The following is a 46,687-nucleotide window of genomic DNA, read 5'->3' as shown; positions in this document are numbered from 1 at the left end:
GTAGGAGATTCTATGTTCGGCTGCAACGGTCTCAGGTCGGTTGTGGGCGGTATTGGGCTCCGCTCTTGAGCAGGGCGAAGGCGAGCCGGGCGAGCTTGCGGGCGACGATGACCAGACTCTGGATGCGGGTCAGGCCCCGGGCCAGGTTGGCTTGGTGCAGCTGGTGCCATCGGCCCCTGCGCGAGGCGGCCATGGCGGCGTTGTGCAGGAGGCGTCGGGTCTCGCTGTCGCCCTGCTTGGTGAGTTTGCGGCGGCCACGTTGGCGGCCGGAGTCGCGGATTCGAACGTCCAGGCCCAGGAAGGCGATGAAGGCGTCGCTGCTGCGGAACGCGCCGCGCAGGTAGGCGGTGGTCAAGGCCGTGGCATTGAGCTTGCCGATGCCCTCGATGGCGCCAACCCGCTTGATCTGGTCCTGCAGCCCGGACTTTTCCACTTGGTGCTGCAGCAGCCGGTCGATCGACGCCAGCAGTCGATCCAGGCGTTCCAACAGGCTGCGGCACGCGGTCCGCAGCTCCGGCACCCCGGCCAGGCTCTGGCGCACCGCCACGCCCATCTTGACCAGCTTGGCGCGGCGGTTGAGCAGGCGCTTGAGGCGGGCGTAGCCGGGCGGCGGGGCCACCCAGGGGCGTAGATGGTCGTACTCGTGGCGCAGGTAGCGCCACAGCAGCTTCGCATCGGCCAGGTCGGTCTTGGCCCGACCGCCGACGCTGTCGCGGTAGCGGTTGAGCCGGAAGCCGTCCACCACGAACAGGGCGTGGCCCTTCCGGCTCGCCTGCTCCAGTACCTGCAGGTGATAGGTGCCGGTGGCTTCGACGGCGATCCTGGCCGGTCCGGTCAGGGTCTTGAGCCAGGCCTTGATCTGCTTGGTGGTGTTGACCACCGTGATGAAGCTGCTGCCGTCATAGATGGCCAGCTCGGCCTTGCTGACGTCGATGCCGATGCACAGGGGGTGTTCTGTTGTCATGACAGGATCTCCGAGGTAGCGTGGATCAGCCTGTCGGGGCCCCGGCGCTCGCTTGCCGAGATGGTCGGTCCGGCGCCACACGCCGGCCGATGGATTCCTCATGGGCGCTGTGGTGGGGGGGACGAAATCTCCTACGGTCTGTGCCAAAGGCCAGATGCGGCTCAGGTCCCTCCGCCCCGACAGGCCCAAACATACAAGCGGCCCACGGCCGCGAAAGCCGCGGGTGGCGCCGGCCGGGGTCGGCGGTGATCCCCGGCGCGGCAGCCCGCGCCGGTCTTCGCGCGCATGGCGCGCTCCTACGAAGAGCGAACGCTCCTGTAGGAGCCGCCCATGGCCGCGAAAACCTCGGGAGGCTCCGGCCGCCATGGCGGCAATCGCGGGCGGCGGCAACCACGCCGGCTTCGCGTGCATGGCACGCTCCTACGAAGCGAATGCCCTTAGGCACGACCCGTCGCCGCGATGACATCGGGAGGTTCGGGCCGTGGCGTCCTTACCAGGCAGCGCGCCTATACCCTCTCAGAATGTCCCGCCCGTACAGCCCTGGCCAGGCCAGGGCGACCAACCCGCACCCGCCGCGCGGCATCGTCCCACCTGATGCGACCCGCCGGGCAGCGTGTCACAATTCCCCACTTCCAAGGGTTTACCCCAGCTACGAAACCGCGTCACTTTTGGCACGGAACTGACAATTTTGGTCACGACCCGAAGCCGGCCGCCCCCACCCACCAACCCCTTCTGTGACCGGCGCCGACCCGTCGTCTTGACCGCCCGCCCAATGTCCTCGTTGGCACGCATCCTGCGTATCCACAGACGCACGTGCGGTGTCGCACGGCTGCCCAACGGACCCGGCGCCAGCCGGCCACGCGGCACGTGAAGTTCAATCCACTCCTAGGGGATACACATGAAGAACGTTCGCAAGATGCAGCAGGGCTTCACCCTGATCGAACTGATGATCGTCGTCGCGATCATCGCCATCCTGGCGGCCATCGCGCTGCCGGCGTACCAGGACTACACCGTGCGCGCCCGCGTCTCGGAACTGGCGGTGCTCGCCGGTGCCGCCAAGACCACAGTCGCCGAGAACATCGCCAACAACGGCGGCGTACTCGCCGGCTCGAACCCGTGCGCCGGCGTCAACACGTCCATTCCGGGCACGAACGTCAACGCCACGTCGATGAGCTGCGACGGCACCAGCGGCGCGATTGCCGTCACCGGTACCGCCCGTACCAAGAACACTGTTCTCACCTACACCCCGTCCGTCCCGGCGACCGAAGGCGCCATCGGCACCACTTGGGCCTGCGTGGGTAGCGGCAGCGATCCGAAGTACTACCCGGCTGAGTGCCGCGCGCCTGCAGCTCCGTAACTAACCGCGTAGTCGCGATAAGTTACAACAAAGCCCCTCTAAGAGGGGCTTTGTTCTTTTGGCCCCCACATGTTCTCCTCCCGAAAATGTCATAGCCATCTTCAACAAGCGCGCGCCAAGTACACGGTTTTTGCGTCATCTGCGCTATTTCGTTGGCGGCTGGCCGGACGAGCTAAGCCACCTCTGCCACGACTCTCTAGCGCTCCCCGAGCTGCACGCGCAAGGAATCGAGTTGAAGTGGACATTTTGATTGAAGCCCGCAATCAAATTCATAGCAGCAGTTCAGCGATTTGCGTGTTGGTGCCGCTCAACACCAGAACGAAAATGCGGGACGGCTGAAGCCGGCGCGCGGTTTCGGATCACTAAGCACACCGCCTCCCGCATCTGATTTTCTTCGATCGGATACACACATATGGATCTCGTGCGCCAGCACTGGAGCCCAGCGAAGCAGCGGCCGCGATGGCCATCACAGTTCATCCGTACTGGTTCCGCAACTGGTTCCATTTCAGCGCGGTCGACCCGAGCCGGCCCGAACCTTGCGCGCTGGACAGAGAGTCGCTAGATCGACTGGCACGGACATTGCTTACGCTTCCCATGAATCGTCAGAGGGGGGAGACGCGAATGTGCAGGCAGCCACGCGGGAGATCCCGTGGATTCACCCTGATCGAACTCATGATCGTCGTAGCGATCATCGCTATCCTCGCCGCGATTGCACTACCCGCCTACCAGGATTACACCGTCCGCGCGCGGGTTTCGGAAGCCCTGGTGCTTGCGGGTGGCGCGAAGACCCTGGTCACCGAAAACATCAACAGCGCCAACGCGCTGACCGCGGATGCATGCGACGGGATAGGAGGCTTGCCTGCCCCGACCACCAACGTGGCATCACTTGCCTGCTTGGGGGATGGGCGGCTCAGGGTAACGACTACCCAAAAGGGCGGTGCGGTTACCCTGGAACTGACTCCGACCTTCACAGGGGACGACCCGGTCACCTGGCGTTGCGCGCGGACCGCCGGCGAGAACCGCTACGTGCCCGCCGAATGTCGCAACTGACCGGGGAACGGCTTCACCCTATGTTAGGAGCTAGGGAGTAGGTCTACTATCGGCCATGGCGCCCTAGAAAAAGCGTTTCAGCGCCCTGCCCGAACGGCGCCGACTTCTTATGGAGACGTTGTATGAATGCTGTGGCCTCCCCCACTACAGCCAACCTGATCGGTATCACCGGCATCGCCCGCCGCCTGGTGCTGGACGGCGCGCTAGACGACACCGTCGCCCGCGAAGCCCTGGACAAGGCTACCGCCGAACGCAAGCCGATCGCCGGCTGGCTGCGCGAGCACAAGCTGGTCACCGGCGCCCAGCTGGCGGCCGCCAACTCCATCGAGTTCGGCATGCCGGTGTTCGACCCGGCCACCATGGATCCTAGCCAGGCGGCGGTGAAGCTGGTCAAGGAGGAACTGCTGCGCAAGCACTGCGTGCTGCCGCTGTTTAGGCGCGGTGGCAAGCTGTTCGTGGGCACCGCCGACCCCACCAACACCCACGCCCTGGACGAGGTGAAGTTCCACACAAACCTGGTGGTGGAGCCCATTCTGGTGGACGAGGACGCGCTCAAGCGCACCCTGGAGATCTGGCTGGAGGTCAGCGACAGCTTCGGCGATGCGCTGGAGGACGCAGATGGCCTCGAGGGCCTCGAGGTCGGCGGCGACGAGATCGCCAGCGAGAGCGCCAGCGAAGTGAAGGGCGACGACACCCCGGTGGTCAAGTTCGTCAACAAGGTGCTGATCGATGCGATCAAGAAGGGCGCCTCTGACATCCACTTCGAACCCTACGAAACCGACTACCGGGTGCGGCTACGCATCGACGGCATCCTGAAGCAGGCGGCCAAGATGCCGGTGAAGCTGAACCAGCGCATCACCGCCCGGCTGAAGGTGATGGCGCAGCTGGACATCGCCGAGAAGCGCGTGCCGCAGGACGGGCGCATCAAGCTGAACCTGTCGAAGACCAAGCAGATCGACTTTCGCGTCAGCACCCTTCCCACCCTGTTCGGCGAGAAGGTGGTGCTGCGTATCCTGGACGCCAGCGCCGCCAAGCTGGGCATCGACAAGCTCGGCTACGAGGAGGCGCAGAAGGCGCTGTTCGTCGAGGCGATCCAGAAACCGTACGGCATGGTCCTGGTTACCGGCCCCACCGGCTCCGGCAAGACGGTATCGCTGTACACGGCGCTGAATATCCTCAACGACGACCAGCGCAACATCTCCACGGTCGAGGACCCGGTGGAGATCCGGGTACCGGGCATCAACCAGGTGCAGATGAACGTGAAGCGCGGCATGACTTTCGCCGCCGCGCTGCGCAGCTTCCTGCGTCAGGACCCGGACGTGATCATGGTCGGCGAGATCCGCGACCTGGAGACCGCCGAGATCGCCATTAAGGCTGCCCAGACCGGCCACATGGTGCTCTCCACCCTGCATACCAACGACGCCCCGCAGACCATCGCCCGCCTGATGAACATGGGCATCGCGCCGTACAACATCACCAGCTCTGTCACCCTGGTGATCGCCCAGCGCCTGGCGCGGCGGCTGTGCGACCGCTGCAAGAAGCCGGTGGAACTGCCCGAGCCGGCCCTTCTGGCCGAAGGCTTCACCGCCGACGAGGTGCACGCCGGCATCAAGCTGTACGAGGCGGTGGGCTGCGACGAGTGCACCAACGGCTACAAGGGCCGCACCGGCATCTACCAAGTGATGCCGATGAGCGAAGAGATCCAGGAGATCGTGTTACGGGGCGGCAACGCCATGCAGATCGCCGAGGTGGCGGAACAGGCCGGGATCAACGACCTGCGCAAATCGGCGTTGCTCAAGGCCAGGAAAGGCGTGACCAGCCTGGCGGAGATCAACCGCGTCACCAAGGATTGACCTCGGGCGCGCCGGGTCGCCGCCCCGCCCGGACGAACGGCGCGCCGGCCGGCCGCTCAAACCCTGCGGGTCGTCACAAACGCAAATTTCACAACCGCCCGCAACCGGCTACCATGCGGGTATCACCCGGCCCGGGGAGGCCGGACCAGGGGAGTTGAACGATGGCCGTCACCCGCACCGCCGCCAAGACCGCCGCCCGCAGGAAGGCGGCCCTGCCCGCCAATGCCCGCAAGGGCGTGACCCTGGACACCTTCGTCTGGGAGGGCACCGACAAGCGCGGCACCAAGATGAAGGGCGAGCAGCAGGCGAAGAACGCCAACATGCTGCGCGCCGAGCTGCGCAAGCAAGGCATCAACCCCACGGTGGTCAAGAACAAGCCCAAGCCGCTGTTCGGCAGCACCGGGCGCACCATTTCTGCGAAAGAGATTTCGGTCTTCAGCCGGCAGATCGCCACCATGATCAAGTCCGGCGTACCGATCGTGCAGGCGCTGGAAATCATCGGCAGCGGCCACAAGAACCCGAAGATGGCGCAGATGGTCAACGACATCCGCCTGGAGATCGAGAACGGCACCTCGTTCTCGGAGGCGCTGGGCAAGTACCCGGTACAGTTCGACGAGCTGACCCGCAACCTGGTGGCGGTGGGCGAGGCCGCTGGCGTGCTGGAAACCGTGCTCGACAGCATCGCCACCTACAAGGAGAACCTGGAGGCGCTTAAAGGCAAGATCAAGAAGGCGCTGTTCTATCCGGCCATGGTGATCGTGGTGGCGATTCTGGTCAGCGCGATCCTGCTAATTTTCGTGATTCCGCAGTTTGAGGCAGTTTTCGAGAACTTTGGTGCCGAGCTGCCGGCCTTCACACAAATGATCGTGGCGGCGAGCGATTTCATGGTGAGTTACTGGTGGGCAATGCTCCTCATTGCGGTTACGTCCATCGTTGGCTTCATCTTCGCTTACAAACGTTCGCCGGCAATGCAACACACCGTGGACCGCATGATCCTGAAGATCCCGGTGATCGGCCAGATCATGCACAACGCCTCAATCGCGCGTTTCTCCCGCACCCTCGCGACGACCTTCAAGGCCGGCGTGCCGCTGGTCGAGGCGCTGGAATCGGTTGCAGGCGCCACCGGCAATACCGTCTACGAAAAGGCTACGCTGCGGATCCGCGACGACGTGGCAGTGGGCTACCAGATGAACATGGCGATGAAGCAGGTCAACCTGTTCCCGCACATGGTGGTACAGATGACCGCCATCGGCGAGGAGGCCGGCGCGCTCGACACCATGCTGTTCAAGGTGGCCGAGTTCTACGAGCAGGAGGTCAACAACGCAGTGGATGCGCTGGCGAGCCTTATCGAGCCGATGATCATGATCTTCATCGGCATTGTCGTGGGCGGCATGGTGATCGGCATGTATCTGCCGATCTTCAAGCTGGCCGCGGTGGTCTGACCGGGCCGCACCGCTAGATGGCGTTCCTGGACCAGCACCCGGGCCTCGGGTTTCCAGTCGCGGCCGGCTTCGGGCTGCTGGTGGGCAGCTTCCTCAACGTGGTCATCCTGCGCCTGCCCCGGCGCCTGGAATGGCAGTGGAAGCGCGACGCGCGCGAGATACTGGAGGAGCCGGAGCTGTACGATCCGCCGCCGCCGGGGATCGTGGTGGAGCGTTCGCACTGCCCGCACTGCGGCCACCAGCTGGCCTGGTACGAGAACATCCCGGTGTTCAGCTGGCTGGCGCTGCGCGGCAAGTGCCGCAATTGCAAGGCGCCCATCTCGATCCAGTATCCGCTGGTCGAGCTGCTGACCATGCTGCTGGTGGTGGCCTGCGTGTGGCGGTTCGGGTTCGGCTGGCAGGGGTTCGGGGCCATCGTCTTCACCTGCTTCCTGATCGCGCTGGCGGGGATCGACCTGCGCACCCAGCTGCTGCCGGACCAGCTGACCCTGCCGCTGATGTGGCTGGGATTGATCGCCGCCTCGGACAACCTGTTCTTGCCCGCCAAGCCGGCGCTGCTGGGGGCGATGGTGGGCTACGTGAGCCTGTGGTCGGTGTGGTGGCTGTTCAAGCAGATCACCGGCAAGGAAGGCATGGGCCACGGCGATTTCAAGCTGCTGGCGGCGCTGGGGGCCTGGTGCGGGCTGGCCGGGATCCTGCCGATCGTGCTGCTGTCGGCGGTGGCCGGCGCGGTGATCGGTTCGGTGTGGCTGGCGGTACAGGGCCGCGACCGGGCCACGCCGATCCCGTTCGGCCCGTTCCTGGCGATCGCCGGCTGGGTTTTCTTCATGTGGGGCGATGATCTGATGGCCCTCTACGCCCGCTACGCCGGCCTGACCCTGTAGGAGCGGGCCATGCCCGCGAAGGCCGGCGCCGTCTCTCGTGCGTGCGTTCGCCGCGAGGGTTCGGTGTCCCTGCCGGGGAACGCGCCCTCATGCATCGCGGCGAAAACCGGGCGCGGGACTGCGCGGGCCTTCGCGGGCATGGGTCGCTCCTACGGGGGGCCGGTGTCGCTGCGGCGCGGGCATGTCCGCGGGAAACTCCCGCCACCTTTCGCCGCGGCCCGCAGGCAGGTACAACGGGCGCATGAGCGACTACATCATCGGCCTGACCGGCGGCGTGGCGTCCGGCAAGAGCGAGGTCACGCGGCGGTTCGAGTCGCTGGGGGTGGTGGTGGCCGACGCCGACCTGGCGGCGCGCGAGGCGGTGGCAGTGGGCAGCGCCGGGCTGGCGGAAGTGGTGGAGGCGTTCGGGGAGCAGATCCTGGACGCGGCCGGCGCGCTGGACCGCGCGGCGATGCGGCGGCGGGTGTTCATGGACGATGCCCAACGGCATCGGCTCGAGGCGATCGTGCACCCGCGGGTGCGCATGGCGCTGCGTGCGGCCTGCGAAGTGGCACCCGGGCCGTACGCCATCGCCGCGATCCCGCTGCTGGCCGAGGGCGGCGGCAGGGCGACCTATCCCTGGCTGCAGCGCATCCTGGTGGTGGACGTGCCGCGGGCGGCGCAACTGGCCCGGCTGCTCCGCCGCGACGGCATCGACGAGACCCTGGCGAACCGGATGATCGAGGTCCAGGCCACCCGCCGGGAGCGGCTGGCGCTGGCGGACGACACGATCTTCAACGACGGCCCGCTCGATGCGCTGGACGCGCACGTGGCGGCGCTCGACCGGCGCTACCGTGCGCTGGCGAAGGCCGCGGCGGCCGAAACGCCCGCGTAGGCCGCCCGCCCGCCCGCCTGTCCCGGCCATGGCTGGACCGGCCGCACCGCGGCGTGGCCCCTCGTAGGAGCGTGCCATGCACGCGAAAGCCGGCACGGTTGGGGCGCATCCGCGATTGCCGCCGACCCGGCCGGATGCCCTCGCGGCTTTGGCGGCCATGGGCCGCTGCTACGGGAACCTGCCGTTGTCGGAATCCACAGGCCCCGACCGGATGACACCTAGAGCCAGACCGCGTTCCAGAACGGGTAGTCGGCGGGGCGGCGGGCGAGGCCGGCGCGGATCGGGTTGCCGACGATGTAGCGTGCCAGGCTGCGCAGGTCTTCTTCCTTGCGCAACGCGTGGTCGTGGTATGCCCTGCCCCACACGCGGCCGGTCCGGCCGGTGGCCCGGTTGATCCGCCGCGCGCTGCCGGACTTGAGGGTTCGCAACATGGCCGCCAGAGGGAAGGCTTCGTCCAGGCGGAGCAGGCAGTGCACGTGATCCGGCATCACCACCCAGGCGAGGACGGATGCGCCCGGCGTCAGCGCCGGGTCGTTCAGGGCAGCCGCCGCCGCGCAGGCGGCGGGGAACGCCTGGAACAGCGGGTCGCGGCCGTGGGTGGTGAAGGTGACGTGGTGGGCCTGGCCGCGCATCGAGACGCGGCCGGCGCGCAATGCGGCGTGGCCGCGGACGGGGGGCGGGGATGCGGTGGTCGTGGTCATGCCTCATCCTCGCGGGGGCGGGATCTGCCGGAAATCCGGGATCCCCGCATCCGCCGGTCGGGGTTTCCCGAATCGCGCGTAGGCGCCACCCGGTGTCGCCAGCCGCGGTAGGAGCGACCCATGGTCGCGAAGGCCGGCATGGTCTGGTGCGGGACGGAGGTCCGGACCCGCGGCGCCCGGTCCGCGGACGCCCAATCCGGGTCCGGGCCGCGCACGCGCGAGCCGGTTCCGGGCAATACGGCGTTCGCGGGAGAGCGAACTGTGCGGGTCTTCGCGGGCATGGCCCGCTCCTACTGGGGGCGGGTTGGACGGTCCGGGGGGTGAGGGTGCTGCGGCCAGAGGCCGCGGATGGCGGCGATGCCCTGGGCGCCGTGGCGACGGGCCTGCGCAAGGTCGGCGGGCCCCAGACCGCCGATGGCGTAGAGGGGCAGCGAGACCGCCTCGCGCAGGGCGGCGAAGCCGGCCCAGCCGAGGATGCGGCCCTGCGGGTGGCTGGGGGTGGCGGCGAGGGTCCCCAGCACCGCGAAGTCGCAGCCGAGACGTTCGGCGTGGCGAAGCTCGTCCGCGCCGTGGCACGAGGCCGCCAGCGGCTGGTCCGGGGGAAGCGGCCGCTCGACCAGTCCGGCGAGCTGCGCCGCGCGCAGGTGCAGGCCCGCGCCGGTGGCGCGCGCCAGCGCGATATCGGCGCCGATCATGCCCTGGGCCCCGGCCGCCCGGCACAGCGCCAGGGCCGCGGCGACCAAGCGTTCGCGCCTGCCCGGCTCCACGCCGGGCAGGCGCAGGTGCACCAGGCCGACGCCGGCGGCAAGCGCCTGGCGTAGCCCTTCGAGCCAGGCCTCGCCGCAGCCCGCCGCCGGCTCCGGGGTCACCAGGTAGCGATCGGGCCGCAGCAGCGCGGCCACCACTGGGCGGTCCGCCGCGGGCATCTGGTAGCTGGCCAGGCGCTGGCGGGGCACCCAGGCCAGCGCCTGGCCCTCGTGCCCCTGCGGGGTGCCGCGCCAGGCGCTCACGTGGCGCACGTCCAGGCGCAGGCGCTTGTGCGGGTAGGCATGCGGCACCACGATCAGCTCGGCGCCGACCTCGGCCTCGATCCCCAGTTCCTCGCGCAGTTCGCGAACCAGCGCCTGCTCGGGGGATTCGCCCGGCTCGCGCTTGCCGCCGGGGAATTCCCACAGGCCGGCCAGGTCGCGGCCCTCGGTGCGGCGGGTGAGCAGGATGCGCCCGCCAGGATCGGCGATGACGGCGGCAACGACCTCGACGGGCGGCGCCTCAGGCATGAAGCCGCGTCGGTCGCGCCAGCGAAGCGGCGGCGCAGGGCCGTAGGAGCGCGCCATGCGCGCGAAACCCGGCGCGGGGGGCAATGCCGGCGATCACCGCCAGCCTGGCCGGAGCCACCCGCGGCCTTCGCGGCCATGGCCGCTCCTACGGGGGAGGTCGGACTCCCCGCCGAACTGGTGCGGGCCGTGCGGCATGGCGTCGGGCCTGGATCAGGACAGCTGGCCGTGGCAGTGCTTGTACTTCTTGCCGCTGCCGCAGGGGCACGGGTCGTTGCGGCCGACCTTCGCGCCCTCGCGGACGATCGGCGCCTGCTGGCGCGGGCCGTCGTTCTGGTAGTCCGGCTCGGCGGCTTCCTCGTCGGCGCCGTAGCCGCCGGCGTCGGCGTGCTGGAACTGGGCCTGCTTCAGCCGGGCCTCGATCTGGCGGCGCTCCTCGGCCTCCATCGCCGCGATCTCGTCCTCGCTGCGCACCCGCACCCGCGCCAGCAGCGTGACCACCTCGCGCTTGACCTTGTCCAGCATGTCGGAGAACAGCGCGAAGGCCTCGCGCTTGTACTCCTGCTTCGGCTGCTTCTGCGCGTAGCCGCGCAGGTGGATGCCCTGGCGCAGGTAGTCCATGCGCCCCAGGTGTTCCTTCCAGTTCTGGTCGAGCACGTTGAGCATGATGTGCTTTTCCAGCATGCGCATGGTCTCGGGGCCGACCTGCGCCTCCTTGTCGGCGAACAGGCGCTCGGCGGACTCCGCCACGTGGGCGGCGATGCCCTCGGCGTCGAGCTCTTTCTGTGCACGCACCATGCCCTGCAGGTCCAGGCGCATGCCGAACTCCTGCTCCAGCGTGGCTTCCAGCCCCGGCAGGTCCCACTGCTCGTCGATCGACTCGGGCGGCACGTGGCGCGCGACGACGTCGGCCACCACGTCGGCGCGGATGCCGTCGATGTTCTCCTGCACGCTGTCGGCCTCGAGCAGTTCGTCGCGCTGTCCGTAGATGACCTTGCGCTGGTCGTTGTTGACGTCGTCGAAGTCGAGCAGGTTCTTGCGGATGTCGAAGTTGTGCGCCTCCACCTTGCGCTGCGCGTTGGCGATCTGCTTGGTCACCAGCGGGCTCTCGATGATGTCGTCCTCCTGCAGGCCCATCCGCGCCATCACCCGCTGCACCCAGTCGGCGGCGAAGATCCGCATCAGGTTGTCCTCGAGCGACAGGTAGAAGCGCGAGGAGCCCGGGTCGCCCTGGCGACCGGAACGGCCACGCAGCTGGTTGTCGATGCGCCGCGACTCGTGGCGCTCGGTGCCGATGATGTGCAGGCCGCCGGCGGCCTTGACCTGGTCGTGGCGCTGCTGCCAGGCAGCGCGCACCTGCGCCTTCTGCTCGGCGGTCGCGTCCTCGCCCAGCTCCGCCAGTTCGGTCTCGATGGCGCCGCCGAGCACGATGTCGGTGCCGCGGCCGGCCATGTTGGTGGCGATGGTGACCGCGCCGGGGCGGCCGGCGTTGGCGACGATCTGCGCCTCGCGCTCGTGCTGCTTGGCGTTGAGCACCTCGTGGGGAATGCCGGCTTCCTTCAGCTGCGCCGAGAGCAGTTCGGAGACCTCGATCGATGTGGTGCCGACCAGCACCGGCTGGCCCTTCTCGTGGCATTCGCGGATCTCGCGCGCCACCGCGCGGTACTTGCCGGCACGGTTGAGGAACACCGCGTCCGGGTGGTCCTTGCGCACCATCGGCCGGTGGGTGGGCACCACCACCACTTCCAGCCCGTAGATGCTCTGGAACTCGAAGGCCTCGGTGTCGGCGGTGCCGGTCATGCCGGCGAGCTTGCCGTACATGCGGAACAGGTTCTGGAAGGTGATGCTGGCGAGGGTCTGGTTCTCGCGCTGCACCGGCACGCCCTCCTTGGCCTCCACCGCCTGGTGCAGGCCGTCCGACCAGCGCCGCCCGGTCAGGGTGCGGCCGGTGAACTCGTCGACGATGATGACTTCGCCGTCGCGCACGATGTAGTCGACGTCGCGCTGGTAGATGGCGTGCGCGCGCATCGCCGCGTTGAGGTGGTGCACCACGTGGATGTTGTGGGGGTCGTAGAGGCCCTCGTCGGCCTGCAGGATGCCGGCCTTGCGCAGCAGCTCCTCGGCGTGCTCCTGGCCCGCCTCGGACATGTGCACCTGCTTCTGCTTCTCGTCGACCCAGAAGTCGCCCACGCCGTCCTCGACCTCCTGGCGCTTGAGCGAGGGCACGATGCGGTTGACCTTGATGTACAGCTCGGGCGACTCGTCGGCCGGGCCGGAGATGATCAGCGGCGTGCGCGCCTCGTCGATCAGGATCGAGTCGACCTCGTCGACGATGGCGAAGTTGAGCCCGCGCTGGTAGCGGTCGCCCTTCGAGAGCGCCATGTTGTCGCGCAGGTAGTCGAAGCCGAACTCGTTGTTGGTGCCGTAGGTGATGTCGGCGCCGTAGGCGGCGTGCTTGTCCGAATGCGGCATGCCCGGGTAGACCACGCCCACGCTCAGGCCCAGCCAGTTGTACAGCCGGCCCATCCAGGCGGCGTCGCGCCGCGCCAGGTAGTCGTTGACGGTGACCACGTGCACGCCCTTGCCTTCCAGGGCGTTGAGGTAGACCGGCAGGGTGGCGACCAGGGTCTTGCCCTCGCCGGTGCGCATCTCGGCGATCTTGCCCATGTGCAGCACCATGCCGCCGATCAGCTGCACGTCGTAGTGGCGCATGCCGAGCACGCGCCGCGACGCTTCGCGGCAGACCGCGAACGCCTCGGGCAGCAGCTTGTCCAGCGACTCGCCGTCGGCGACGCGCTGCCTGAACTCGGGGGTCTTGGCCTGCAGTTCTGCGTCGGTCAACGCCTGCATCGGCTCCTCGAGGGCGTTGACCTTGGCGGCGACCTTCTCGAGCTGTTTGACGAGGCGTTCGTTGCGGCTGCCGAAGACGCTGGTGAGCAGGCGATTGAGCATGGGTTTACCGGAAGTCGGGGATCGGAGCGCCGGATCCGCGCGGCGGCGCAGGATCCCGGCAACGAAAAAGGGCGCCGGGCGCCCTTTTTATGGCAACGCGCATTGTAGCGTGGGGCCGGCCGAGGCGCCTTTCAAGCGGCAGGCCCGGGCATGGCCCCGTACTTTGCGGCCGGCAGGAGCGGCCCATGGCCGCGAAGGCCGTGGAGGCTCCGGGCGGACTGGCGGTGATGGTCGGCACGGCCGACCGCGCCGGCTTTCGCGTGCATGGCACGCTCCTGCGGAACGGCGGCGCTGCGCCGGGGCGGGCTCAGCCGCGCTGGACGCCCATGTCGCCGAGGAACTTGCGCGGGTTGGCGACGCGGCCGTTCTCCCACACCTCGAAATGCACGTGGGCGCCGGTGGAGCGGCCGGTGGAGCCGGCACGGGCGATCTGCTGCCCGGCGCGCACCAGGTCGCCCACCTTCACCACGTTGCGCGAGTTGTGCGCATAGCGGGTGACGTAGCCGTTGCCATGGTCGACCTCGACCACGTTGCCGTAGCCGGAACGGTAGCCGGAGTAGCTGACCACGCCGTCGGCCACCGACATCACCGGGTCGCCGGTGCGCGCATCGAAATCGATGCCCTTGTGGAACGCGCGCCCGCCGCCGAAGGGATCGGCGCGGTTGCCGTAGCCCGACGTGATGTAGGTGCTGGCCACCGGCGAGCGCGACGGCAGGGCGGCGCGTTCGAGTTCCTGGTCGAACAGCAGCGCCTCGAGCACCGAGAGCTGGTCGCCGGAGGCGCTCAGTTCGGCGTCCACCGTGTCCATGCCCTCGCGCAGGCCGCGCGCAGGCATGTCCTGCACCGGGCCGGGACCGCCCAGGGCCACCGGCGCGTTGAAGTCGAACTCGCCGTCGCCGAGCTTGCCGATCCGGGTCAGCCGCTCGCCGAGCGCGTTCAGGCGGTTGGCCTGCGCCTGCAGCTCGCCCATGCGCGCGGCCAGGGCGTTGACCTCGCGCTGGGCCTCGCGGCGGGTGGATTCGAGGCTCGCCTCCTGCTGCAGGGTCTTGGCGTGCAGCCGCGAGATCTCGCTAGCTCCCATGCTGGCGCCGAACAGCATGCCGGCGACGGCGATGACGGCGGCGGCCGCGAAGGGCTTGCGCATGGCGGCCGTGCGGGCGCGCCCGAGCCAGTGCATGATGCGGATCCGCGCCTGGTTGGTGATGCTGTGTAGAGTCATGCTTCCGATGTCTGGTTCACGATCCAAGCCTGCGGGAACCGTCCGCGCCACCTCCGCCCAGCCGGCGCTCGATGCGCTGCTGGCGGGTGCCGCCGGCGATCCCGTCCGCCGTGCCCTGTGGCTCGACGCGCTGGATCAGCGATTGCGCTCCCTGCTGCCGTCGCCGCTCGCCGCGCATGCGCGGCTGGGCAATGTCGACGGCCGCAGGCTCGTCTACCTCGTCGACGCCCCGGTCTGGCACGCCAGATTGAGGCTGGCCGGCCCGGAGCTGCTCGACGGGGCCCGCTCCATCGGGCTGGATGTCACCGAGTTCGTCGTCAAGACCACCCGGCCGGTGCCGCAGCCTCCCCAGCCCGCATCGGCCGCACGTCCCATGTCGGCGCGCGCGGGTGAAGCCTTGCGCGACGCCGTGGCGACCCTGGCCGATGACGACCCCGGCAAGGGCACCTCCTGAACCACCCCGCCTGCGTCTCCCGGCAAGACCGGGTGAAGAAAGCGTGGGCGACGCGGCATCCTAACGAGCGCGTCCGGGCCGGGGGTTAACGGCCCGCTAATATTCAAGAAAATGAACGTTATTTTTTAGTTAATTATTCACGGATTGCTCACTTTTGTGAGCAGGGTCCGTTTCGCCGCGGTGCGTAATCGGACCCCGAAGAGTCTCCCCCGGTCGATGCAATTCCGGTGCCGCCGGCCCGCAGGAGGCGCGCACGGCGGGAAATGGCCGCGCGCTCGCAGCGCCGCCGCGCCCGGAGGGGCGGGCACCGCTCCTACGAAAAAGCAGGTCGGGGAGCGACAGCGCCCCCGGTCAGGCGGCGACGGGCGGGCCGTAGGCCAGCGGCTCGGGCACGCCGTCCTCGAAGGTCACCTCTTCCCAGACCGAACGCTCGGCCATCAGCGCGCGCGCCAGCTTGTTGTTGAGCGCGTGACCGGACTTGTGCCCTTCGTAGGCGCCGAGGATGGCGTGGCCGGCCAGGTACAGGTCGCCGATCGCGTCGAGGATCTTGTGGCGGACGAACTCGTTGGCGTAGCGCAGGCCGTCGTCGTTGAGGACGCGGAACTCGTCGAGCACGATGGCGTTGTCCATCGAGCCGCCGAGACCCAGGTTGCGCTCGCGCATGAACTCCAGGTCGCGCATGAAGCCGAAGGTACGCGCGCGGCTGACCTCGCGGATGTACGCCTCGGTGGAGAAGTCCACCACCGCCCGCGATTGCGCGGTCGGGATCGCGGGATGGTCGAATTCGATGGTGAAGCCGAGGCGAAAGCCGTCGTAGGGTTCGAAGCGCGCGACCTTGTCGCCGTCGCGCACCTCCACCGGGCGCTTGATCCGGATGAAGCGCTTGGGCGCATCCTGCAGCACGATACCGGCCGACTGCAGCAGGAACACGAATGGCCCGGAAGAACCGTCCATGATCGGCACTTCGGCCGCGGACAGTTCGACGTGCAGGTTGTCGATGCCCAGGCCGGCCAGCGCCGACATCAGGTGCTCCACGGTCATGACCTTGCCGGCGCCGCGGGTCAGCCCGGTGCAGAGCATGGTCTCGGTGACCAGGTCGGCGCGCGCGGGGATCTCCACGACCGGGTCGAGGTCGACGCGGCGGAACACGATGCCGCTGTCGGCCGGCGCCGGGCGCAGGGTGAGGTAGACCTTCTCGCCACTGTGCAGCCCCACGCCGGTGGCGCGGATGATGTTCTTGGTGGTGCGTTGCTTGGGCATGGGCTAGGGCCTAGCGTCAGTGGGGGTCCGGAAGCCGCGCGGCGGCTGGCTGCCCAGGGCCTAACGGCGGAAGATTAGCACGCGCCCCGCTGAACCTGAACGAAAGCGGCGGCCGCGCAGAGCGCGCTCGCGCCTGCTGCCATCCCGCGGCGGGAGCGCCCGGTGGACGCCGGAGCAAAAATCCACCGGGCCCGGCGGCCCGGTGGCAAAGGACATGAACTCCGCCGTCGGTCCCTCCCCGCATTGCCCGCGCCGGGAGGGCGCCGTCGAACCGCGCCGGCACGGTGGACGACCGTGCGGCGATCACGCAGACCGGCATGACGCTCCGATCGGGGCGAGGCGCTCGCGCGGCGCGGCGCCCGCGCCACCTCCCGGGCCGCTGCCGGCCGGTCTCTCGCCCCCGCCTGTGGTGGTCGCCACTGGCGCTCGGGGGTCTGCCCGATCAGTCCGCCTGGCGCCGCAAGAACGCCGGGATGTCCAGGTAGCTGCTGTCGTTGCCGAAGTCCGCCACCGCGGGCTTGGCCGAAGACTCCTCGCTGCGCCCGCGCAGGCTCGAGGCGATGCTCGGCGCCTGCGAGCCGCCGCCGACCGCGTCGTCGATCGGCAGCCCGGTGGTGCCATCGCGCTTGGCCTGGGTGTGGATGAGCTGCACCTGGGGGCGCCGTGCCGGCTCCTGCCCGTAGTCGCGGTCGCCGCCACGCACGCCCTGCCGGGCGGCGCCGCGGTTGAGGCCGGTGGCCACCACGGTGACGCGCACCTCGTCCTGCATGTCCTGATCGAGCACGGTGCCGATGACGATGGTCGCGTCCTCGCTGGCGAAGTTCTCCACGGTGCGGCCGACCTCGTCGAACTCGCTCATGGTGAAATCCGGGCCGGCGGTGATGTTGACCAGGATGCCGTTGGCGCCGGCCAGGTTGACGTCGTCGAGCAGCGGATTCTGGATCGCGGACTCGGCGGCGGCCTGGGCGCGGTCGTCGCCGCGGGCGGTACCGGTGCCCATCATCGCCAGGCCCATCTCGCTCATCACGGTGCGCACGTCGGCGAAGTCGACGTTGATCAGGCCGGGGCGCACGATCAGGTCGGCGATGCCCTGCACCGCGCCGAGCAGCACGTCGTTGGCCGCGCGGAACGCCTGGATCATCGTCGCGTTGCGGCCGAGCACCGAGATCAGCTTCTCGTTGGGGATGGTGATCAGCGAATCGCAGTGCTGCGACAGGTCCTCGATGCCCTTGAGCGCCACCTGCATGCGGCGGCGGCCCTCGAACGGGAACGGCTTGGTCACCACCGCCACCGTCAGGATGCCCATCTCCTTGGCCAGCTGCGCCACCACCGGCGCCGCGCCGGTGCCGGTGCCGCCGCCCATGCCCGCGGTGATGAACACCATGTCGGCGCCCTGCAGCGCGTCCATGATGATCTCGCGGTCCTCGAGCGCGGCCTGGCGGCCGACCTCGGGATTGGCGCCCGCGCCCAGCCCCTTGGTGACGTTGCCGCCGAGCTGCAGCTGCAGCTTGGCGCCGCAGTTCTTGATCGCCTGCGCGTCGGTGTTGGCGGTGATGAACTCCACCCCGTCCACGCTGCTGTTGACCATGTGGCCCACGGCGTTGCCGCCGCCGCCGCCCACGCCGATCACCTTGATGACGGCGTTGGGTGCCATCTTCTCTACCAGTTCGAAATGCGCCATGTCCGTGTCCTCGTTGTAAGAGCCGGGATTGGCGGTTCGTGATCGGCGATTCGGGGGAGCCATGCCCCGAACCTCGCTCCACGTGCCGCACCGGCGTTTGTTTGGTTTTTTATGGTTGCCCTGCAATCGGTTCGTCTTTCGCCTGCCGCGTCCTACAAACCCCTGTTCCAATGCCATCCGGTGGTACCTCTATCCGCGCTCCGCCCTTTCCGAATCATCAAGCGCGAATCACGAATCACCGGGGCGGGTTCGTCAGAACTCGCCCCGGTACCACTCCTTCAACTTCTTGAAGAAACTTCCCGCCCGCCCGGTCGGGATCACCGGGCGGCGGGGGTTCTCGATCTGGCTGCCCATCAGCAGCAGGCCGACGCCGGTGGCGTGCACCGGGTTGCCGACCACCTCGCCCAGGCCGGTGACGTGCTGCGGAATGCCCACCCGCACCGGCATCTGCAGCATTTCCTCGGCCAGCTCGACCACGCCTTCCATCTTCGCGGCGCCGCCGGTGAGCACCATGCCGGCGCGCACGTGCTGCTCGAAGCCCGAGCGGCGCAGTTCCGCCTGCACCATCTCGAAGATCTCCTCGTAGCGCGCCTGCACCGCCTGCGCCAGCGACTGCCGCGGCAGCCGCCGCGGCGGGCGGTCGCCCACGCTCGGCACCTGGATCGACTCCTCGCTGGTGGCCAGCTGCGCCAGCGCGCAGGCGTAGCGAACCTTGATCTGCTCGGCCTCCGGCGTGGGCGTGCGCAGCATGTGCGCGATGTCCTCGGTGACCTTGTCGCCGGCGATCGGCAGGCTCGAGGTGTGGCAGATCGCCCCCTGCACGAACACCGCCAGGTCGGTGGTCCCCGCGCCGAGGTCGACCAGCACCACGCCGAGCTCGCGCTCGTCGCCGGTCAGCACCGCGGTGCTCGACGCCAGCGACGACAACACCAGGTCGTCGATCTGCAGGCCGCAGCGCTGCACGCACTTGCTGATGTTGGCGGCCGCCGACTGCGCGCAGACCACCAGGTGCGCGTGCACCTCCAGGCGCACGCCGGTCATGCCGACGGGGTTGCGGATGCCTTCCTGGGAGTCGTCGAGCACGTACTCGCGCGGGATCGCGTGGAGGATCCGCTGGTCGGCCGGGATCGCCACCGCCTTGGCGGCCTCGAGCACCCGGTCCAGGTCCGCCCAGGTGACTTCGCCGTCGCGGATCGGCACGATCCCGGGCGAGTTCTTGCACTGCACGTGGTTGCCCGAGATCGACGCGTACACCGAGCGGATCTCGCAGCCCGCCATCAGCTCGGCCTCCTCGATCGCGCGCTGGATCGACTGCACCGTGGACTCGATGTCGACCACTACGCCGCGCTTGAGCCCGCGCGATTCGTGCGAGCCGATGCCGATCACCTCGATGGGGTTGCCCGGCGAATACTCGCCGACCAGCGCCACCACCTTGGAGGTGCCGATGTCGAGGCCGACGATGAGGGCCTTGTCGCCTTTTCGGTTCATGTGTTTGGGCCGGGATTCGTGTTTCGTGATTCGTGATTCGCAAGAGCGGAACGCCTGGACTCCGGCATGGAGACTCCGGGCGGCACCAGCCGGTTGCCGGCGCCACCGGAACGCCCGAATGCAGCGAACGCCGCCGGCGTACGGGGGGGCGCGTTGCCGAACGCCATGCCCGATTCCCCACTCTCGGCTTCCGGCGCGTCGGACCACTCCAGGGCGAAGCCGTTGGTGTAGCGGAGGTCGGCGCGGCGCAGCGGGCTGGTCTCCTGCTGCAGCAGCCGCGGCAGCAGGCGCGCGAAGCGCTCGAGCCGGGTGCGCGCCTGCTGGCTGCCGATGGTCACCTCGGTGCCGTTGGAAAGGGTCAGCGACCAGCTGCCGCGCGGGTCCAGGGTCAGCCGCCGGACCTCGTAGCCGATCGGGGTGAACAGCACCCGCGACTCGTTGTAGAGCGCCACCACGTCGGCCACCCTGGCCTCCGGGCCGTCCAGCAGCGGCAGCCGCGGCGGCGGGTCGATGCCGGCCGCCGGGAACAGCCGGCCCTGCTCGGAGAGCAGTCGCTCCCCGCCCCAGCGCGCGAACGGGCGGTGCTCGACGATGCGCACCTCGACCACGTCGGGCCAGCGCTTGCGCACCTCCGCCCGCTCGACCCAGGGCAGCCGCGCCACCGCCGCCTGCGCGTCGGCCAGGCGCATCGCGAAGAAGCCGTGCCGCGCGAACGGCAGCACCGCCTCGCGCAAGGTCCGGTCCTCCACCCGCTCCAGCTCGCCGACCACCCGCAGGGTGCGCAGCGGCCAGCGCTCGGCGCCGATCCAGCCCTGCAGCACCGCCACCACCGGCAGCGCGACCAGCGCCAGCGCCAGGGTCCACGCGACGATTCGCAGCAGCGCGGTCACAGCGCCGTCTCCAGGATCCGCCAGCACAGTTCCTCCATCTCCATGCCAGCCGCGCGGGCGGCCTTGGGGACCAGGGAGTGGCTGGTCATGCCCGGGGCCGTGTTGACCTCGAGCAGCTGGAACGCGCCGCCGGCGCGCTCGCGCATGAAATCCACCCGGCCCCAGCCGGCGCAACCGGCCGCGGCGAAGGCGCGCAGCGCGAGCGCGCCGATCTCCGCCTCGGCCTCGCCGGCCAGGCCCGGGCAGCGGTACTCGGTCTCGTCGGAGAGGTACTTGGCCTCGTAGTCGTACCAGTCGCCGCGCGGCACGATCTGGATCGACGGCAGCGCGTGCAGGGCATCGCCGGCGGCGAGCACGCCGACGGTCAGCTCGTCGCCCTCGATCAGGCGTTCCATCAGCAACTCGCCGGGGTAGCGCGCCGCCAGTTCGACCGCGGCGTCGAGGCCGGCATCGTCGAAGACCCGGCTGACGCCGACGCTGGAACCTTCCTGCGAAGGCTTGACGATCACCGGCAGCCCCAGGGCGCGCGCCGCGGCATGCACGTCCTCGCCCTTGCGCAGGCGCGCGTACCCGGGGGTCGGCAGGCCCAGGCTCAGCCACACCTGCTTGGTGCGGATCTTGTCCATCGTGAGCGCCGAGCCGAGCACCCCGGAGCCGGTGTAGGGCACCGCGAAGGCGTCCATCAGCCCCTGGACCACGCCGTCCTCGCCGCCGCCGCGCTGGCCGTGGAGGATGTTGAAGACCCGGTCGCAGCGGCGCTGCACCAGCGTCTCGACCAGCGCCGGGATGCCGTCGACCGCTTCCGCGTCGACGCCGCGCGCGCGCAGCGCCGCGAGCACCGCGTTGCCGGAGTCCAGCGAGACCGCGCGCTCCGAGCCGGTGCCGCCCATCAGCACGGCGATGCGGCCGAACGCGGCCGGGTCCGAGATCCTGGGCGGCGGCAGCCGGGCGCTCAAGCGTCGCCTCCGTCGAAGCCGTCGGCCGCCAGCTGCTGCACCACCTGGCCGATGTCGCCGGCCCCCATCATCAGCAGCAGGTCGCCGTCCTCGAGCAGGTCGGGCAGCACCCGCGGCAGTTCCTGGGCCGGGCCCACCACCACCGGATCGATGCGCCCGCGGGCGCGGATCGCGCGCGCCAGCGCCTTGGCGTCGGCGCCGGCGATCGGCGCCTCGCCGGCGGCGTAGACCTCGGTCAGCACCAGCGCGTCGACCTCCGACAGCACCCCGGCGAAGTCGTCCAGCAGGTCGCGGGTGCGGCTGTAGCGGTGCGGCTGGAACGCCACCACCAGGCGGCGATCCGGCCAGCCGCCGCGCGCCGCCTCGAACACCGCCTTCAGCTCCTTGGGGTGGTGCCCGTAGTCGTCGACCACCTGCACGGTCGCGCCGCGCGCGGTGCGCAGCTCGGCCAGCAGGTTGAAGCGGCGGCCGATGCCGGCGAACTTCTCCAGCGCGGCGGCGATCGCTGCCGGCGCCACCCCGAGCTGCCAGCCCACCGAGGCCGCGGCCAGGGCGTTCTGGACGTTGTGCCGCCCCGGCAGGGCCAGCGCCACCGCGGTGCGCGAGCCGTCCGGCAGGCGCAGGGTGAAGCGCATGCGCGGGCCGTCCTGGCCGACGTCCTCGGCGCGCACGTCGGCGGCGGCGTCGAAGCCGTAGGTGGTGACGTGGCGCGGGGTCTGCGCGGCCAGCGCCGCGACTTCCGCATCGTCGATGCAGAGCACCGCCAGTCCGTAGAACGGCAGCCGGTGCAGGAACTCGGAGAACGCCGCCTGCACCCGGGCGAAATCGCCGCCGTAGTTCTCCAGGTGGTCGGCGTCGATGTTGGTGACGATGGCGATCAACGGGTTCAGGCGCAGGAAGCTGCCGTCGCTTTCGTCGGCCTCGGCCACCAGCCAGTCGCTGCCGCCCAGGCGGGCGTTGGCGCCCGCGGCGAGCAGCTGGCCGCCGATGACGAAGGTCGGATCCAGCCCGCCCTCGGCCAGCACGCTGGCCAGCAGCGAGGTGGTGGTGGTCTTGCCGTGGGTGCCGGCCACGGCGATGCCGCGGCGGAAGCGCATCAGCTCGGCCAGCATCTCGGCGCGCGGGACCACCGGGATGCGCTGCGAACGCGCCTCCAGCAGTTCCGGGTTCTCGGCTCGGATCGCGCTGGAGACCACCACGCAATCGGTGCCGAGCACGTTGGCGGCGGCGTGACCGCGGTGCACGGTGGCACCGAGGGACTGCAGCCGGCGGGTGACCGCGTTGTCGGCGAGATCCGAACCCGACACCTCGTAGCCCAGGGTGCACAGCACCTCGGCGATGCCGCTCATCCCGGCACCGCCGATGCCGACGAAGTGCACCCGCGGGAACGCCCGGGCGACATCCGCGCCCGACAGGGTGCCGGCGTCGAGCAGGCGGCGGATCATGCGGTCCTCCCGAGCGTGGGTTCGACGCGCTGGCGCAGGCGGCTGGTGCCGCGCGCCGCGGCACCGGCGGCCGGGGCGCCGCCGCGCGCCGGTTCGGCCGGGGGCGGCGCCGGCTCCTGGGGCTGCGCCGCCTCGCCGCGCAGCCGCGCGACCTGGCGCTGGGCGCGATCGAGTTCGAAGGAAACCCGCAACAGCAGGCCGACCGCCACGCAGGTCATCAGCACGCTCGAGCCGCCCGAGGACACCAGCGGCAGGGTCAGGCCCTTGGTCGGCAGCAGGCCCAGGTTCACCCCGATCGACACCAGGCTCTGCAGGCCCAGCGACAGCGCCACGCCGAAAGCGCAGTAGCCAGCGAAGTGGCGGCGCATCTCCACGCACTTCAGGCCGATCCACAGCGCGCGCCCGACCAGCAGCGCGTACAGCCCGATCACCAGGCAGACGCCGGCGAAACCGAGTTCCTCGGCGATCACCGCCAGGATGAAATCGGTATGCGCCTCGGGCAGGTAGGACAGCTTCTGCACCGACGCGCCGAGGCCGACCCCGAACCACTCGCCGCGGCCGACCGCCATCAGCGCGTTGGCCAGCTGGTAACCGCTGTTGAACGGATCGGCGAACGGATCCATGAACGAGGTCAGCCGGCGCATGCGGTACGGCTCGGCGATGGCGACGATGGCCAGCAGCGGCAGCAGCACCAGCACCGGCGCGGCCATGCGCGGCATGTGCACGCCGCCCAGCACCAGCATGCCCGCGGTGATCGCCAGGATCAGCGCCAGCGAGCCGAAGTCCGGCTGCAGCACCAGCAGCAGCATCAGCCCGGCGGCGACCCCGAGCGGCTTGAGCATGGCGCCCCAGGTGGCGTTGACCTCGTCGCGGAAGCGCACCAGGTAGCTCGACAGCCACACGATGTACATCAGCTTCACCGCTTCCACCGTCTGGAAATTGGAGACGCCGAGGTTGATCCAGCGCCGCGCGCCGTTGACGGTATGGCCCAGCCCCGGCACGAACACCATCAGCAGCAGCACGAAACAGCCCAGCAGCAGCAGGCGGTCGTATTTTTCGATGGTGCGCATCTCGGTGCGCATCACCACCAGGCACAGCGCCACGCCCAGGCCGAGGAACATCAGGTGCCGGACCAGGAAGTAGAACGGCCCGACCTCGAGGTCCTCGCCGATCGCGATCGAGCTCGACGCCACCATCACCACCCCGAGCGTGGCCAGGGCGATCGCGGCGCCGAGCAGCCACGGGTCGAAGCGGCCGTGGATCGCGTCGAGACGGGTCGCCTGGTGGAAGTTGCCGTCCATCAGCGCACCTTCAGCGTGGCCAGGCCGACCAGCACCAGGATCACCGAGATGATCCAGAAGCGCACGATCACCCGCGGTTCCGGCCAGCCCTTGAGTTCGAAGTGGTGGTGGATCGGCGCCATCCGGAACACCCGGCGCCCGGTGAGCTTGAACGAGGCGACCTGGATCATCACCGACAGGGTCTCGATCACGAAGATCCCGCCCATGATCACCAGCACCAGCTCCTGGCGGACGATCACCGCGATGGTGCCGAGCACGGCCCCCAGCGCCAGCGCGCCGATGTCGCCCATGAACACCATCGCCGGATAGGTGTTGAACCAGAGGAAACCCAGCCCGGCCCCGGCGATCGCCGCGCAGATGATCACCAGCTCGCCGGCGCCGGGGATCCGCGGGATCTGCAGGTATTCGGAGAACTCGGCGTGCCCGGAGGCATAGGCGAACACGCCGAGCGCGCAGGCCACCAGCACCGTGGGCATGATCGCCAGCCCGTCCAGCCCGTCGGTCAGGTTGACCGCATTGGAGAAGCCGACGATCCAGAAGTACGCCAGCGCGACGAAGGTGACGCCCACCATCGGCAGCGCGATCGCCTTGAACAGCGGGATGTAGAACGTGGTCGCCGCCGGTACGTCGGCGGTGTAGTACAGGTACAACCCCGCGGCGAGCCCGAACAGCGATTGCAGCAGGTACTTCCAGCGCGACTTCAGGCCGTTGGGGTCGCGGCGGACGATCTTGATCCAGTCGTCGTACCAGCCGATCGCGCCGAACGCCAGCATCACCCCCAGCACCACCCAGACGTACTTGTTGCGCAGGTCGCCCCACAGCAGCACCGCGGCCAGCACCGAGATCAGGATCAGCGCCCCGCCCATGGTCGGGGTGCCGGCCTTGGAGAAATGCGTCTGCGGACCGTCCTGGCGAATCGGCTGGCCGCCCTTGTACTGGGCCAGCTTGCGGATCAGCGGCGGTCCCCACCACAGCGACAGCAGCAGCGCGGTCAGCGCCGCGAGGATGCCGCGGAAAGTGAGGTAGTTGAACAGCCCGAAGAAGCTCTCCAGACCCTGCAGCCAGCGCGCCAGCTCAAGCAGCATCGGCGGATTCCCCCTCGGTGGGCATTGCGGACACGATCCGCTCCATCGCGCTGCTGCGCGATCCCTTGACCAGCACCCGCACCGGCGCCGCGGAAGCGTCCGCGACCGCGGCGTCCAGGTCGGCGCGCAACGCCGCGGCCAGCGCCTCGTGCGAATCGAAGCGGCGGCCGCCGTCGCCGAATGCCTGCGCTGCGGCCGCGCTCAGCGGCCCGAGCGCGTACAGCCGCGCCAGCCCGGCGCGGCGCGCACGGTTGCCGGCCTCGGCATGCAGCGCTTCGGCGTCCGGGCCGAGTTCGCCCATGTCGCCGAGCACCAGCCAGCCATCGCCCGGCGCCGCGGCCAGGGTGTCGATGGCGGCCGCCAGCGACCCCGGGTTGGCGTTGTAGCTGTCGTCGATCAGCACCGCGCCGCCCGCCAGGCGGCGCCTGGCGAGCCGCCCGGCGACCGGCCGCGCCGCGGCCAGGGCGCTCGCGATGGCCGCGGCGTCGGCACCCGCGGCGGCTACCGCCAGCGCCGCGGCGGCGAGCGCGTTGCGGACGTTGTGGCGCCCGGCCAGGGGCAGCGCCACCTCGGCTTCGCCGTCCGGCAGCACCAGCACGAAGCGCGAGCCGTCCGCGCCGCAGCGCACCTGGCGCGCGGTCACCTCGGCGCTGGCCTCCAGCCCGAAGCGCAGCAGCCGGCGGCCGTGGGCGCGCTCGGCGAAGTACGGCGCGAACGCATCGTCGGCATTGATCACGGCGATCCCGTCGACCGGCAGCGCGTCGTAGATCGCCGCCTTGGTATCGGCCACGCCGAGCAGGCTGCCCATGCGCTCGAGATGCGCGGGCGCGATGTTGTTGACCAGCGCCACCTGCGGGCGCGCGACCGCGGTCAGCCAGGCGATGTCGCCGGGCTTGCCGGCGCCCATCTCGTAGACCGCGTAGTCGGCGTTCTCGGGCGCGTCGATCACCGCCAGCGGCAGCCCGATCTCGTTGTTGCGGTTGCCGGGATTGGCGTAGGCGGCGCCGGCGCGCTGCAGGATCGACAGCAGCATCTGCTTGACGCCGGTCTTGCCGTTGCTGCCGGTGATCGCGACCACCCGCGCCGGGCGGGCGCGCTGCAGGGCCGCGGCCATCGCCGCGAGCGCCTGCACGGTGTCGCCGACCACCAGCTGCGGCAGCGCGGTCTCGCACGGCCGCGACACCAGCGCCGCGCGCGCACCCAGTTCCGCCGCCGCGGCGACGTGGTCGTGGCCGTCGAAGCGCTCGCCGCGGATCGCCACGAACAGCGCGGCGCGTCCGTCGCCGGCGTCGAAGCGGCGGGTATCGGTCTCGACCGCGTCGATCAGCACGTCGCCGGCGCCGCCGGCGCGCAGCTCGCCGCCGGTCCAGCGCGCGATGCGCGAGAGCGGAACCGGGATCATGCCCTGCCCTCCAGCGCCGCGGCCGCGGCCTCGGTGTCGTCGAAGGGGTGGCGCACGCCGGCGATCTCCTGGTACGGCTCGTGGCCCTTGCCGGCCACCAGCACGATGTCGCCGGGCCCGGCTTCGCCGATGGCGCGATCGATCGCGCGGCGGCGGTCGCGCTGCACCGCCACCGCGGCGCGGTCGGCGAACCCCGCCAGGATGTCGGCGACGATCGCGTCGCCGTCCTCGCGGCGTGGGTTGTCGTCGGTGACGATCACCGCATCGGCGCCGGCCTCGGCGATCGCCGCCATCTGCGGGCGCTTGCCGCGGTCGCGCTCGCCGCCGCAGCCGAACACGCAGACGATGCGGCCGCGGGCGTGCGCGCGGAGGCTGGCCAGCGCCTGCTCCAGCGCGTCGGGGGTATGCGCGTAGTCGACAACCACCAGCGGGCGGCCGCCGCCGCCGAGGCGGTTCATTCGTCCGGCCACCGGCTGCAGCCGCGACAGCACCCCGGCGATCGCGTCCGGCGCCTCGCCCAGCGCGTACAGGGTGCCGGCCACGGCGAGCAGGTTGTCGACATTGAAGCGGCCGAGCAGCGCCGAGCGCACCGGGTGCGCCACGCCTTCGACCTGCAGTTCGAAGGCGATGCCGGCATCGTCCAGCGCCACTCCCATGGCGCGCACCGCGGCCGCCGGGTCGCCGCCCGCGCTGACGCCGACCGTCCGCGGCGTTACCGGGGCCGCTGCCCGCGCTGCCGGCGACGGCGCGGCGGCCGCCAGCCGCGCATGCAGCTCGCGGCCGAAGCCGTCGTCCAGGTTGATCACCGCGGCCGCGAGCCCAGGCCAGGCGAACAGTCGCGCCTTGGCGTCGCCATAGGCCCGCATGTCGCCGTGGTAGTCGAGGTGATCGCGGGTGAGGTTGGTGAACACCGCGACCCGGAAGTGCACGCCGTCGACGCGCCCCTGGTCGAGCGCATGCGAGCTGACCTCCAGCGCCACCGCCGCGGCGCCGGCGTCGCGCAGCCGCGCCAGCAGCGCGTGCATCTGCGAGACCTGCGGGGTCGTGAAGCCGGTCGGTGCCACTTCCCCGTGCAGCCCCGCGCCGAGCGTGCCGATGCTGCCGGCGCGCAGACCGCGCAGCGTCCAGGCCTGGGCCAGCAGCTGCACGGTCGAGGTCTTGCCGTTGGTGCCGGTGACGCCGACGGTCGCCATCGCCGCCGAGGGCGAGCCGTGCAGCCGGTCGGCCATCGCGCCCAGGCGGGCACGCAGCCCGGGCACGGCGATGGCGCCGCGGGGCACCGCCACGCCGTCCGGCGCCGGCGGCTCGAACAGGATCGCGCTGGCGCCGGCCGCCTCGGCCTGGTCGGCGAAGCGCAGCCCGTGGGTACCGAATCCCGGCAGGGCCACGAACGCCTCGCCGGCGCGCAGCCCGCGGCTGTCCTGCGACAGCCCGCCGATCCGCAGCCCTTCCGGCACGCCGGCAACGTCCGGAAGCAATTCGGCGAGGGCGATGGCAACGCTCACTGGTCCGCCTCCCGCGCGGCGGCCGCGGCACGGCCCGCATCGGCCTCGGCCTGCGCCGCCAGCCAGGTCTCGATGTCGTCGGGCGGCACGTCCATCAGCCGCAGCGCGCCTTCCATGACGTTCTTGAACACCGGCGCCGCCACCCAGCCGCCGCCGTAGGTCGAGCCGCCGCCGGACGTGTCCGGATCGTCGATCACCACCACCATGGAGAAGCGCGGGCTCTCCACCGGGACCAGCCCGGCGAAGAAGGCGACGTAGCGGCGCGCGTATCCGCCGCCGCTGGCCTTGCGCGCGGTGCCGGTCTTGCCGGCCACGTGGTAGCCCAGCACCGCCGAGCGGGTGGCGGTGCCGCCCGGCTCGGTGACCGTCTGCATCATCCGCATCACCTGGCCGGCGATCGCCGGGTCGAGCACCTGGCGCGATTCGTTGTGCTGGCCCTTGACGAAGGTCGGCGGGGTCAGCCGGCCGCCGTTGCCCAGCGCCGCGTAGGCGGTGGCGATCTGCAGCGGGGTGACCGACAGGCCGTAGCCGTAGGACAGGCCCTGCTTGGTGGTGCCGCTCCAGCTCGGCGGCGCCGGGAACAGGCCGGCCGCCTCGCCCGGGAACCCGCTCCGGGTGCTTTCGCCATAGCCGAAGCGGCGCAGGAACTCGTAGAACTGCTGGTCCGGCAGCCGCGCGACCAGCTTGGACACGCCGACGTTGGAACTCTTGGTGATCACGCCGGTGACGTCGAGCACGCCGTAGTTGCGGAAATCGCTGGTGCGGTAGCGCCCGTTCGGGATCCAGCCCGGGTTGGTATCGATGCGGGTGGTCGGGGTGACGATGCCGGCCTCCAGCGCGGCGGCCACGGTGAGCGGCTTCATCGTCGAACCGGGCTCGATCAGGTCGGTGACCGCACGGTTGCGGCGCGCGTCGCGGTCGCCGCCGGACACCACATGCGGGTTGTAGGCCGGCAGGTTGGCCATCGCCAGCACCTCGCCGGTGGCCACGTCCAGGATCACGATCGAGCCGGCGCTGGCGCCGGCCTCGGTGATCGCCCTGCGCAACTCGCGATGGGCGAGGAACTGGATCCGGCGGTCGATGCTCAGGGTCAGGTCGCGGCCCGGCTCGGCGGGGCGCACCAGGTCGACGTTCTCGACGATGCGGCCGCGGCGGTCGCGGATCACCTTCTGCGCGCCGGGCGTACCGCGCAGCCAGTCGTCGAACGCCAGCTCGATCCCTTCCTGGCCGAGGTCGTCGATGTTGGTGAAACCGAGCACGTGCGCCAGCGCCTCCCCCTGCGGGTAGAAGCGGCGGAACTCGCGCTGGCTGAACACGCCGGGCACGCCCAGCGCCAGCACCTTCTCGGCGGCCGCGGGGTGGATGCGGCGCTGCCCGGGCAGATACATGAACTCCTTCTCGGCGCGCTGGGTGACGGCGCGCGTGAGCGCGTCCGGATCGGTGTCGATGGCCTCGGCCAGCTCCACGATGCGCGCGGGGTGCTTGACCAGCTCCTGGGGGTTGGCCCACAGCGAGGCGACCGGGGTGGAGATCGCCAGCGGCTCGCCGTTGCGGTCGGTGATCATGCCGCGCGAGGTGGCGATCGGCAGCTCGCGCAGGAAGCGCGAGTCGGCCTTCTGCTGGTAGTAGGCGTTGTCGATCAGCTGCAGATCGACCGCGCGCCCGACCAGCACCACCGAGCACAGCCCGAGCGCGCCGGCGACCAGCGCCAGCCGCCCGCGCAGGTTGAATTGCGCGCGGGTGCGCGGGCGCTTGGCGTTGCCGCCGGGGATGCGGCGGAACCTCATCGCCGCGCTCCCGCGGCGCCGATGGCCGGGGCCGACCGCGCGCTCATGGGCGGATCACCACGATGTCGGCGGTGTCCGGGAACTTCATCCCCAGCCGCTGCCGCGCCACCTGGTCGATGCGGTTGCTCTCCGACCAGGTGGCCTGCTCCAGCTGCAGCCGGCCGAAGTCGATGTTGAGCTCGTCGCGCGCGCCCTCCAGCCGGGTCAGCTGCGCGAACAGCTGCCGGTGCTGGTGGCGCGCGTGCACCACGCCGATCGCGGTGATCACGTTGGCGAGCAGCAGGATGCCCATGAGGACGCGGGCGATCATCGCGGCAACTCCGCTGCGGCCGGCTTTTCGGCCACCCGCAGCACCGCGCTGCGCGCGCGCGGATTGGCGGCGACCTCCGCGGCACCGGCCTTGCGGGCATCGCCGATGGCGATCAGGGACGGCTCGAACACCGGTGCCGCCGGCAGGCGGCGGTTGCCGGGGGGCGGCTTGGCGTGGCGGGCGATGTAGCGCTTGACGATGCGGTCCTCGAGCGAATGGAAGCTGATCACCGCCAGCCGCCCGCCCGGACGCAGCGCGGCATGCGCGGCCTCGAGCCCGGCTTCCAGCTCGGCCAGTTCGCGATTGACGTGGATGCGGACGGCCTGGAAGGTGCGCGTGGCCGGGTGGATGTCGTGGCGGCCGCGCGGCATCACGCCGGCCACCAGCTCGGCCAGGTCGGCGGTCCGCGTCAGCGGCGCCTCGCCGCGGCGGGCGACGATGGCGCGGGCGATGCGCCGGCTCACGCGCTCCTCGCCGAAGGTCCACAGCACGTCGGCGATCTCGCGCTCGTCGGCGCGCGCCAGCCACGCCGCCGCGCTCTCGCCGGCATCCGGATCCATGCGCATGTCGAGCGGACCGTCCTTGCCGAAGCTGAAGCCGCGTTCGGCGACGTCCAGCTGCGGCGAGGACACGCCGAGATCGAGCAGCACGCCGTCGACGCCGTCGCGCACCGGCGCCCAGTCCCCCAGCGCGGCGAAGCTGCCGCGGCGGATCGTCACGCGCGGGTCGGCGCCGAACTCTCGCTCGGCGGCGGCGATCGCTTCGGGATCCTTGTCCATGAGCAGCAGCCGACCTCCGGGGCCCAGGCGTTCCAGCACGCGCCTGGCATGACCGCCGCGGCCGAACGTGCCGTCCAGATAGGCTCCATCCCCGATCACCCGCAGCCCCTCCATGACCTGCGCGACCATCACAGGAAGGTGGCCGGACCGGGCGTCCGCGCCACCCACGCTCACAACCTGAGCTCGAGCATGTGCTCGCTCAGATCCTCGTCAGAAATCGTCTGGCGGATCTGCGCGTGGTGCGCCTGCTCGCTCCACAGTTCGAACTTGTCGCCCATGCCGAGCAGCACCGCGCGGCGCTCGATGCCGACCGCGCTGCGGTGGCTGGCGGGAATGCCGATCCGGCTGCTGCCGTCCAGTTCCACGGGCGCCGCCGAGCCGACCAGGTTGCGCTGCATGCGGCGGTGCGCGGAGAGCGTCCCCGGCAGGGCATTGACCGCATCGCGCACCCGCTCCCACTCCTTCTCGGGGTACAGGAACAGGCAGCCCGACTCGAACGGGTTGTAGGTGATCACCAGGCGGTTGCCGCACACGCGCGCGACGAGATCCCGGTAGGCGGTCGGAATCGCCAGCCGGCCCTTCTCGTCGATTGTGATGGCGGTCTCGCCCTGGAACACAACAGTCCTGCCCGGAATGCCCGTCTGCGGCGGGCTTCATTGCCGCGGTATGCCACCAGATTCCCGGTAGCCCCACGAATTGCCACCTTATGACCCGTCCTGGGGGTTGTCAACAACTTTGCACAGGCAATTTCACCTGTTGGGTCAAGGACTTGCAGACGACTTCAGAGACTTGTTCAAGCTTTATCCACAACCCCCTGTTTCGTCTCAAATTTTGAGACGGTGATCATTCTCACGCTGCATGCGACGGGTTCAGGATGGCGTAAAGGACATGTGAAGGACACGACGCGGCCGCGGGCGGGAGCGAGAAGCGCCAACGCCGCCGCGAAACCACCAGACGCTCCGGCCATGAACGGCGCGCCGAGAGCGCCATCCCGGGCGCTGGGGTAAGAGGCCCGCGGCGCGCAACCTCGCGCTCTCCCAGCGGCGCGCGGAGGCGGTGGTCGCGTGGCTGGTCGCCGGGGCGACGGTGCCGGCGTCCCGGCTGCAGGCGCGCGGGTTCGGCGAAGCGCAGCCGGTGGCGCCGAATGCGGCCGCGGACGGCTCCGGCCACCCAGCGGGCCGCGCGCGCAACCGCCGGGTGGAGGTCGTCATCGCCCGCTGACCGGCATGGAGGTGCTGGCTCCGCCCGCCGCACCCCGGGGCGCACGCGGGCCACTGCGCGAACCGATCGCGGTGAGGGGGAAGGTGGCGGAGCCGGCCGATAAGCCGGGTTCTGTCGTGGACAGTCATTCCTCTAGGCGCAGCGTCACCGCTACGCTCGAGCAGCCTACCCGGACCCGACGCGGGCCACGTCATGAGGTCCCTATTTGGCCTTGCTCCCGGTGGGGTTTGCCGTGCCGGTCCGTTGCCGGACTCGCGGTGCGCTCTTACCGCACCGTTTCACCCTTGCCTGATCCCTTGCGGGCCATCGGCGGTCTGCTTTCTGTTGCACTTTCCGTCGGCTCGCGCCGCCCAGGCATTACCTGGCACCGTGCCCTGTGGAGCCCGGACTTTCCTCGGCATCCGCCGCCCCGAAGGGCCGGGATGACGCGACTGCCTGGCCGACTCCGCCACGGCCATTGTCGCACGCGGAGGCCACCGCCGGCGGACTCGTCCCCGCGGCCGGTTCAGCCGCGATCATCGCGATGAAATCCGCCAGCGCAGCGCCGAACCGGGGCGACCGCGCCGCATCCATGTGCCCACCGCCGGGGACCACCAGCAGGCGCTTGCGGCCCTCGGGCAGCGCAGTCGCGTCGAACAACGCCCGCGCCAGATGCGGCGGCGTGACCTCGTCCTCGCTGCCGACGACATACAGCACCGGCTCGTCGAGCCCCGGCGCGAGCGCCAGGTTGCCGCGGCCGGCGATCGCCTCCTCCGGCACCACCCGCCGGACCAGCATCCGAAGCCACAGGGGCTGGCGCGAGCGCAGATGCGCCGCCCAGTCCTCGGTGGTGGTGGCGGTGGCCTCGAGGATCAGGCCATCCAAGCGCCGCTGGCCGGCCACCTGCCCGGCCATGAAGCTGCCCAGGGAATGGCCATGGACCAGCAGGGGAAGCGCGCCGAGCGCGGGATCCGCCGCCACCCGGTCGTAGACCAGCACGGCGTCGGCCAGCAGCGCATCGAGCGTGGGGTCGCCGCCGCTCGCGCCATAGCCGCGGTGGTCGACCAGCACCACGTTGACCGGCACGCGGGCGTAGTTGCGGGCGGTGGCCGCTGCCCACCTGCCTACGGTATAGCCGTTGCCGCCGAAGTAGAGCACGGTGGCCCGGGCGTCGGCGCGCGACAGCCGCAGCGAATACAGGCTCGCACCGTCCGCGGCAGCAATGCGGTCCTCCGCGATCCGGTAGCATCCCAGTTCGGCGCGCAGTGCCGCGAGGTCGACCGCCGGGGCGGCACGCGGTATGACGATGTTGGACTCGCGTACCCGGTAGGTGCAGGCGCAGAGGCAGGCGAGCGCGGTCAGGGCCGCCGCCAGGCACGGGACCGGCCTCATCGCCGGGGCCTCCCGCTCAAGCCGGTTCCTGCCCGTAGAGCGCCTTGCGCGGCGCGCCGCTGAGCTCGGCGGCGAGCCGCGCCGCGGTCGAGGGCGGCAGGTGCGCGGCCAGCAGCGCGTAGACCCGGCGCCCGTGCGCAAGCCGCGCGTCGGCCGCGTCCCCGGCCCCCTCCACCAGCACCACGAATTCGCCGCGGCGCTGGTTCGGATCGGCCGCCAGCGCCGCGGCCAGCTGGTCGAGGCTGCCGTCGAGCACCGTCTCGAACAGCTTGGTCAGCTCCCGCGCCAGCACCGCCGGCCGGCCGCCCCCGAAAGACGCGCGCATATCGTCCAGGGTGTCGGCGATGCGGTGCGAGGACTCGTAGAAGATCAGCGTGCGCGGCTCGGCGGCCAGGCCGGCCAGGCGTTCGCGGCGCGCCGCCGCCTTCGCCGGCAGGAAGCCTTCGAACACGAACCGGTCGCTGGCTAGGCCGGCCACGCTCAGCGCCGCGACCAGGGCGCTGGGGCCCGGCACCGGGCTGACCCGCACCCCGGCCCGGCGCGCGGCCCGCACCAGGCGGTAGCCCGGATCGCTGACCAGGGGGGTGCCGGCATCGCTGACCAGGGCCAGCGCATCGCCGCCCTGCAGGCGCGCCACCAGCCGCCCCGCCAGCTGTTCCTCGTTGTGCTCGTGCAGCGCCAGCAGCGGCGTGGCGATGCCGAAGTGCGCCAGCAACTGGCGGCTGTGGCGGGTGTCTTCAGCGCAGACCGCGTCCACTTCGCGCAGGATCCGCTGCGCGCGCGGCGACAGATCGTCGAGATTGCCGATCGGGGTGGCCACCACGTGCAGCGTTCCGGCGGTTTCTGGGCCTGGCATGGTCTCTCCGCACTGGGGCGGTAGAATCCTAGCCGTTCTTCACCACGGACTGTGACCCATGCGGCGATCGACCTCCCGGATCCTCCTGCTGCTGGCCACGCTGCTGCTGGCCGGCTGCGCCTCGGTGCAGGTCAGCGGCCCGGCCACCTCGACCGCCCCGTCGGATCCCGCGCTGGCGGCGGCGGCGGCGCTGGCGCGCGAGCAGGTCGGGCTCAGCGGCCAGGCGCGCGCCGAGGGCGCGCGTGAAATCGAGCGCCTGCTGGCCGGGATCGACGACCAGACCCTGGCGCAGGGCGCTGCCGCCCTGCCGGTCGGCGACCCACTGTACGGCTTCGCCGGCCGCGCGCTGCTCGCCCGCAACCTGCCGCTGCCGCGGCCGTTCGATCTGGACGCACTGTGGAACGCGCACGCCGGCAACCGCCCGGCCGCCGATCCCGACGGCTACCGGCCGCCGTTGCGGCTGGCGGTGCTGCTGCCGCTGTCGGGGCACCTGGCGACCGCGGCCGCGCCGGTGCGCGACGGCCTGCTGGCCGGCTACTACGGCGAGCGCCGGCAGCGCCCGGAAGTGCAGTTCTACGACACCACCGGCACCCCGGCCGGCGCCAGCGCCGCCTACCAGCGCGCGGTCGGCGAGGGCGCCGATTACGTGCTCGGGCCGCTCGGGCGCGACGAGGTGGCCGCGGTGCTGCGCGACCCGGCGCTGCTGCGGGTCCCTGTGCTCGCGCTCAACCGGGTCGGCGAAGAGGCCCCCACCGGCAGCTTCAGCTTCGCCCTGGCGCCCGAGGACGACGGCATCGCCGCGGCCGACTACCTGCTGTCGCGCAACGTGCGCCGGGTGCTGGTGCTGAACGGTGCCGACGACAACGCTCGCCGCAGCGTCGACGCGTTCCGCCGCCAGTTCGAGGCCGGCGGCGGCGCCGTCAGCGACATGCTGGTGGTGACCGGAGAGACGCCGCCTGACATGACCGAGGCGCTGCGCAACGCCATGCTGAAGCCGGACGGCGCCGAAGCCGTGTTCCTCGGCCTGCGCGGGGCGCAGGCGCGCGCGATCGCGCCGCAGCTGGTGGCCGCCGGCTATGCCACCCGGCCGCGGGTGGGCACCTCGCAGCTCTACGGCAGCGGCAACAGCGAGGACGACGTGGCGTTGGACGGCATCGTGTTCCCGACCGAGCGCTGGACCGCGACCGGCGTGGCCGGGCTGCCCATGGCATCGAGCGTGGCGGCCGCACTCCCGACCGCGCGCGGTCCGGCGGCACGGCTGTTCGCGTTCGGCTACGACGCCTGGCTGATCACCGCCTTCATGGAACGGCTGATCGGCGACGCCAACGCGGAGCTGCGCGGCGCCACCGGCACGCTGCGCATCGACGGGTTCGGCAACGTGCTGCGCACGCCGGCCTGGGCCACCTTCAGCGGCGGCCACGTGGTGCCGCTGGGCGCGACCGGCGGGTGAGCCTGACCCGCGCGCGCGGCGACGATGTCGAACGCGCGGCGCGGGACCACCTGCTGCGCGCCGGACTGCGCGAACTGGCCGCCAATGCGAACTTCCGCTGCGGCGAACTCGACCTGGTGATGCTGGACCCGCCGGCCGCGGGCCGTGCCGGTCCCGGTACCGTGGTGTTCGTCGAGGTGCGCTACCGGCGTTCGGCCGGGTTCGGCGGCGGCGCGGTCTCGGTGACGCCGGCCAAGCGTCGGCGCATCGTGCGCGCGGCCCAGGCGTTCCTCCTCGGCCATCGCACGCTCGCCGATGCGCCCTGCCGATTCGACGTGGTCGAGGCCGACGGCGACCCGGCCGAGCCGCGGCTGCACTGGATCCGCGACGCGTTCCGCCTCGACGACCTGTAGCCGCCACCGCCGGAATCACCCCCCGACCCTGCCTGACCTCCCGCGGCTTCGCGGCCGTGGGTCGCTCCTGCGGAAAATGGGCACGATCGTCCCCACCCGTAGGAGCGTGCCACGCACGCGAAAGCCGGCGACGGCGGCCGACGCCCGGAATCACCGCCAACCCGTCCGAGCCACCCGCAGCCGTCGCGGCCTTGGGCCGCTCCTACAGGGTGATGCCCGGGCGCGTGGACCGCCCACCGTACAATCCGGCAATGTCTTCCGTCCCCGCCGCGCTCGATGCCGAACTGGCCGACCTGCTCGGCGCGGGCTGGCGGAGCGATGCGGCGGCGCTCGCCGCCCACGCCGGCGACGGTTCGCGCCGCACGGCCATGCCGCTCGGCGTGGCCACGCCGGCCGACCGCGGACAGGTCGCCGCCCTGGTCCGGGCCTGCCGCCGCCACCGGGTGGCGGTGGTCGCCCGGGGCAGCGCCACCAGCAGCACCGGAGCGGCGCTGGCCGGCGGCGCGGTAGCGGTGTCGTTCGCGCGCATGGCGCGCATCCGGGAGATCCGCGCCGACGACCGCGTCGCGGTGGTGGAGCCCGGCGTGCGCAACGGCGCCCTGCAGCGCGCGCTCGCGGCGCACGGGCTGTTCTGGCCGCCGGATCCCGCCAGCGCCGACGACTGCACCATCGGCGGCAACCTGGCCTGCAACGCCGGCGGCCCGCACACCGTGAAGTACGGGGCCAGCCGCGACAACGTGCTCGGCCTGGTGGCGGTGACCGGCACCGGCGACCTCGTCACCGTCGGCAGCGCGACCACCAAGGACGCCACCGGCTACGACCTCACCCACCTGATCGTCGGCAGCGAAGGCACCCTGGCGCTGATCGTGGAGGCGACCCTCAAGCTGGCGCCGGTGCCCGCGGCGCGCGCCAGCCTGCGCGCGCTCTACGACGACGCCACGGCGGCCGCCGCGGCGGTGGCGCGGATCATGGCGCAGCCGGCGACCCCCGCGATGCTGGAATTCATGGACGCCGCATCCATCCGCCTGGCGCGCGAGGTCGGCGGTGCGAAGATCGCGGAGGCCGGTGCGCTGCTGCTGATCGAGGCCGACGGCGATGCCGCCACCCTCCCGCACGTGCTGGATGCGCTGGAGCGCGCGGCGCGCGGGCCGGGCCTGCGCGCGCTGGAGCGCGCCGCCGACGACGCCGCGAGCGCGCGCCTGTGGGCCGCGCGCAAGGCGCTGTCGCACGCCCAGCGTGCGATCGCCCCGGCCAAGCTCAACGAGGACGTGGTGGTGCCGGTGTCGCGGATCCCCGAACTGGTGGCGGGCATCGAGGCGCTGGCGCGCGAGTTCGACATCCCGATCGTCGCCTTCGGCCACGCCGGCAACGGCAACCTGCACGCCAACATCCTCTACGACCCCGACGACACCGGGCAGGACGCGCGCGCGCGCGCCGCGCTGCCGCGGCTGTTCGCGCTCACCCTGGCGCTGGGCGGCACGCTGTCGGGCGAACACGGCATCGGCACCGCCAAGCGCGAATTCATGCGCGATGCGTTCGACGCGCCGACCCTGGCGGCGATGCGCGCGGTGAAGGCGGCGCTGGACCCGGACGGCATCCTCAACCCGGGCAAGGTGCTGCCGGAGCCGTAGGCGGCGGCCGAGGCGTCAGCCCTCGAAATGCTGGTAGCCCGCGCGATCCGCGACCCACTCCGCGCCCGCTGCATCCAGCGCGCGCACGCGGTCGCCGGCGACGATCGCACCGATCCGGGTCGCCGCGACGCCGGCGCCGGCCAGGGCATCGGCGATCGCGGCGCGGCGCGACACGGGCGCGGTGAAGCACAGCTCGTAGTCGTCGCCGCCGCGCGCCTGCAGCGCGCGGCGCGCGCGCTGCGGGAACAGCGCGATCAGCGCCGCCGAGGCCGGCAGCGCGTCGAGCGCGACCTCGGCGCCGACGCCGCCGGCGGCGCAGACATGGCCGAGGTCGGCGAGCAGGCCGTCGGACACGTCGATGCAGGCGCTGGCCAGACCGGCGAGCGCCCGGCCCGCGCCGACCCGCGGTTCCGGCCGGTCCAGCCGCCGGCGGAGCTCCCGGGCAGCCTGCGGACCGGCGGCGGCCGCGGCGCCCGTGCCCGCCAGCGCCAGCGCCGCGGCCGCGTCGCCGAGGGTGCCGGTGACCCAGACCTCGTCGCCGGCCATGGCACCGCCGCGGCGCAGCGCGCGGCCCGGCGCGACCAGGCCGTGCGCGGTGACGCAGACCGAGAGCGGCCCGCGGGTGGTATCGCCGCCCACCAGCGCCACGCCATGGCGCGCGGCGAGGTCGAGGAATCCGTCGAGAAAACCGTCGAGCCAGGCCGCGTCCGCCTGCGGCAGCGAGAGCGACAGCGTGCACCAGGCCGGCTCGGCGGCCATCGCCGCCAGGTCGGACAGGTTCACCGCCAGCGCCTTCCAGCCGATGTCGGCCGGCACGGTGCCGGCCGGGAAATGCACCCCGGCGTTGAGGGTGTCGGTGGCCAGCACCAGCCGCAGGCCGTCGGGGACCCGCACGATCGCCGCGTCGTCGCCGATCCCGAGCTCGACGTCCGGACGCGATGCCGCGCGCGCGCGGATCCGGGCGATCAGGTCGAATTCCATGCCGCGGCGCGACGGAGGGACGGGCGTGGCGGGGCTGGCGCCGCGCCGGTCACGCCTCCCCGCCGGCCCCCCGCTTCTCGACCGCGCGCCATTGGCCGCAGGCGCGATCGAGCACGCCGTTGACGTAGGTGTGGCCGTGTTCGGAGCCGAAGCGCTTGACCGTCTTCAGCGCCTCGTCGATGACCACGCGGTAGGGCACGTCCAGCCGGTGCTGCAGCTCGTAGGCGGCGATGCGCAGCATGGCGCGCTCGATCTGGTCCACCTCGTCGATGCCGCGGTCCAGGAACGGCTGCAGCGCCGCGTCCAGGTCGGCGCGCCGGGCCAGCACGCCGCGCACCAGGTCCTCGAAATACTCCAGATCGGCGACCTCGTTGGCCTGCTCGTGGGCGAACTGCGCGACGATGTCCCCGGCGGCACCGCCGGACAGCTGCCAGGCGTACACCGCCTGCAGCGCGCGGCGCCGCGCGCGCGTGCGCAGCACCGGGTCGATGCCGCCGCGCTGCGGCCGGCTCATGCCGGCACCCCGGCCCGCTCCGGCGGGGCCTTCCGCATCCGGCCGATCACGCCAGCTTCCCCATCAGGTCGGCCATCTCGATCGCCACCAGCGCGGCCTCCTCGCCCTTGTTGCCGTGGCTGCCGCCGGCGCGGCGCTCGGCGTCCTCGGCATGGTCGACCGCGAGCACGCCGTTGGCCACGGGGACGCCCGAATCGAGCGCCACCCGCATCAGTGCTTCCGAACAGCCATCGGCGACCTGCTCGTAGTGGCGGGTGTCGCCGCGCACCACGCAGCCCAGGGCGACGATGGCGCGGTGGCGGCCGCCGGCGGCCAGGCGCGCCGCCGCGACCGGGATCTCCCAGGCGCCAGGCACCCGGATCACGTCGACCGCCTGCTCGGCCACGCCGTTGTCGGCGAAGGCCTTGCGCGCGCCGGCGACCAGGGTGTCGCTGATGCGGGGATTCCAGCGGCTGGCGACGATCGCGAAACGCGCGCCTTCCGCGGCGCGCAGATCGCCTTCGTAATGGGACATCGCGGGTGGGCTCTCGGGTCGGCGGGACAGTTTAGAGCATGGGCTGCGGCGGACGTGATCCACGGAGGCGCCGGCGCGCGCCGCCTAGGGCTCGACGTACTCCACCACCTCCAGCCCGAACCCGGCCAGCCCGACCTGCTTGCGCGGGGTACCGAGCACGCGCAGCCGGCCGCAGCCGAGGTCGGCGAGGATCTGGCTGCCGGCGCCGTTGCGGCGCCACTCGGCCAGGGCCCCGGCGCGCGTGGGGGCGGTGCCGGCTCCGTCCGGCGCCTGCCGGATCCGCGCCAGCAGCGCGTCCGCCGCGGACGCGTCCTCCAGCAGCACCAGCGCCCCGGCCGGCTCGCGCGCAATCCGCGCCAGTACGTCGCCGGTGGCCGGGCCGAAATCCTCGCGGCGCCAGTGCAGCGCGTCGGCCAGCGGGTTCATCGGCTGCACCCGCACCAGGGTCGGCCGGGCGGCATCGGGCGCGCCGCGGACCAGGGCGAAATGCAGGCCGTGGCTGAGCCGGTCGCGATAGGTCAGCAGGCGGAAGCCGCCATGCGCGGTGTCGATCGCACGCTCGTCGATGCGCTCGATGGTGTGTTCGGTCTCGAGGCGGTGACGGATCAGGTCCTCGATCGAGCCGAGCTTCAGTCCGTGCTCGCGGGCGAACGTCTCCAGCTGCGGGCGCCGCGCCATGCTGCCGTCGGCGTTGAGGATCTCCACCAGCACCCCGGCCGGCTCCAGCCCGGCCAGCAGTGCCAGGTCGCTGGCCGCCTCGGTGTGCCCGGCGCGGCTGAGCACCCCGCCCGGCTGCGCCTGCAGCGGGAAGATGTGCCCCGGCTGCGACAGGTCGCCCGGCCGCGCGTCCGGGCGCACCGCGGTGCGGATGGTGTGGGCGCGATCGTAGGCCGAGATGCCGGTCGACACCCCTTCGGCCGCCTCGATGCTGACGGTGAAGTTGGTGCCGTGCGCGGAGGTGTTGTCGCGCACCATCGGCGGCAGACCCAGCTGCGCGCAGCGCTCCCGGGCCAGCGACAGGCAGACCAGGCCGCGGGCGTGGGTGACCATGAAGTTGATGTCCGAGGGCCGCACCAGTTCGGCGGCCATGATCAGATCGCCCTCGTTCTCGCGGTCCTCGTCGTCGACGATGACCACCATGCGCCCGGCGCGGATTTCGTCGAGCAGTTCTGGGATCGGGGAGAAGGGCATGGGCGGCTCGGGTTGGTAGTGATGGCGGCTGGCGATCGGTGATGGCTGGCTGCGTGGAGATGGTCCGGTCTCGGGTCTCCCCTCCGGGAGGACCGGATCCGGCGGATCGGGTCCGCGCAGGTCGCGGCGTGGCCGCAGCGAACTGCGCTGCGACCGGCGCGACAGGTCCCGGCCCGCCCGGCAGGGTCAGGGCGCGTGCAGCAGCCTCTCCACGTAGCGCGCCACCAGATCGACCTCCAGATTCACCGCGTCGCCGACCGCGGTGGATGCGAACGCGGTATTGGCGACGGTATGCGGGATCAGCGCGACCTCGAAGCCGGCATCGTCGACCGCGTTGACGGTGAGGCTGACGCCGTCGACGCAGATCGAGCCCTTCTTCGCCACGTAGCGCAGCACCTGGGCCGGCGCGGAGAAGCGCCAGCGCTGGGCGCGCGCATCGGGCGCCACCGACTGCACCCGCCCGACCCCGTCGACATGGCCGCTGACCAGGTGGCCGCCCAGCCGATCGTCCGGGCGCATCGCCCGCTCGAGGTTGAGCGGCGCGCCTTCGGCCAGCGCGCCGAGGGTGGTCAGCGCCAGGGTCTCGGTGGAAGCGTCGGCCTGGAAGGCGCGCGCATCGAAGGCGACCACGGTCAGGCACACGCCGTTGACCGCGATGCTCTCGCCGGCGCGCACGTCCGCGAACGGCAGGCTGCCGACCTCGATCGCCAGCCGCATGTCGCCGCCGCGCGGCGCGCGCGCGGCCAGCCGGCCGACCCCCTCGATGATGCCGGTGAACATCAGCGCGCCCCGCGTGCGGGGCGGCCGCGCAGGACGGTGATCGGATCGGAACGGAACGATGGGGACATGCGCGTTTCCCGCGGTGGAAGCGAAAACGTCCCGGGCGCGTGGACATGCGCGCAGCCGCCGGCCGCGCATGCCGTCTTCTTTCATCCGGACTGTGGGGAACGCTGCCCGGCCGCGCCGCGCATCGCTCCCGGACCGTCGGCTCCGGCATTCGACCGGATCTGCTGACCCCGCGTCGGCCCGGGAAGAGCCGCCGCAAGCGCTCGCGGGCTCGCGTAGCGGCTTCGCAGAAGCGCCACGCCTACCGCCGGTGGGGACTTCCACCCCGCCCTGAAGACGTCTGGTTGTGTCGTGGATCGCCGGCGAGCCGGCGCGGGCATTCTACAACGCCGCGGCTGCCGCCGGCCGCGACACCGTGTTCCATCCGCGCGCGTCACCGCCGGCACCGCCCCAACCGGCCGCGGGCCGCCCCGTCCGCAGGAGCGGCCCACGGCCGCGAAAGCCGCGGGCGGTTCCGACCGGGCGGGCGGCGATTCCGGGCGTCGGCGCCCACGCCGGCCTTCGCGTGCATGGCACGCTCCTACATGGGTTTGCGGCGGGCGTGGACGAACAGGGGCCAGCGCAGGGGCCTGCGGCGCTCCGGTTCGCCCCAGGCGGCGGCGATCGCAGGGGCGTGGCGGGCGACCGGATCTTCACCATGCTGCTCGCGAAAGCGCCTGGTCGCCGAAAAGCTGGCGAAGTAGGCCAGCAACCGCGCCAGCGGCCATTCGGCGGCCATCGCGAACGCCGGTACCGGGATGGCGGGAAACGGCCAATCGAAGCCCGAATACGCGCCGTCCACCAGCGCGCGCTCGGGCGGCCAGCAGGCGGCGATCTCGCCCCGGAACGCATCGACCGCCGCGCGCAGCACCGGATCGGGCTCGATGTCCTGGTAGCCCCAGGCCACCAGCACCCCGCCTGGGCGCAACACCCGCGCGCACTCGGCGAAGAACGCGCCCCGGTCGAACCAGTGCAGCGCCTGCGCCACGCAGACCGCATCCGCGCTGGCGCCGGCCAGGCTGCAGCGTTCCGCGGCCTCGACCGCGAAATGCACGTTGTCCGGCGCGCGCGCCTGCGCGATCTGCGCGGCGCTGGGATCGCTGGCGTGGACCCGGGCGAAGCGCGCCGCCAGGCTGCGGCTGGCCTGGCCGCTGCCGCAGCCGGCCTCCCACGCGCACCCGCGCGCCCGCGCGGCGGCGGCGATCCAGTCGAACAGCGCCTCCGGATAGTCAGGCCGCGCCAGCGCGTAGTCCGCGGCCACTGCGGAGAAGTGATCGTGGAACGGAGCCTGGCTGCTCATCGCGCGCTCCCGGTGATGGGTCGAGGCGTCATCGTCCCCCGCAGCCGCGTCCGGCGACGGGTGGCGAACTTCCGCCGCGGGCACGCGTCGATGTGGCGCCCGCGGCTTCGGCGCCGACCTCGCTCCGCCGCTAGCCCTGCGGCCGGGCCTGGCGCTGGGCCCGGGCTTGCGGCCGCAAACGCAGGCGCAGGTCGCCGCCCACGGCGCGGGTTTCGAAAAGTTCCAGCTGCAGACGCTGCGTCATCGCCTCGATCTCCAGGCCGGCGAACAGCGGCCGCGCACGATCCCCCAGCAGGACCGGGGCGACGTACAGCAGCAGTTCGTCGACCAGCCCGGCGCTCAGGAACGCCCCGGCCAGGGTGGCGCCGGTCTCCACGTGGACTTCGTTGATCTCGCGCTCGGCCAGCAGCCGCAGTACCGCGCCCAGGTCGAGACTGCTGCCGCTCGCCGGCACCGCGGCGCGCTGCGCGTCGATGCCGCGCGGGGGCTTCACGTCCGGCGCGTGCAGGTACAGGGTCGGCGCCTCGCCCTCGCGGACCCGGCCGCGGGCCACCGTGGCCAGCCCCGGATCCAGCACCACCCGCAGCGGCGGCACCACCTCGACGTCCCCGGGCAGGCGCACGGTGAGCTGCGGGTCGTCGGCAAGGATGGTGCCGGCACCGGCCAGGATCGCCCCGGCGCGGGCGCGCCAGCGGTGCCCGTCCAGGCGCGCCGGCTCGCCGGTGATCCACTTCGAATCGCCGTTGGCCAGCGCGGTGCGCCCGTCCAGGCTCATCGCCAGCTTCACCCGCACCCAGGGACGACCCCGCTCCACCCGCGAAAGCCAGCCGGCATTGAGTTCGCGCGCCTGCGCCTCGAGCAGCCCGGAGCCGGTCTCGATCCCGGCGGCGCGCAGCCGCTCGAATCCCTTGCCGTCCACCTGCGGGAACGGATCGCGCATCGCCGCGATCACCCGCCCCACCCCGGCGGCCACCAGCGCATCCGCGCAGGGCCCGGTCGCGCCGGTGTGCGCGCAGGGTTCCAGGGTCACGTAGGCGGTGGCGCCGCGCGCGCGCGCGCCGGCCGCCTCCAGCGCCACGACCTCGGCATGCGGACCGCCCTTGCGCTGGTGCCAGCCCTCCCCCACCACTTCCTCGCCGTGGACCAGCACGCAGCCGACCATGGGGTTGGGCCGGGTGGTATAGGCGCCCCGCCAGGCCAGGCGCAGGGCCCGCGCCATCATCGCGTGGTCGGTGGCGGTGTACTCCGGTGTCGTCGTCATCGCCGCTTCCTGCCCTTGCCCGGGCCCTTCTCGAACGGCACCACCTCGCCGGCCAGCAGCGGCAGCTGGCCCTCGCCCGGCAGTTCGCGCTCGAGCCGGTCGAGCTCCTCGCGAAAATCGGCCACGTCCTCGAAAGAGCGGTACACCGAGGCGAAGCGCACGAAGCCGACGTGGTCGAGCTTGCGCAGCTCGGCGATCACGAACTCTCCGACCCGGCGCGAGGAGATCTCGCGCTCGGTGGTCATGCGCAGCTGGTGCACCACGGCGCGCACCGCCGCCTCGATCTGCTCCTCGGATACCGGCCGCTTGTGCAGGGCGCGGTCGAAGCCCAGGCGCAGCTTGCGCGCGTCGAACGACTCGCGGCGCCCGTCGCCCTTGATGATCACCGGCAGCTTCAGCTCGATCGTCTCCAGCGTGCTGAAGCGCTCGCCGCAGGCCTCGCACTCGCGCCGGCGACGGATCGTCGCGCCATCCTCGGAAACGCGCGAGTCGATGACGCGGGTGTCGACGTGCTGGCAGAAGGGGCAGTGCATCGAGAGCCGTGATTGGTGATTCGCGATTAGGTGATTGGGAAACGGAAGACCGGTGGTTCGATTGGCGAGGAACTACGGCGAGCCGCTTCTACGAACCGCCAATTCCGCATTACCAATCAAGGCCTCTCAGCCATACACCGGGTACTTCCGGCACTGGGCGGTGACCTTGTCGCGGACGGCGCCGATGACGGCCTCGTCGGCGGGTGCGTCGAGCACGTCGCACATCCACCCGGCCAGCTCGATGCAGTCCTGCTCGCCGTAGCCGCGGGTGGTCACCGCCGGGGTGCCGATGCGCAGGCCCGAGGTGACGAAGGGCTTCTGCGGGTCGTTGGGTACCGCGTTCTTGTTGACGGTGATGTGCGCCCTGCCCAGGGCGGCCTCGGCATCCTTGCCGGTGATGCCCTTGCCGATCATGTCGACCAGCATGAGGTGGTTGTCGGTGCCGCCGGAAACGATGCGGTAGCCGCGCTCGACGATGGTCCTGGCCATGGCCCGCGCGTTCGCGACCACCTGTTCCTGGTAGGCCTTGAACTCCGGCTCCAGCGCTTCCTTGAAGGCCACCGCCTTGGCGGCGATGACGTGCATCAGCGGGCCGCCCTGGATGCCCGGAAACACGATCGACTGCAGCTTCTTCTCGATCTCCGCGCCCGCGCCCTTGGCCAGGACGATTCCGCCGCGCGGCCCGCGCAGGGTCTTGTGGGTGGTGGAGGTGACCACGTGCGCGTGCGGCAGCGGGCTGGGATACGCGCCCGCCGCCACCAGGCCGGCCACGTGCGCCATGTCGACGAACAGGATCGCGCCGACCTTGTCGGCGATGGCGCGGAACCGCGCCCAGTCGACCACCCGCGAGTAGGCCGAGAACCCGGCGACCACCATCTTCGGCCGGTGTTCGAGGGCCAGCCGCTCGACCTCCTCGTAGTCGATCAGGCCCTCGCCGTCGACGCCGTACTGGATGGCGTTGAACAGCTTGCCGGAGGCGTTCACCTTGGCGCCATGGGTGAGGTGGCCGCCGTGGGCCAGGCTCATGCCGAGGATGGTGTCGCCCGGCTGCAGCAGGGCGAGGTAGACGGCCTGGTTGGCCTGGGATCCGGAGTGGGGCTGGACGTTGGCGTAGTCGGCGCCGAACAGTTCCTTGACCCGCTCCAGGGCCAGGCGCTCGGCCACGTCGACGTATTCGCAGCCGCCGTAGTAGCGCTTGCCGGGATAGCCCTCGGCGTACTTGTTGGTCAGCACGCTGCCCTGGGCCTCGAGTACCCGGGGGCTGGCATAGTTCTCGGAGGCGATCAGTTCGACGTGGTCCTCCTGGCGCCGCCGCTCGTCGGCGATCGCCGCGGCCAGTTCGGGGTCGTAGCCTTCGATGCGGGCATCACGGGGGAACATCGGCGCTCCAGTCGTCCTTCAGGCCCCGCATTGTAGCGCCCGCCCGCGCCCCACCGCTCTCCGGCCCGATCGCCGCATCGTCCCCAGCGCATTCCCGGCGGTCCCGACCGACCACCGCCCACAGCTGCCCGAACGAGCGGCCCGAGGCACCTCGGGGCCATCGGGCGGGGGTGGCGCCGCAAGTCGCTCCCCGATACTCGCTTGGTTGCGATGCCACCCCCACCCGATGGAGCGACATTCGCCGGCGCTTCCAGAAAAGCAGGAACCGACGCGGCGAGCCTTGCCCACGACCCACGCTTTTCGGCCCGATCGCCGCACCGTCTCCAGCGGGCCGGGGGATGCGTGACAGCCAAG

38 protein-coding genes, 1 other RNA gene and 3 pseudogenes are annotated in these 46,687 nt (G+C 71.5%); 11 read left to right on the top strand and 31 right to left on the bottom strand.

What is annotated here, in order from left to right; all coding sequences use genetic code 11:
• Positions 1–31: 31 nt before the first annotated feature.
• On the bottom strand, positions 32–964 hold the full coding sequence (locus tag QFW77_RS05295) for a transposase (RefSeq protein WP_280573192.1): 933 nt from the start codon (positions 962–964) through the stop codon (positions 32–34).
• An 898-nt stretch (positions 965–1,862) separates the two neighbouring features.
• Between QFW77_RS05295 and QFW77_RS05290 the strand changes: the two genes are divergently transcribed.
• The 6 genes from QFW77_RS05290 (at position 1,863) to coaE (ending at position 8,424) form a co-directional block, all read left to right on the top strand.
• Positions 1,863–2,321, top strand: coding sequence for a pilin (locus QFW77_RS05290; protein WP_280573300.1), 459 nt, complete (start codon positions 1,863–1,865; stop codon positions 2,319–2,321).
• Between the two features lie 621 nt (positions 2,322–2,942).
• Positions 2,943–3,371, top strand: coding sequence for a pilin (locus tag QFW77_RS05285; protein ID WP_425603280.1), 429 nt, complete (start codon positions 2,943–2,945; stop codon positions 3,369–3,371).
• A 122-nt stretch (positions 3,372–3,493) separates the two neighbouring features.
• Entirely contained in the window at positions 3,494–5,224 is a 1,731-nt protein-coding gene (pilB, locus tag QFW77_RS05280; protein ID WP_280573297.1) for a type IV-A pilus assembly ATPase PilB, read from the top strand.
• 161 nt (positions 5,225–5,385) lie between these two features.
• Complete coding sequence (locus QFW77_RS05275; RefSeq protein ID WP_507185092.1) at positions 5,386–6,666, top strand: type II secretion system F family protein; 1,281 nt, start codon at positions 5,386–5,388, stop codon at positions 6,664–6,666.
• Positions 6,667–6,683: 17 nt separating this feature from the next.
• Positions 6,684–7,550, top strand: coding sequence for a prepilin peptidase (locus QFW77_RS05270; RefSeq protein WP_280573296.1), 867 nt, complete (start codon positions 6,684–6,686; stop codon positions 7,548–7,550).
• 241 nt (positions 7,551–7,791) lie between these two features.
• Positions 7,792–8,424, top strand: coding sequence for a dephospho-CoA kinase (gene coaE / locus QFW77_RS05265; RefSeq protein ID WP_280573295.1), 633 nt, complete (start codon positions 7,792–7,794; stop codon positions 8,422–8,424).
• Between the two features lie 218 nt (positions 8,425–8,642).
• Here the strand turns inward: coaE and QFW77_RS05260 are convergent, their stop codons facing one another.
• From QFW77_RS05260 to QFW77_RS05245, 4 genes are all read right to left on the bottom strand, one after another.
• Entirely contained in the window at positions 8,643–9,125 is a 483-nt protein-coding gene (locus tag QFW77_RS05260) for an REP-associated tyrosine transposase (protein WP_280573294.1), read from the bottom strand.
• 290 nt (positions 9,126–9,415) lie between these two features.
• Positions 9,416–10,402: a Nudix family hydrolase gene (locus QFW77_RS05255; protein ID WP_280573293.1), complete on the bottom strand. Its 987-nt coding sequence runs from the start codon at positions 10,400–10,402 to the stop codon at positions 9,416–9,418.
• A gap of 210 nt (positions 10,403–10,612) precedes the next feature.
• On the bottom strand, positions 10,613–13,351 hold the full coding sequence (gene secA, locus QFW77_RS05250; RefSeq protein WP_280573292.1) for a preprotein translocase subunit SecA: 2,739 nt from the start codon (positions 13,349–13,351) through the stop codon (positions 10,613–10,615).
• 307 nt (positions 13,352–13,658) lie between these two features.
• Positions 13,659–14,570 (bottom strand): M23 family metallopeptidase, encoded by a 912-nt coding sequence (locus tag QFW77_RS05245; protein WP_425603276.1) that lies wholly within the window; start codon positions 14,568–14,570, stop codon positions 13,659–13,661.
• A 7-nt stretch (positions 14,571–14,577) separates the two neighbouring features.
• Between QFW77_RS05245 and QFW77_RS05240 the strand changes: the two genes are divergently transcribed.
• A complete protein-coding gene (locus tag QFW77_RS05240) occupies positions 14,578–15,024 on the top strand; it encodes a DciA family protein (RefSeq protein ID WP_280573309.1) in 447 nt (148 codons plus the stop codon).
• Positions 15,025–15,375: 351 nt separating this feature from the next.
• Here QFW77_RS05240 and lpxC read toward each other — a convergent pair whose 3' ends face one another.
• The 14 genes and pseudogenes from lpxC to mraZ all read right to left on the bottom strand — a co-directional run bounded on the left by lpxC (position 15,376) and on the right by mraZ (position 31,530).
• Positions 15,376–16,284, bottom strand: coding sequence for a UDP-3-O-acyl-N-acetylglucosamine deacetylase (gene lpxC / locus QFW77_RS05235; protein ID WP_280573290.1), 909 nt, complete (start codon positions 16,282–16,284; stop codon positions 15,376–15,378).
• 442 nt (positions 16,285–16,726) lie between these two features.
• Complete coding sequence (ftsZ, locus tag QFW77_RS05230) at positions 16,727–17,965, bottom strand: cell division protein FtsZ (RefSeq protein ID WP_280573289.1); 1,239 nt, start codon at positions 17,963–17,965, stop codon at positions 16,727–16,729.
• Positions 17,966–18,217: 252 nt separating this feature from the next.
• The gene (gene ftsA, locus QFW77_RS05225) at positions 18,218–19,453 is read right to left on the bottom strand and encodes a cell division protein FtsA (protein WP_280573288.1); all 1,236 of its coding nucleotides are present in this window, start codon (positions 19,451–19,453) and stop codon (positions 18,218–18,220) included.
• Positions 19,450–20,343 (bottom strand): cell division protein FtsQ/DivIB, encoded by an 894-nt coding sequence (locus QFW77_RS05220; protein ID WP_280573287.1) that lies wholly within the window; start codon positions 20,341–20,343, stop codon positions 19,450–19,452. Before QFW77_RS05220 ends, ftsA begins: the two co-directional genes overlap by 4 nt.
• The gene (locus tag QFW77_RS05215; RefSeq protein ID WP_280573286.1) at positions 20,340–21,299 is read right to left on the bottom strand and encodes a D-alanine--D-alanine ligase; all 960 of its coding nucleotides are present in this window, start codon (positions 21,297–21,299) and stop codon (positions 20,340–20,342) included. Before QFW77_RS05215 ends, QFW77_RS05220 begins: the two co-directional genes overlap by 4 nt.
• Positions 21,296–22,744, bottom strand: a complete 1,449-nt coding sequence (murC, locus tag QFW77_RS05210) for a UDP-N-acetylmuramate--L-alanine ligase (RefSeq protein WP_280573285.1) — start codon at positions 22,742–22,744, stop codon at positions 21,296–21,298. The genes QFW77_RS05215 and murC overlap by 4 nt, the downstream gene beginning before the upstream one ends.
• Positions 22,741–24,045: a putative lipid II flippase FtsW gene (gene ftsW, locus QFW77_RS05205; RefSeq protein ID WP_280573284.1), complete on the bottom strand. Its 1,305-nt coding sequence runs from the start codon at positions 24,043–24,045 to the stop codon at positions 22,741–22,743. Before ftsW ends, murC begins: the two co-directional genes overlap by 4 nt.
• On the bottom strand, positions 24,045–25,130 hold the full coding sequence (gene mraY, locus QFW77_RS05200) for a phospho-N-acetylmuramoyl-pentapeptide-transferase (protein WP_280573283.1): 1,086 nt from the start codon (positions 25,128–25,130) through the stop codon (positions 24,045–24,047). Before mraY ends, ftsW begins: the two co-directional genes overlap by 1 nt.
• Complete coding sequence (locus QFW77_RS05195; protein ID WP_280573282.1) at positions 25,120–26,532, bottom strand: UDP-N-acetylmuramoyl-tripeptide--D-alanyl-D-alanine ligase; 1,413 nt, start codon at positions 26,530–26,532, stop codon at positions 25,120–25,122. The genes mraY and QFW77_RS05195 overlap by 11 nt, the downstream gene beginning before the upstream one ends.
• Positions 26,529–28,037, bottom strand: coding sequence for a UDP-N-acetylmuramoyl-L-alanyl-D-glutamate--2,6-diaminopimelate ligase (locus QFW77_RS05190; protein ID WP_280573280.1), 1,509 nt, complete (start codon positions 28,035–28,037; stop codon positions 26,529–26,531). Before QFW77_RS05190 ends, QFW77_RS05195 begins: the two co-directional genes overlap by 4 nt.
• 2 nt (positions 28,038–28,039) lie before the next feature.
• Positions 28,040–29,824 (bottom strand): annotated as a pseudogene (locus tag QFW77_RS05185) (peptidoglycan D,D-transpeptidase FtsI family protein); the annotation flags it as partial.
• A 43-nt stretch (positions 29,825–29,867) separates the two neighbouring features.
• Positions 29,868–30,116 (bottom strand): cell division protein FtsL, encoded by a 249-nt coding sequence (ftsL, locus tag QFW77_RS05180; protein WP_425603279.1) that lies wholly within the window; start codon positions 30,114–30,116, stop codon positions 29,868–29,870.
• Between the two features lie 14 nt (positions 30,117–30,130).
• Complete coding sequence (gene rsmH / locus QFW77_RS05175) at positions 30,131–31,087, bottom strand: 16S rRNA (cytosine(1402)-N(4))-methyltransferase RsmH (RefSeq protein ID WP_280573279.1); 957 nt, start codon at positions 31,085–31,087, stop codon at positions 30,131–30,133.
• The gene (gene mraZ, locus QFW77_RS05170) at positions 31,084–31,530 is read right to left on the bottom strand and encodes a division/cell wall cluster transcriptional repressor MraZ (RefSeq protein WP_280573277.1); all 447 of its coding nucleotides are present in this window, start codon (positions 31,528–31,530) and stop codon (positions 31,084–31,086) included. Before mraZ ends, rsmH begins: the two co-directional genes overlap by 4 nt.
• Positions 31,531–31,936: 406 nt before the next feature.
• Between mraZ and QFW77_RS05165 the strand changes: the two are divergent.
• Positions 31,937–32,134 (top strand): annotated as a pseudogene (locus QFW77_RS05165) (OmpA family protein); the annotation flags it as partial.
• Between the two features lie 84 nt (positions 32,135–32,218).
• Here QFW77_RS05165 and rnpB read toward each other — a convergent pair.
• The 3 genes and pseudogenes from rnpB to rsmI form a co-directional block, all read right to left on the bottom strand.
• Positions 32,219–32,581: RNase P RNA component class A (gene rnpB, locus QFW77_RS05160), an RNA gene on the bottom strand.
• Positions 32,582–32,920: 339 nt separating this feature from the next.
• Positions 32,921–33,505 (bottom strand): annotated as a pseudogene (locus tag QFW77_RS19115) (alpha/beta hydrolase); the annotation flags it as partial.
• A gap of 16 nt (positions 33,506–33,521) precedes the next feature.
• Positions 33,522–34,361 carry a 16S rRNA (cytidine(1402)-2'-O)-methyltransferase gene (gene rsmI / locus QFW77_RS05155; protein ID WP_280573276.1) on the bottom strand — a complete coding sequence of 280 codons (840 nt, stop codon included), beginning with the start codon at positions 34,359–34,361 and terminating at the stop codon, positions 33,522–33,524.
• 58 nt (positions 34,362–34,419) lie between these two features.
• Between rsmI and QFW77_RS05150 the strand changes: the two genes are divergently transcribed.
• The 3 genes from QFW77_RS05150 to QFW77_RS05140 all read left to right on the top strand — a co-directional run bounded on the left by QFW77_RS05150 (position 34,420) and on the right by QFW77_RS05140 (position 37,834).
• Complete coding sequence (locus tag QFW77_RS05150) at positions 34,420–35,811, top strand: penicillin-binding protein activator (RefSeq protein ID WP_425603275.1); 1,392 nt, start codon at positions 34,420–34,422, stop codon at positions 35,809–35,811.
• Positions 35,808–36,203 carry a YraN family protein gene (locus tag QFW77_RS05145; protein WP_280573275.1) on the top strand — a complete coding sequence of 132 codons (396 nt, stop codon included), beginning with the start codon at positions 35,808–35,810 and terminating at the stop codon, positions 36,201–36,203. The genes QFW77_RS05150 and QFW77_RS05145 overlap by 4 nt, the downstream gene beginning before the upstream one ends.
• A gap of 251 nt (positions 36,204–36,454) precedes the next feature.
• Positions 36,455–37,834 (top strand): FAD-binding oxidoreductase, encoded by a 1,380-nt coding sequence (locus tag QFW77_RS05140; protein WP_280573274.1) that lies wholly within the window; start codon positions 36,455–36,457, stop codon positions 37,832–37,834.
• Positions 37,835–37,849: 15 nt separating this feature from the next.
• Here QFW77_RS05140 and thiL read toward each other — a convergent pair whose 3' ends face one another.
• The 9 genes from thiL to glyA form a co-directional block, all read right to left on the bottom strand.
• On the bottom strand, positions 37,850–38,815 hold the full coding sequence (gene thiL, locus QFW77_RS05135; RefSeq protein WP_280573273.1) for a thiamine-phosphate kinase: 966 nt from the start codon (positions 38,813–38,815) through the stop codon (positions 37,850–37,852).
• Between the two features lie 49 nt (positions 38,816–38,864).
• A complete protein-coding gene (gene nusB / locus QFW77_RS05130) occupies positions 38,865–39,329 on the bottom strand; it encodes a transcription antitermination factor NusB (protein ID WP_280573272.1) in 465 nt (154 codons plus the stop codon).
• A 46-nt stretch (positions 39,330–39,375) separates the two neighbouring features.
• Entirely contained in the window at positions 39,376–39,843 is a 468-nt protein-coding gene (gene ribH, locus QFW77_RS05125) for a 6,7-dimethyl-8-ribityllumazine synthase (RefSeq protein WP_280573271.1), read from the bottom strand.
• 84 nt (positions 39,844–39,927) lie between these two features.
• Entirely contained in the window at positions 39,928–41,034 is a 1,107-nt protein-coding gene (ribB, locus tag QFW77_RS05120) for a 3,4-dihydroxy-2-butanone-4-phosphate synthase (RefSeq protein WP_280573270.1), read from the bottom strand.
• A gap of 186 nt (positions 41,035–41,220) precedes the next feature.
• Entirely contained in the window at positions 41,221–41,814 is a 594-nt protein-coding gene (locus tag QFW77_RS05115) for a riboflavin synthase (protein ID WP_280573269.1), read from the bottom strand.
• A 586-nt stretch (positions 41,815–42,400) separates the two neighbouring features.
• Complete coding sequence (locus QFW77_RS05110) at positions 42,401–43,159, bottom strand: class I SAM-dependent methyltransferase (protein WP_280573268.1); 759 nt, start codon at positions 43,157–43,159, stop codon at positions 42,401–42,403.
• 130 nt (positions 43,160–43,289) lie between these two features.
• Complete coding sequence (gene ribD / locus QFW77_RS05105; RefSeq protein WP_280573267.1) at positions 43,290–44,420, bottom strand: bifunctional diaminohydroxyphosphoribosylaminopyrimidine deaminase/5-amino-6-(5-phosphoribosylamino)uracil reductase RibD; 1,131 nt, start codon at positions 44,418–44,420, stop codon at positions 43,290–43,292.
• The gene (gene nrdR, locus QFW77_RS05100; RefSeq protein WP_280573266.1) at positions 44,417–44,953 is read right to left on the bottom strand and encodes a transcriptional regulator NrdR; all 537 of its coding nucleotides are present in this window, start codon (positions 44,951–44,953) and stop codon (positions 44,417–44,419) included. Before nrdR ends, ribD begins: the two co-directional genes overlap by 4 nt.
• Positions 44,954–45,079: 126 nt before the next feature.
• Entirely contained in the window at positions 45,080–46,333 is a 1,254-nt protein-coding gene (glyA, locus tag QFW77_RS05095; RefSeq protein ID WP_280573265.1) for a serine hydroxymethyltransferase, read from the bottom strand.
• Positions 46,334–46,687 lie beyond the last annotated feature (354 nt).

The sequence above is a fragment of the Luteimonas endophytica genome, from assembly GCF_029887875.1.
Classification (GTDB): Bacteria; Pseudomonadota; Gammaproteobacteria; order Xanthomonadales; family Xanthomonadaceae; genus Luteimonas; species Luteimonas endophytica.
This window is presented reverse-complemented; position numbering and strand designations above follow the sequence as displayed.

Coding starts and splice junctions, on each gene's coding strand:
- ribD (WP_280573267.1), bottom strand. CDS start 44,420: ATGACGACGACACCGGAGTACACCGCCACCGACCACGCGATGATGGCG.
- ftsL (WP_425603279.1), bottom strand. CDS start 30,116: ATGGGCATCCTGCTGCTCGCCAACGTGATCACCGCGATCGGCGTGGTG.
- secA (WP_280573292.1), bottom strand. CDS start 13,351: ATGCTCAATCGCCTGCTCACCAGCGTCTTCGGCAGCCGCAACGAACGC.
- lpxC (WP_280573290.1), bottom strand. CDS start 16,284: ATGCCCAAGCAACGCACCACCAAGAACATCATCCGCGCCACCGGCGTG.
- QFW77_RS05290 (WP_280573300.1), top strand. CDS start 1,863: ATGAAGAACGTTCGCAAGATGCAGCAGGGCTTCACCCTGATCGAACTG.
- QFW77_RS05150 (WP_425603275.1), top strand. CDS start 34,420: ATGCGGCGATCGACCTCCCGGATCCTCCTGCTGCTGGCCACGCTGCTG.
- ribH (WP_280573271.1), bottom strand. CDS start 39,843: ATGTCCCATTACGAAGGCGATCTGCGCGCCGCGGAAGGCGCGCGTTTC.
- QFW77_RS05275 (WP_507185092.1), top strand. CDS start 5,386: ATGGCCGTCACCCGCACCGCCGCCAAGACCGCCGCCCGCAGGAAGGCG.
- ftsA (WP_280573288.1), bottom strand. CDS start 19,453: ATGAACCGAAAAGGCGACAAGGCCCTCATCGTCGGCCTCGACATCGGC.
- ftsZ (WP_280573289.1), bottom strand. CDS start 17,965: ATGGCGCATTTCGAACTGGTAGAGAAGATGGCACCCAACGCCGTCATC.
- QFW77_RS05240 (WP_280573309.1), top strand. CDS start 14,578: ATGTCTGGTTCACGATCCAAGCCTGCGGGAACCGTCCGCGCCACCTCC.
- QFW77_RS05260 (WP_280573294.1), bottom strand. CDS start 9,125: ATGACCACGACCACCGCATCCCCGCCCCCCGTCCGCGGCCACGCCGCA.
- QFW77_RS05245 (WP_425603276.1), bottom strand. CDS start 14,570: ATGACTCTACACAGCATCACCAACCAGGCGCGGATCCGCATCATGCAC.
- pilB (WP_280573297.1), top strand. CDS start 3,494: ATGAATGCTGTGGCCTCCCCCACTACAGCCAACCTGATCGGTATCACC.
- QFW77_RS05270 (WP_280573296.1), top strand. CDS start 6,684: ATGGCGTTCCTGGACCAGCACCCGGGCCTCGGGTTTCCAGTCGCGGCC.
- nusB (WP_280573272.1), bottom strand. CDS start 39,329: ATGAGCCGGCCGCAGCGCGGCGGCATCGACCCGGTGCTGCGCACGCGC.
- QFW77_RS05195 (WP_280573282.1), bottom strand. CDS start 26,532: ATGATCCCGGTTCCGCTCTCGCGCATCGCGCGCTGGACCGGCGGCGAG.
- ftsW (WP_280573284.1), bottom strand. CDS start 24,045: ATGGACGGCAACTTCCACCAGGCGACCCGTCTCGACGCGATCCACGGC.
- QFW77_RS05140 (WP_280573274.1), top strand. CDS start 36,455: ATGTCTTCCGTCCCCGCCGCGCTCGATGCCGAACTGGCCGACCTGCTC.
- ribB (WP_280573270.1), bottom strand. CDS start 41,034: ATGCCCTTCTCCCCGATCCCAGAACTGCTCGACGAAATCCGCGCCGGG.
- murC (WP_280573285.1), bottom strand. CDS start 22,744: ATGATCCGCCGCCTGCTCGACGCCGGCACCCTGTCGGGCGCGGATGTC.
- rsmI (WP_280573276.1), bottom strand. CDS start 34,361: ATGCCAGGCCCAGAAACCGCCGGAACGCTGCACGTGGTGGCCACCCCG.
- thiL (WP_280573273.1), bottom strand. CDS start 38,815: ATGGAATTCGACCTGATCGCCCGGATCCGCGCGCGCGCGGCATCGCGT.
- nrdR (WP_280573266.1), bottom strand. CDS start 44,953: ATGCACTGCCCCTTCTGCCAGCACGTCGACACCCGCGTCATCGACTCG.
- QFW77_RS05115 (WP_280573269.1), bottom strand. CDS start 41,814: ATGTTCACCGGCATCATCGAGGGGGTCGGCCGGCTGGCCGCGCGCGCG.
- mraY (WP_280573283.1), bottom strand. CDS start 25,130: ATGCTGCTTGAGCTGGCGCGCTGGCTGCAGGGTCTGGAGAGCTTCTTC.
- QFW77_RS05110 (WP_280573268.1), bottom strand. CDS start 43,159: ATGAGCAGCCAGGCTCCGTTCCACGATCACTTCTCCGCAGTGGCCGCG.
- QFW77_RS05285 (WP_425603280.1), top strand. CDS start 2,943: ATGTGCAGGCAGCCACGCGGGAGATCCCGTGGATTCACCCTGATCGAA.
- QFW77_RS05295 (WP_280573192.1), bottom strand. CDS start 964: ATGACAACAGAACACCCCCTGTGCATCGGCATCGACGTCAGCAAGGCC.
- coaE (WP_280573295.1), top strand. CDS start 7,792: ATGAGCGACTACATCATCGGCCTGACCGGCGGCGTGGCGTCCGGCAAG.
- glyA (WP_280573265.1), bottom strand. CDS start 46,333: ATGTTCCCCCGTGATGCCCGCATCGAAGGCTACGACCCCGAACTGGCC.
- QFW77_RS05255 (WP_280573293.1), bottom strand. CDS start 10,402: ATGCCTGAGGCGCCGCCCGTCGAGGTCGTTGCCGCCGTCATCGCCGAT.